Origin of the sequence: Bradyrhizobium sp. CCBAU 53351 (genome assembly GCF_015291745.1) — a bacterium.
Lineage (GTDB): Bacteria > Pseudomonadota > Alphaproteobacteria > Rhizobiales > Xanthobacteraceae > Bradyrhizobium.
In genome coordinates this window covers 850,939-905,186 of sequence record NZ_CP030059.1, presented here as the reverse complement: position 1 = coordinate 905,186, position 54,248 = coordinate 850,939, and the positions used below count along the sequence as shown (strand labels likewise).

At 65.3% G+C, this 54,248-nt stretch carries 60 protein-coding genes and 1 tRNA gene (2 of these 61 only partly in view); 34 read left to right on the top strand and 27 right to left on the bottom strand.

Annotated elements, in window-relative coordinates; genetic code table 11:
- The 3 genes from XH83_RS04315 to XH83_RS04305 form a co-directional block, all read left to right on the top strand.
- Positions 1 to 207: the final stretch of an NAD(P)/FAD-dependent oxidoreductase gene (locus XH83_RS04315; protein WP_194405837.1), read on the top strand. 1,557 nt of this gene lie to the left of the window's left edge; the window shows 207 of its 1,764 coding nt (coding positions 1,558-1,764); its start codon lies beyond the left edge, outside the window; it ends in the stop codon at positions 205 to 207.
- A gap of 126 nt (positions 208 to 333) precedes the next feature.
- Complete coding sequence (locus XH83_RS04310) at positions 334 to 1,311, top strand: peptidyl-alpha-hydroxyglycine alpha-amidating lyase family protein (RefSeq protein ID WP_194405836.1); 978 nt, start codon at positions 334 to 336, stop codon at positions 1,309 to 1,311.
- Positions 1,312 to 1,525: 214 nt separating this feature from the next.
- A complete protein-coding gene (locus tag XH83_RS04305) occupies positions 1,526 to 2,083 on the top strand; it encodes an HNH endonuclease (protein ID WP_194405835.1) in 558 nt (185 codons plus the stop codon).
- A 15-nt stretch (positions 2,084 to 2,098) separates the two neighbouring features.
- On the opposite strand, the gene XH83_RS04300 is transcribed toward XH83_RS04305, so the two are convergent.
- Positions 2,099 to 2,980 (bottom strand): DMT family transporter, encoded by an 882-nt coding sequence (locus tag XH83_RS04300; protein ID WP_194408164.1) that lies wholly within the window; start codon positions 2,978 to 2,980, stop codon positions 2,099 to 2,101.
- Between the two features lie 149 nt (positions 2,981 to 3,129).
- Here XH83_RS04300 and XH83_RS04295 point away from each other — a divergent pair, with 149 nt between their 5' ends.
- The 3 genes from XH83_RS04295 to XH83_RS04285 all read left to right on the top strand — a co-directional run bounded on the left by XH83_RS04295 (position 3,130) and on the right by XH83_RS04285 (position 6,164).
- Positions 3,130 to 3,351, top strand: a complete 222-nt coding sequence (locus XH83_RS04295) for a dodecin (protein WP_194405834.1) — start codon at positions 3,130 to 3,132, stop codon at positions 3,349 to 3,351.
- 183 nt (positions 3,352 to 3,534) lie between these two features.
- Positions 3,535 to 5,439 carry a diguanylate cyclase domain-containing protein gene (locus XH83_RS04290; RefSeq protein WP_194405833.1) on the top strand — a complete coding sequence of 635 codons (1,905 nt, stop codon included), beginning with the start codon at positions 3,535 to 3,537 and terminating at the stop codon, positions 5,437 to 5,439.
- Positions 5,440 to 5,573: 134 nt separating this feature from the next.
- Positions 5,574 to 6,164, top strand: a complete 591-nt coding sequence (locus XH83_RS04285; protein ID WP_194408163.1) for an HAD family phosphatase — start codon at positions 5,574 to 5,576, stop codon at positions 6,162 to 6,164.
- 12 nt (positions 6,165 to 6,176) lie between these two features.
- On the opposite strand, the gene XH83_RS04280 is transcribed toward XH83_RS04285, so the two are convergent.
- From XH83_RS04280 to XH83_RS04250, 7 genes are all read right to left on the bottom strand, one after another.
- Complete coding sequence (locus tag XH83_RS04280; protein ID WP_246776415.1) at positions 6,177 to 7,439, bottom strand: MFS transporter; 1,263 nt, start codon at positions 7,437 to 7,439, stop codon at positions 6,177 to 6,179.
- Positions 7,440 to 7,481: 42 nt separating this feature from the next.
- Positions 7,482 to 8,450, bottom strand: coding sequence for an ABC transporter ATP-binding protein (locus tag XH83_RS04275; protein ID WP_194405832.1), 969 nt, complete (start codon positions 8,448 to 8,450; stop codon positions 7,482 to 7,484).
- The gene (locus XH83_RS04270; protein ID WP_194405831.1) at positions 8,447 to 9,442 is read right to left on the bottom strand and encodes an ABC transporter ATP-binding protein; all 996 of its coding nucleotides are present in this window, start codon (positions 9,440 to 9,442) and stop codon (positions 8,447 to 8,449) included. Before XH83_RS04270 ends, XH83_RS04275 begins: the two co-directional genes overlap by 4 nt.
- Positions 9,442 to 10,359, bottom strand: a complete 918-nt coding sequence (locus XH83_RS04265) for an ABC transporter permease (RefSeq protein ID WP_194405830.1) — start codon at positions 10,357 to 10,359, stop codon at positions 9,442 to 9,444. Before XH83_RS04265 ends, XH83_RS04270 begins: the two co-directional genes overlap by 1 nt.
- Positions 10,325 to 11,284, bottom strand: coding sequence for an ABC transporter permease (locus tag XH83_RS04260; RefSeq protein WP_194405829.1), 960 nt, complete (start codon positions 11,282 to 11,284; stop codon positions 10,325 to 10,327). Before XH83_RS04260 ends, XH83_RS04265 begins: the two co-directional genes overlap by 35 nt.
- A gap of 30 nt (positions 11,285 to 11,314) precedes the next feature.
- Complete coding sequence (locus XH83_RS04255; RefSeq protein WP_194405828.1) at positions 11,315 to 13,105, bottom strand: peptide ABC transporter substrate-binding protein; 1,791 nt, start codon at positions 13,103 to 13,105, stop codon at positions 11,315 to 11,317.
- A 261-nt stretch (positions 13,106 to 13,366) separates the two neighbouring features.
- Positions 13,367 to 14,785, bottom strand: a complete 1,419-nt coding sequence (locus tag XH83_RS04250) for a M20 family metallopeptidase (protein WP_194405827.1) — start codon at positions 14,783 to 14,785, stop codon at positions 13,367 to 13,369.
- Between the two features lie 283 nt (positions 14,786 to 15,068).
- Between XH83_RS04250 and XH83_RS04245 the strand changes: the two genes are divergently transcribed.
- Both XH83_RS04245 and XH83_RS04240 read left to right on the top strand, forming a co-directional pair.
- Entirely contained in the window at positions 15,069 to 16,040 is a 972-nt protein-coding gene (locus tag XH83_RS04245) for a S1C family serine protease (RefSeq protein ID WP_194405826.1), read from the top strand.
- A 34-nt stretch (positions 16,041 to 16,074) separates the two neighbouring features.
- Positions 16,075 to 17,145: a dienelactone hydrolase family protein gene (locus tag XH83_RS04240; protein ID WP_194405825.1), complete on the top strand. Its 1,071-nt coding sequence runs from the start codon at positions 16,075 to 16,077 to the stop codon at positions 17,143 to 17,145.
- A gap of 6 nt (positions 17,146 to 17,151) precedes the next feature.
- On the opposite strand, the gene XH83_RS04235 is transcribed toward XH83_RS04240, so the two are convergent.
- Positions 17,152 to 17,808, bottom strand: coding sequence for a nucleotidyl transferase AbiEii/AbiGii toxin family protein (locus XH83_RS04235; protein WP_194405824.1), 657 nt, complete (start codon positions 17,806 to 17,808; stop codon positions 17,152 to 17,154).
- Positions 17,792 to 18,106, bottom strand: coding sequence for a hypothetical protein (locus tag XH83_RS04230; protein ID WP_210346996.1), 315 nt, complete (start codon positions 18,104 to 18,106; stop codon positions 17,792 to 17,794). Before XH83_RS04230 ends, XH83_RS04235 begins: the two co-directional genes overlap by 17 nt.
- Positions 18,107 to 18,238: 132 nt before the next feature.
- On the opposite strand from XH83_RS04230, the gene XH83_RS04225 reads away from it, so the two are divergent.
- A complete protein-coding gene (locus XH83_RS04225) occupies positions 18,239 to 18,445 on the top strand; it encodes a hypothetical protein (protein WP_194405823.1) in 207 nt (68 codons plus the stop codon).
- Positions 18,446 to 18,543: 98 nt separating this feature from the next.
- Here the strand turns inward: XH83_RS04225 and XH83_RS04220 are convergent, their stop codons facing one another.
- The 5 genes from XH83_RS04220 to XH83_RS04200 form a co-directional block, all read right to left on the bottom strand.
- Complete coding sequence (locus tag XH83_RS04220; RefSeq protein WP_194405822.1) at positions 18,544 to 19,203, bottom strand: DsbA family protein; 660 nt, start codon at positions 19,201 to 19,203, stop codon at positions 18,544 to 18,546.
- A gap of 87 nt (positions 19,204 to 19,290) precedes the next feature.
- A complete protein-coding gene (locus tag XH83_RS04215) occupies positions 19,291 to 20,013 on the bottom strand; it encodes an LrgB family protein (protein WP_194405821.1) in 723 nt (240 codons plus the stop codon).
- Entirely contained in the window at positions 20,010 to 20,393 is a 384-nt protein-coding gene (locus XH83_RS04210) for a CidA/LrgA family protein (protein WP_194405820.1), read from the bottom strand. The genes XH83_RS04215 and XH83_RS04210 overlap by 4 nt, the downstream gene beginning before the upstream one ends.
- Before the next feature lie 44 nt (positions 20,394 to 20,437).
- Positions 20,438 to 20,914, bottom strand: a complete 477-nt coding sequence (locus XH83_RS04205) for a PaaI family thioesterase (RefSeq protein WP_194405819.1) — start codon at positions 20,912 to 20,914, stop codon at positions 20,438 to 20,440.
- Positions 20,915 to 20,917: 3 nt separating this feature from the next.
- The gene (locus XH83_RS04200; RefSeq protein WP_194408160.1) at positions 20,918 to 21,346 is read right to left on the bottom strand and encodes a thioesterase family protein; all 429 of its coding nucleotides are present in this window, start codon (positions 21,344 to 21,346) and stop codon (positions 20,918 to 20,920) included.
- A gap of 107 nt (positions 21,347 to 21,453) precedes the next feature.
- On the opposite strand from XH83_RS04200, the gene XH83_RS04195 reads away from it, so the two are divergent.
- Entirely contained in the window at positions 21,454 to 22,002 is a 549-nt protein-coding gene (locus tag XH83_RS04195) for a TetR/AcrR family transcriptional regulator (protein WP_194405818.1), read from the top strand.
- A gap of 46 nt (positions 22,003 to 22,048) precedes the next feature.
- Here XH83_RS04195 and XH83_RS04190 read toward each other — a convergent pair whose 3' ends face one another.
- A complete protein-coding gene (locus XH83_RS04190) occupies positions 22,049 to 22,540 on the bottom strand; it encodes a hypothetical protein (protein ID WP_194405817.1) in 492 nt (163 codons plus the stop codon).
- A gap of 205 nt (positions 22,541 to 22,745) precedes the next feature.
- Between XH83_RS04190 and XH83_RS04185 the strand changes: the two genes are divergently transcribed.
- Positions 22,746 to 23,036, top strand: a complete 291-nt coding sequence (locus tag XH83_RS04185; protein WP_194405816.1) for a PsiF family protein — start codon at positions 22,746 to 22,748, stop codon at positions 23,034 to 23,036.
- Positions 23,037 to 23,133: 97 nt separating this feature from the next.
- Entirely contained in the window at positions 23,134 to 24,222 is a 1,089-nt protein-coding gene (locus XH83_RS04180) for an AbrB family transcriptional regulator (RefSeq protein WP_194405815.1), read from the top strand.
- 3 nt (positions 24,223 to 24,225) lie between these two features.
- Here the strand turns inward: XH83_RS04180 and XH83_RS04175 are convergent, their stop codons facing one another.
- Positions 24,226 to 24,765, bottom strand: coding sequence for a disulfide bond formation protein B (locus XH83_RS04175; RefSeq protein WP_194405814.1), 540 nt, complete (start codon positions 24,763 to 24,765; stop codon positions 24,226 to 24,228).
- 157 nt (positions 24,766 to 24,922) lie between these two features.
- Between XH83_RS04175 and XH83_RS04170 the strand changes: the two genes are divergently transcribed.
- From XH83_RS04170 to XH83_RS04160, 3 genes are all read left to right on the top strand, one after another.
- Positions 24,923 to 25,007 (top strand) — tRNA-Leu (locus tag XH83_RS04170).
- Between the two features lie 170 nt (positions 25,008 to 25,177).
- Positions 25,178 to 25,480: a hypothetical protein gene (locus tag XH83_RS04165; RefSeq protein ID WP_194405813.1), complete on the top strand. Its 303-nt coding sequence runs from the start codon at positions 25,178 to 25,180 to the stop codon at positions 25,478 to 25,480.
- A gap of 368 nt (positions 25,481 to 25,848) precedes the next feature.
- Positions 25,849 to 26,076, top strand: coding sequence for a hypothetical protein (locus tag XH83_RS04160; RefSeq protein WP_194405812.1), 228 nt, complete (start codon positions 25,849 to 25,851; stop codon positions 26,074 to 26,076).
- Positions 26,077 to 26,118: 42 nt separating this feature from the next.
- Here the strand turns inward: XH83_RS04160 and XH83_RS04155 are convergent, their stop codons facing one another.
- Entirely contained in the window at positions 26,119 to 27,045 is a 927-nt protein-coding gene (locus XH83_RS04155; RefSeq protein ID WP_246776414.1) for an AraC family transcriptional regulator, read from the bottom strand.
- 127 nt (positions 27,046 to 27,172) lie between these two features.
- Here XH83_RS04155 and XH83_RS04150 point away from each other — a divergent pair, with 127 nt between their 5' ends.
- The 3 genes from XH83_RS04150 to XH83_RS04140 all read left to right on the top strand — a co-directional run bounded on the left by XH83_RS04150 (position 27,173) and on the right by XH83_RS04140 (position 30,331).
- Positions 27,173 to 27,583, top strand: a complete 411-nt coding sequence (locus tag XH83_RS04150) for a putative quinol monooxygenase (RefSeq protein WP_194405811.1) — start codon at positions 27,173 to 27,175, stop codon at positions 27,581 to 27,583.
- A 109-nt stretch (positions 27,584 to 27,692) separates the two neighbouring features.
- The gene (locus tag XH83_RS04145) at positions 27,693 to 28,376 is read left to right on the top strand and encodes a response regulator transcription factor (protein ID WP_194408158.1); all 684 of its coding nucleotides are present in this window, start codon (positions 27,693 to 27,695) and stop codon (positions 28,374 to 28,376) included.
- Positions 28,373 to 30,331 (top strand): ATP-binding protein, encoded by a 1,959-nt coding sequence (locus tag XH83_RS04140; RefSeq protein ID WP_246776413.1) that lies wholly within the window; start codon positions 28,373 to 28,375, stop codon positions 30,329 to 30,331. The genes XH83_RS04145 and XH83_RS04140 overlap by 4 nt, the downstream gene beginning before the upstream one ends.
- 133 nt (positions 30,332 to 30,464) lie before the next feature.
- Here the strand turns inward: XH83_RS04140 and XH83_RS04135 are convergent, their stop codons facing one another.
- Positions 30,465 to 30,770: a hypothetical protein gene (locus XH83_RS04135; protein ID WP_194405810.1), complete on the bottom strand. Its 306-nt coding sequence runs from the start codon at positions 30,768 to 30,770 to the stop codon at positions 30,465 to 30,467.
- Positions 30,771 to 31,005: 235 nt separating this feature from the next.
- Between XH83_RS04135 and XH83_RS04130 the strand changes: the two genes are divergently transcribed.
- The gene (locus tag XH83_RS04130) at positions 31,006 to 31,230 is read left to right on the top strand and encodes a hypothetical protein (protein WP_194405809.1); all 225 of its coding nucleotides are present in this window, start codon (positions 31,006 to 31,008) and stop codon (positions 31,228 to 31,230) included.
- 66 nt (positions 31,231 to 31,296) lie between these two features.
- On the opposite strand, the gene XH83_RS04125 is transcribed toward XH83_RS04130, so the two are convergent.
- Positions 31,297 to 31,719, bottom strand: coding sequence for a GFA family protein (locus tag XH83_RS04125; RefSeq protein WP_194405808.1), 423 nt, complete (start codon positions 31,717 to 31,719; stop codon positions 31,297 to 31,299).
- 213 nt (positions 31,720 to 31,932) lie between these two features.
- A complete protein-coding gene (gene mddA / locus XH83_RS04120) occupies positions 31,933 to 32,733 on the bottom strand; it encodes a methanethiol S-methyltransferase (protein ID WP_194405807.1) in 801 nt (266 codons plus the stop codon).
- A 135-nt stretch (positions 32,734 to 32,868) separates the two neighbouring features.
- Between mddA and XH83_RS04115 the strand changes: the two genes are divergently transcribed.
- On the top strand, positions 32,869 to 34,416 hold the full coding sequence (locus XH83_RS04115; protein ID WP_194405806.1) for a winged helix-turn-helix domain-containing tetratricopeptide repeat protein: 1,548 nt from the start codon (positions 32,869 to 32,871) through the stop codon (positions 34,414 to 34,416).
- 9 nt (positions 34,417 to 34,425) lie between these two features.
- Here the strand turns inward: XH83_RS04115 and irr are convergent, their stop codons facing one another.
- Positions 34,426 to 34,911 carry a Fur family transcriptional regulator Irr gene (gene irr, locus XH83_RS04110; protein WP_194405805.1) on the bottom strand — a complete coding sequence of 162 codons (486 nt, stop codon included), beginning with the start codon at positions 34,909 to 34,911 and terminating at the stop codon, positions 34,426 to 34,428.
- 180 nt (positions 34,912 to 35,091) lie between these two features.
- Here irr and XH83_RS04105 point away from each other — a divergent pair, with 180 nt between their 5' ends.
- Positions 35,092 to 35,403 carry a hypothetical protein gene (locus tag XH83_RS04105; protein WP_194405804.1) on the top strand — a complete coding sequence of 104 codons (312 nt, stop codon included), beginning with the start codon at positions 35,092 to 35,094 and terminating at the stop codon, positions 35,401 to 35,403.
- Between the two features lie 3 nt (positions 35,404 to 35,406).
- Here XH83_RS04105 and XH83_RS04100 read toward each other — a convergent pair whose 3' ends face one another.
- The 3 genes from XH83_RS04100 to XH83_RS04090 all read right to left on the bottom strand — a co-directional run bounded on the left by XH83_RS04100 (position 35,407) and on the right by XH83_RS04090 (position 37,558).
- Positions 35,407 to 35,976 (bottom strand): DUF2147 domain-containing protein, encoded by a 570-nt coding sequence (locus XH83_RS04100; protein ID WP_194405803.1) that lies wholly within the window; start codon positions 35,974 to 35,976, stop codon positions 35,407 to 35,409.
- A gap of 32 nt (positions 35,977 to 36,008) precedes the next feature.
- Positions 36,009 to 36,671: a DUF3313 domain-containing protein gene (locus XH83_RS04095; RefSeq protein ID WP_194405802.1), complete on the bottom strand. Its 663-nt coding sequence runs from the start codon at positions 36,669 to 36,671 to the stop codon at positions 36,009 to 36,011.
- 248 nt (positions 36,672 to 36,919) lie between these two features.
- Positions 36,920 to 37,558, bottom strand: a complete 639-nt coding sequence (locus XH83_RS04090; protein ID WP_194405801.1) for a TetR/AcrR family transcriptional regulator — start codon at positions 37,556 to 37,558, stop codon at positions 36,920 to 36,922.
- A gap of 216 nt (positions 37,559 to 37,774) precedes the next feature.
- Between XH83_RS04090 and XH83_RS04085 the strand changes: the two genes are divergently transcribed.
- From XH83_RS04085 to XH83_RS04060, 6 genes are all read left to right on the top strand, one after another.
- Entirely contained in the window at positions 37,775 to 39,337 is a 1,563-nt protein-coding gene (locus XH83_RS04085) for an ABC transporter substrate-binding protein (protein WP_194405800.1), read from the top strand.
- 209 nt (positions 39,338 to 39,546) lie between these two features.
- Positions 39,547 to 40,518: an ABC transporter permease gene (locus tag XH83_RS04080; RefSeq protein WP_194405799.1), complete on the top strand. Its 972-nt coding sequence runs from the start codon at positions 39,547 to 39,549 to the stop codon at positions 40,516 to 40,518.
- Positions 40,515 to 41,354, top strand: a complete 840-nt coding sequence (locus XH83_RS04075) for an ABC transporter permease (protein WP_194405798.1) — start codon at positions 40,515 to 40,517, stop codon at positions 41,352 to 41,354. Before XH83_RS04080 ends, XH83_RS04075 begins: the two co-directional genes overlap by 4 nt.
- On the top strand, positions 41,355 to 42,977 hold the full coding sequence (locus XH83_RS04070; RefSeq protein ID WP_194405797.1) for an ABC transporter ATP-binding protein: 1,623 nt from the start codon (positions 41,355 to 41,357) through the stop codon (positions 42,975 to 42,977).
- A gap of 368 nt (positions 42,978 to 43,345) precedes the next feature.
- Positions 43,346 to 43,519 carry a hypothetical protein gene (locus XH83_RS04065; protein WP_194405796.1) on the top strand — a complete coding sequence of 58 codons (174 nt, stop codon included), beginning with the start codon at positions 43,346 to 43,348 and terminating at the stop codon, positions 43,517 to 43,519.
- Complete coding sequence (locus XH83_RS04060; RefSeq protein ID WP_194405795.1) at positions 43,516 to 43,725, top strand: hypothetical protein; 210 nt, start codon at positions 43,516 to 43,518, stop codon at positions 43,723 to 43,725. The genes XH83_RS04065 and XH83_RS04060 overlap by 4 nt, the downstream gene beginning before the upstream one ends.
- Positions 43,726 to 43,775: 50 nt before the next feature.
- Here XH83_RS04060 and XH83_RS04055 read toward each other — a convergent pair whose 3' ends face one another.
- The gene (locus XH83_RS04055) at positions 43,776 to 44,060 is read right to left on the bottom strand and encodes a hypothetical protein (RefSeq protein WP_194405794.1); all 285 of its coding nucleotides are present in this window, start codon (positions 44,058 to 44,060) and stop codon (positions 43,776 to 43,778) included.
- 40 nt (positions 44,061 to 44,100) lie between these two features.
- The gene (locus tag XH83_RS04050; protein ID WP_246776412.1) at positions 44,101 to 44,847 is read right to left on the bottom strand and encodes a helix-turn-helix transcriptional regulator; all 747 of its coding nucleotides are present in this window, start codon (positions 44,845 to 44,847) and stop codon (positions 44,101 to 44,103) included.
- Positions 44,848 to 44,978: 131 nt separating this feature from the next.
- Between XH83_RS04050 and XH83_RS04045 the strand changes: the two genes are divergently transcribed.
- From XH83_RS04045 to XH83_RS04015, 7 genes are all read left to right on the top strand, one after another.
- Positions 44,979 to 45,383, top strand: coding sequence for a RidA family protein (locus XH83_RS04045; RefSeq protein WP_194405792.1), 405 nt, complete (start codon positions 44,979 to 44,981; stop codon positions 45,381 to 45,383).
- A gap of 81 nt (positions 45,384 to 45,464) precedes the next feature.
- Positions 45,465 to 45,785, top strand: a complete 321-nt coding sequence (locus XH83_RS04040) for a hypothetical protein (protein WP_194405791.1) — start codon at positions 45,465 to 45,467, stop codon at positions 45,783 to 45,785.
- A gap of 224 nt (positions 45,786 to 46,009) precedes the next feature.
- The gene (locus tag XH83_RS04035) at positions 46,010 to 46,735 is read left to right on the top strand and encodes an outer membrane protein (protein WP_194405790.1); all 726 of its coding nucleotides are present in this window, start codon (positions 46,010 to 46,012) and stop codon (positions 46,733 to 46,735) included.
- Between the two features lie 165 nt (positions 46,736 to 46,900).
- Entirely contained in the window at positions 46,901 to 49,054 is a 2,154-nt protein-coding gene (locus XH83_RS04030; protein ID WP_194405789.1) for a methyl-accepting chemotaxis protein, read from the top strand.
- 141 nt (positions 49,055 to 49,195) lie between these two features.
- Positions 49,196 to 50,269 (top strand): MBL fold metallo-hydrolase, encoded by a 1,074-nt coding sequence (locus XH83_RS04025; protein WP_194405788.1) that lies wholly within the window; start codon positions 49,196 to 49,198, stop codon positions 50,267 to 50,269.
- A 301-nt stretch (positions 50,270 to 50,570) separates the two neighbouring features.
- A complete protein-coding gene (gene hemA / locus XH83_RS04020) occupies positions 50,571 to 51,800 on the top strand; it encodes a 5-aminolevulinate synthase (RefSeq protein ID WP_194405787.1) in 1,230 nt (409 codons plus the stop codon).
- Between the two features lie 345 nt (positions 51,801 to 52,145).
- Positions 52,146 to 54,248, top strand: partial view of a PAS domain-containing hybrid sensor histidine kinase/response regulator gene (locus XH83_RS04015; protein ID WP_194405786.1) — the 5' portion only. It continues 1,407 nt past the right edge of the window; the window shows 2,103 of its 3,510 coding nt (coding positions 1-2,103); its start codon is at positions 52,146 to 52,148; its stop codon lies off the right edge, out of view.

The window sequence follows — 54,248 nt, the reverse complement described above, 5'->3', positions numbered from 1 at the left end:
CGAAAGCTGTTCGGCGATGCCGTCGCCGACCGCGTCGGCCCGATCTGGGGCTTTGGCGACGGCTTCGAGCTGCGCAACATGTACGCGCGCACTCGGCAGCCCGGCCTCTGGTTCATCGCCGGCAGCCTCGCGCAATGCCGCATCAACTCGAAATTTCTCGCGCTGCAGATCAAGGCGATCGAGGAGGGAATTTTGGGGCGGACGTAATCACAGTCGTCATTCCGGGACGCGCGTAGCGCGAACCCGGAATCCATGGAGACTCCGGGACCCGCGGCCCAATGGATTCCGGGCTCGCGACTTCATCGCGCCCCGGAATGACAAGAGGAGAGATCAGTGCCAGCCATTCTCGGCAGCGGCGAGCATCGCTATCGCGTCGTCGACAACTTCGCAAAGTTGCCGGGCGGCTGGCAGCTCACCGACGTCGCCTCGGTCGCGGTCGACAGCAAGGACCGCGTCTACGTCTTCAACCGCGGCGCTCATCCGATGGTCGTCCTGGACCGCGAGGGCAATTTCCTGCGCAGTTTTGGCGAAGGGTTGTTCTCGCGCGCGCACGGCCTGCACATCGACGCCGACGACAATCTCTATTGCACCGATGACGGCGACCACACCGTGCGCAAATGCACCACCGACGGCAAGGTGCTGCTGACCATCGGCATCCCCGCAAAACCGTCGCCGTTCATGAGCGGCGAGCCGTTCCACCGCTGCACCCACACTGCGCTGTCGCCGAAGGGCGAGATCTACGTCTCCGACGGCTATGGCAATGCGCGCGTGCATAAATTCACGCCGGACGGGAAGTTGATGACGAGCTGGGGCGAGCCGGGCACCGATCCTGGCCAGTTCAACATCGTGCACAATATTGCCACCGATCCCGACGGCTGGGTCTATGTCGCCGACCGCGAGAACCATCGCGTGCAGGTGTTCAACGGCGAAGGCAAATACGAGACGCAGTGGAACAATTTGCACCGCCCTTGTGCGCTGTGCTGCTGCGGCGGAGCGAAGAGCCCGACCTTCGTGATCGGCGAGCTCGGCCCCGGCATGGCCGTCAACCGCAAGGTGCCCAATCTCGGCCCGCGACTGTCGATCGTGGACGCCAAGGGCCAGCGCATCGCACGGCTCGGCGGCGAGGACGGCCCGGGCATTGCCAGCGGCAAATTCCTGGCGCCGCACGGCATCGCGCTGGATTCGAAGGGCGACATCTATGTCGGCGAGGTCGGCGTCACCGACTGGAAGACCAGCTTTCCGGACGAGGAGATGCCGGCAACGGTGCGCGCCACGCGATGCCTGCAGAAGCTGGAGCGGGTCCGGGAGTAGCTGCCACGGCACGTCACGACGTGCAGAGGCAGGCAGTTCCGCGCCCGCCGCATGCCTCCGCCAGATCGCGGCTTTTTGTGCGCCTTCGCCACCCCGGCGCCGCATTGCTTGCGCCTGAATAAGTCGCTCAACGGGCTTCACAATCCCGTCACGCTGCATGTAGTATGTCAACACATGCTGCTTCGCAGCGTATATTGGAGGCCGGGAGCGTTACTTGAACGCACATGTCTCGCAAGGCAGTTGGCCGGTGTTGGTGCTGAATGCGGACTTCCGGCCGCTGAGTTACTACCCGCTGTCTCTTTGGTCGTGGCAGGACGCGATCAAGGCGGTGTTCCTCGACCGCGTCAACATCGTCGCTCACTACGATCAGGCGGTCCACAGTCCGACGCTGCAAATGCAGCTGCCGAGCGTCGTCTCGCTCAAGTCCTTCGTCAAGCCGACCACCCACCCCGCCTTCACCCGTTTCAACGTCTTTCTGCGCGATCGTTTCGCCTGCCAATATTGCGGCTCGCCCGAAGACCTCACCTTCGATCACATCATCCCGCGCAGCAAAGGCGGCCAGACCACCTGGGAGAACGTGGTCGCGGCATGCTCGCCGTGTAACCTGCGCAAGGGCAATCTGACGCCGGCGCAAGCAAGAATGTTTCCGCGCCAGAGCGCGTTTGCGCCGACCGTGCACCAGCTCCACCGCAACGGCCGCCTGTTTCCGCCGAACTATCTGCACGACAGCTGGCTGGATTATCTCTACTGGGATACGGAGCTGGATCCGTAGGAGGCGCCGGCGCCCTCACCCCCGCTGCAGGGCCAGCGTCACGCCGCCGAGCGTGAGCGCCATCGCCGTCCATTCGCGATAGCCCAGCGGCTCGCCGAGAATGATGGCGGCGGAGACGACGCCGATCACGGGTACGATCAACATGCCGGTCGAGGCCGTGGTCGGTGGCAGACGGCGCAGCGTCTCGAACCAGGTGACGTAGCAGATCCCCATCGGCACCAGCGTCATGTAGACGAAGCAGCCGAGCCCCAGCGGGGTGATCGCGGTGACGTCGGGACGCTCGAACGCGACGCCGAGGATCAGCATCGTGGCGCAGCCGAGCCCGACCTGCCAGGCGACGACGACCAGCGGCGGCATCGGCAGCGGCTTGCGGTTGAGCACGTTGCCGAGCGCGAACAGGATGGCGCAAGACAGCGCCAGCACAATACCCAGCAGCTTGTCGGCGCCGAACGCAAGACCGTTGCCGCTCAGGAGCAGCGTGACGCCGGCGACACCGAGGACGAGCCCGAAGATATCGCGCGGGGCCGGCCGTGCATGCAGCGCCGGCCAGGCGAACAGCATCGCCCAGATCGGCATGGTGTAGGCGAGCAGGGCGCCCTCGCTCACCGTCACGTACTTCATCGCGACCGTGCCGAGCCCCATCCAGGCAAAGACGTTGGTGAAGGTCGCGAACACCAGCCGCGGGATCGCCTCGCGCGGAACGACGAACGATTCCTTCCGGCTCAACACCAGGGCACCAAGGATGAGCGAGGCGCAAACACCCGCAAGCCCGCGCGCGAACAAAGGCGGCCATTGCTGCAGCAGCAGCTTCATCAGCGGCCAGTTCAACGCCCAGCCGAAGGCCGTGACACCGAGGCAGAGAGAGCCGATCATCCTGTCGCGTCGTGCGGGATCCATGGATTGCGCATAGCAGGCGGCCACCGGCCGCTCCACCTCGGCCGGCGCATGCAAGCCATCGCGCAGAACGGAACTGGACCGCCCGGCGCCCGTTCAGATGAGAGCACGGCGCGTGGGCGCGTGCCGCAGTGCAACCGAGGGAGACCATCATGCCTGCAGCCGAGAAGGACCATGTCTACAAGATCCTGGACCTGGTCGGATCGTCCGAGACCTCGATCGAGGACGCGATCAAAAATGCGGTCAGCCGCGCGTCGAAGACCATTCGGGAGATGAAGTGGTTCGAGGTTGTGCAGACCCGCGGCCACATCGAGAACGGCGCCGTCCGCCACTATCAGGTGACGCTGCGCGTCGGCTTCACGCTGGAGGAATGACGCGGCTGATTTCGACGGGAACCATCTCGCGCCGTCCGCCGTGAACATCCACCGGCCGCAAGGCGATCGAGAGATATCCACGACGGTCCCCGGTAGAGTACGGACCCTGCGCAATCATCGCAAATATTGCAACAGGCCGTTAAGGTCAAAGTGAGAGGTTTGCTCCGATTTGGAGCAAGCCCGATGGTGACGAGTCGCGAACTCGGCAAGACGCGCCTTCCGCTCTGGGCGGCTGGGTTCGTCGTGCTCATCTGCGTGGCGATCCTCGGCATGAGCATCTGGCGCGAATGGGAGGCACGCAATGCCGAGCTCAGGAGTGCCGAGATCGACGTCGCCAACCTCGCCCACTCCCTGATCCAGCATGCGGACGACACGTTCGAACTGGCCGACACACTGCTGGTCGGACTGGTCCACCGGCTCGAAATCGACGGGATGGGTCCGGACACGATCACGAAACTCCAGGCCTATCTGCCGACACGCAAATCATCGGACCGTATCCGCGGCATCTTCGTCTACGATGCCACCGGCCGCTGGCTTGCCACGACGGAGCGCCTCGACTTCTCCAAGCTCAACAACAGCGACCGCGAATATTTCCAGCGCCATCGCGACTCCCCGGAGACGGGCACGCTGATCGGGCGGCCCGTCAAGAGCCGCGCCGGGGGCCAGTGGATCATCACGGCCTCGCGCCGGATCAACGATGCCGACGGCGGCTTCGCCGGCGTTGCCCTGCTCACGATCGACGTCAGCTATTTCGCGAAATTCTACCAACGGTTCGACTTCGGGCCGAACGGCTCGGCATCGCTGCTCAACACCAGCGGCATCCTGCTGGCGCGCAGCCGCGACGAAGGCGACACCTTCGTCGGACGCGACCTGTCCAACACGCCGCTGTTCAGGGAGTGGGGAAGCCGACCCGCGGCGGCGATCTACTATTTCACGTCGCCGCTCGATGGCGTGAGGCGGCTGAGCTACTATCAGCGCAGCAGCCGCTACCCCCTGATGGTGCTCGCGAGCAAGTCGCAGGACGACGTGCTGGCTCCGTGGCGAAAAGCGGCCGCCGCACGCATGACCTTCGTCCTCGGCCTCGTCCTGTTGATCGCGGTGATCGGTTTCCTCCTGGTCCGTCAGTTGCTGCAGCGGCAGCGGACGGCACAGGCGCTGGTCGCCCAGGAAGCGAACTTCCGCCTGTTGGCAGAGCAGTCCAGCGACATGGTGACCCGGATCGGACTGGACAACCAGTTGCTCTACGTGTCTCCCTCATGCGTGCGCATCACCGGCTGGTCGCCCGAGGAACTGCTGGGCACCTCGTCGCTCGCCGGCATTCATTCCGACGACACGGAACGGGTCGAGCAGGCCGTCACCGCGCTGAAGAACGGCGAAGCGGAGGAAGCGCGGTTCGTCTATCGCCAGCGTCATCGCGACAAGGGCGAGATCTGGGCCGAGGCTGCACTGCACGTGACGCTGGCGTCGGACAGCGGCGAGATCGACGGTGTCGTCGCAGTCGTGCGCGACATCACCGAGCAGAAGGACCTGCAGGACAAGCTCGCCTCGCTTGCAACGACCGACGGCCTCACCGGCCTCGCCAACCGGCGCGCCTTCGACGAACGTCTCGCCGACGAATGGGCGCGCGCGCGGCGCGACGACACACAGCTTTCGCTGCTCCTGATCGACGTCGATCATTTCAAGAAGTTCAACGACCATTACGGGCACGTGGCGGGCGATGGTTGCCTGCGTGCCATCGGTCGGATTCTGTCTGCCCATGCCAAGCGCCCGGCCGACCTCGCGGCGCGCTACGGCGGGGAGGAATTCGCCGTCCTGTTGCCCAATTCCGACGCCGCCGGTTGCGCCGAGGTCGGTGAAGGGATCCGCCGGGCGCTGCACGAGCTCGCGCTGCTGCACGTGCAAAATCCGCCCAGCCGGCTGGTCACCGCCAGCGTCGGCGCTGCAACCGCTCGTCCGGCCCAGGCCACGACGGATTGCAGCACGCTGGTCGCCGCCGCCGACCGCGCGCTCTACGCTGCCAAGGACAGCGGCCGTGACCGCCTGGTGATGTCGGGACAGGTCGTCCCCTGGCCAGCCAAGACTGCGTGACACGGATCCGCCCTCGCCTTCTCGCATCCGTTTGTCGCCTGCGGCCTGACGGGATATGAGTCCGGGCCCGGCCGGGCGCCGGCCGACCCGAGAGTGCTGCCGTGACCGATACAATCAAGCTCGTCCTGTTCGACATGGACAACGTCCTCTGCGGCTACGACAGGGGCAAGCGTGTCGCGTGTCTCGCGGAGCTTGCGGGATCGACCAGCGACGCCGTCTACAAGGCGATCTGGGACAGTGGATTCGAGCTGCTCGGCGATTCCGGCGCGCTCGACGCCGCCGACTATCTGCGCGGCTTTGGCGAACGCATCGGCTATCCGCTATCGCTCGACGAATGGGTCGAGGCGCGGCGCCGCTCGATGCAGGCGGATCGCGCGATGCTGGAAATTGCCGCGAGCTTACGCAAAACCGTCGATATCGCCGTGCTGACCAACAACACCACGCTGGTCGCGGACCACATCGACACGCTGCTGCCGGAGCTGCGTCCGCTGTTCGGCGCGAACATCTACACCTCGGCCCAGTTCAAGACCGCGAAGCCGGACCCGCGCTGCTACCGTCTCTGCCTGTCCGAGCTGCAGGTGGTGCCCGCGACCGTTCTCTTCATCGACGACCTCGCGCAGAATGTCGCCGGAGCGAAGGAAGCCGGTCTCCTGGCGCATCATCACACCACGCCGGAGGCTCTGAGGCAGGCGCTCGCGAAGCACGGCCTGCTCGCGGCGTCATGAGCAGAGGCCGGATCAGGCAAGCTCCGCGCCGCGCCGCTCTGGAACCAGCGCGAGCAGCGCCACGACATCCAGCAAATAGAGCAGCGCCAACGCACCGATCGCCGTCGGAAAGCCGTAGGACGCGCTGATCAGGCCGACCACCAGCGGACCGAACCCCGCGACCGCGCGGCCGATATTGAAGAACACGTTTTGTGCAGTCGCCCGCGAAGCGGTCGGATAGAGCTCGCTCATCAGCGCGCCATAGCCGCCGAGCATGCCGTTGACGAAGAAGCCCATCACGGCTCCGCCGACCAACAGCGCGGTGGCGGCAGTCAATTGCGAATAGACCAGCACCATGACGGCTGCGCCCAGCATGTAAGTGAGAAACGCAGGTCGGCGACCGAAGCGATCGGCCGCATGGCCGAACAGAAAGATGCCAAGCGCCATGCCGGCAATGGTGACGGAGGTCCAGACTGCCGATTGGGTGAGGCCATAGCCGAACCGCGTCGAGAGATAGTTCGGCAGCCAGATCATGATGCCGTAATAGCCGAAATTCTGCACCGAGCAGAGGATGACCATGGCAAGGCTGATCTTTGCCGTCTCTCTGTCGGCGACGAGCGCGCGAAGCGAGGCGACGGCATCCGTCGTCGTGGCCCGACGAGCCAGAAAGATGTCGGGCTCGTGCAGCCTGCGCCGGATCACATAGGCAGCCAGAGCCGGAAACAGCCCCACCGCGAACATGCCGCGCCAGCCGATGAGGGGCAGGAGCACCGGCGTCACCAGCGCCGCACAGAGCACGCCGAATTGCCAGCCGAGACCGACATAGGAGGTCGCCCGCGCCCGCTTGTCCGACGGCCAGGCCTCCGCGACCAGCGCCATGCCTATGCCGAATTCGCCGCCGAGCCCGATGCCTGCGATGGCCCGGTAGATCATGAGATCCCAATAACCCTGAGCCAAGGCGCATAGTCCCGTGAAGACCGCAAACAGGACAATGCTCCAGGTCAGGACGCGGACCCGCCCGAGCCGGTCGGATAGCAGGCCGAAGACGAAGCCACCGAGCACCGCCCCGACCAGTGTCGCGGTCACCAGCGAAGCAGCCTGCGGCTGCGTCAGATGAAGACCCCTCGAGATCGCCGTCAGCATGAAGCCCAGGATGAGCAGATCGAACCCATCCATGCCGTAACCCAGCGCAGATCCCCACAACGCCCGGCGCGCATCGGCGCCGATTTTAGTGGCTCGAGTCGAAAGCAGCTCCGCTTCAGTCATGATGAGACCGGTATCATGGATCTGACTCACGTTCCCCTCCCCGCACCAATCCGTCGCAATCGCCTGCCGGCGTCAGGCCAGATGACACGCCACGAAATGCCCTCCAGCGCCCTCCTTCAGCACGGGCGCGCTCTCGGCGCAGCGCGGCTGGGCAATCGGGCAGCGGGTGTGGAAGTGACAGCCCGACGGCGGCTTCATCGGGCTCGGCACGTCGCCCTTGAGGCGGATGCGCTCACGCTTCAGCTTGGGATCGGGCACCGGCACCGCCGAGAGCAGCGCCCGGGTGTAGGGATGCTGCGGGTTGCGGTAGAGGTCGCTCGCTTTCGCCAGCTCGACGATGCGTCCGAGATACATCACCGCGACGCGGTCGGAGATGTGCTCGACCACCGAGAGGTCGTGCGCGACGAAGAGATAGGTGAGGTTCAGCTCGGCCTGGAGGTCTTCCAGCAGGTTGATGACCTGGGCCTGGATCGACACGTCGAGCGCCGAGACCGGCTCGTCACAGACGATCAGCTTCGGCTCGACCGCGAGCGCGCGCGCGATCACGATGCGCTGGCGCTGGCCGCCCGAGAATTCATGCGGATAGCGCCGCATATGCTCGGCCTTGAGCCCGACCTTGACCAGGAGTCCCGCGACACGTTCCTCGCGCTCTTTCGCGGACGATGCGAGATTGTGGATGGTGAAGGCCTCGCCGAGGATGGCGCCGACCGTCATGCGCGGATTGAGCGAGGCGAAGGGATCCTGGAACACCAGCTGCATGTTCCGCCGCATCGCGCGCAGATCATTTCCGCCGAGCTGACGCACGTCCTGGCCGTCGAAGACGACCTCGCCGTCGGTCGGCTCGATCAGGCGCAGCACGCAACGTCCCGTCGTCGACTTGCCGCAGCCGGATTCGCCGACGAGACCGAGCGTTTCGCCGCGGTTGACCGAGAACGACACGCCGTCGACCGCATAGACGGTGCCGACCTGGCGCGACAACAGGCCGCCGAGCACGGGGAAATGTTTCTTCAGGCCGCTGACGCGGAGCAAGGGTTCGCTCATGACGCGGCTCCCAGGTTCGGATCCCCGAGATGACAGGCCATGCGGTGACCCGGCGCGATCTCGCGCAGCAGCGGCTCCTTCTCGGTGCAGACATTCATGGCGAACTTGCAGCGCGGCGCAAAGCGGCAGCCGACCGGCGGATTGATCAGGATCGGCACCGAGCCGCCGATCGCCTCGAGCCGCGTCTTGTGCTCGCTGTCGAGATCGATGCGTGGGATCGAGCGGATCAGGCCTTGCGTATAGGGATGGCCGGGATGGTCGAAGAGGTCGTCGACGGGCGCCTCCTCCACGACCTTGCCGGCATACATCACGACGACGCGTTGCGCGGTTTCGGCGACGACGCCCATGGCATGGGTGATCAGCATCACCGCCATGCCAAAGCGCTCCTTCATGTCCTGGAGCAGGTCGAGGATCTGGGCCTGGATGGTGACGTCGAGCGCCGTGGTGGGCTCGTCGGCGATGATCAGCTTCGGCTTGCAGGCCAGCGCCATCGCGATCATCACGCGCTGGCGCATGCCGCCGGAAAACTGGTGCGGATAATTGTGCACCCTGCCTTCGGCGTTGGGGATCTGCACCAGCTTCAGCATCTCGATGGTGCGATCGAGCGCCTGCTTTCTGGTCACGGCCTCGTGGCGGCGCAGGCTCTCGGCGATCTGCTCGCCGATGGTCAGCACCGGGTTGAGCGAGGTCATCGGCTCCTGGAAGATGAAGCCGATCTCCTTGGCCCTGATCTCGTCGAGCTGATTGCTGGTCAGCGGCACCAGGTCGCGGCCCTCGAAGATGATCTGGCCCGCCGCGATGCGGCCCGGCGGCATCGCGATCAGCTTCAGGATCGACATCGCGGTGACGGTCTTGCCGCAGCCGGACTCGCCGACGACGCAAAGCGTCTCGCCCCGGTTGATGGAGATGTCGACGCCGTCGACGGCCTGCAGGATGCCGTCATCGGTGGAGAAGTGGGTCTTCAGTCCCTTGATCTCGAGCAGCGGCGCCATCAGATCACCCGTCGCGCATCGAGCGCGTCACGCAGACCGTCGCCGATGAAGTTGATGGCCACCACCGCGATGAAGATCGCGCCGCCCGGGAACAGCGCCCAGTGCGGGCCGATGTCGAGAAAGTCCTTGGCGTCATACAGCAGCCGGCCCCAGGTCGGCGTATCCGGCGGAAAACCGAGGCCGAGGAAGGACAGCGTCGATTCCGCGATGATCGCGGCGGCAACGTCGATGGTGCCGGCGATGATCACCGGGCCGAGCGCATTGGGCAGGATATGCCGCACCACCTGCCGCACCGGGCTGGCCCCGAGCGCGCGTGCAGCCTCGACGAACTCCTTCTCGCGAATCGACAGGAATTGCGCGCGCACGAGCCGCGCCACCGGCATCCAGCGCAGCCCCCCGATCACGAGCACGATCAGGATGAAGATGCCGCCTTCGGGGCCGAACACCTGTTTCAACCCGTCGCGGAACAGGTAGATGAGCAGGAGCAGCAGCGGCAGTTGCGGCAGCGACAGGAAGAGGTCGGTCAGCCACATCAGGCCGTGCCCGAGCGCACCGCGCGACATGCCGGCGAGCGCGCCGATCAGCGTGCCGATGAAGACCGAGACCAGCATCGCGGCGAGGCCGACCGCGAGCGAGATGCGGCCGCCATAGATCATGCGCGCCAGGATGTCCTGCCCGAGATCGTCGGTCCCGAACGGATGGGCGAGCGACGGCCCCTGCATGCCCGCGACGATGTCGATGTCGTTGATCTTCACACGCCACACGAACGGCCCGGCCACGACGGCGAGAACCAGAATGAGGAGCAGGAAGGCGCTGACGACGGCGAGCTTGTGGCGGCTGTAACGCCGCCACGTCTCGCGCCAGGGCGAGTAGACGCGCCGCTCAGCGGAGGGAGATGCGAGGGTCAAGCCAGCCATAAAGCACGTCCGCGATGAGATTGAACAGCACGACGAGACACGCGAAGACGAAGGTGACGGCCATCACCACCGGCGTGTCGTTGGAGAGGATGGAGGAGATCAGCAGCGAGCCGATGCCGGGGATGCGGAAGATCTGCTCGGTGACGATGGCGCCGCCGAACACCGCGGGCATCTGCAGCGCGATCAACGTCACGACCGGGATCATGGCGTTGCGCATCACGTGCTTGACGATGACCTTGGCCTGCCCGAGCCCCTTGGCGCGGGCGGTGGTGACGTAGTCGAGCCGGATCACGTCCAGCATCGCCGAACGCACGAACCGCGTCATCGACGCCGCCTGGAACAGGCCGAGCACCGCCACCGGCATGATCGCCTGGCGGATCATCTCCAGCACCCAGTGGATGCCGGTGGCCTTGATGTCGGTGGTATAGACGAACGGCAGCCAGTCCAGCGTGACCGAGAAGATCAGGATGAACAGGATGCCGGTGAAGAAGGTCGGCAGCGAGAAGCCGACGAAGGCGAGCGTGTTGGCGATCTGGTCGAACAGCGAATAGGGCTTGGTCGCGGCATAGACGCCGACCGGGATCGCGATCAGCAGGGCCAGGATCTGCGCCGAGCCGATCACGTAGAGCGTGGCCGGCAGGCGCTGCAGGATGAGCGTGTCGACGTTCATCCGGCTGACGAAGGAGAAGCCCCAGTCGCCGTGCAGCATGGCGCTGAGCCAATGCAGGTAGCGAAGATGGATCGGATCGTCGAGGCCGAACTTGGCCCGAAGTGCGGCCTGCACTTCGGGCGGAACGTTCGGATTCGTCGCCAATTCGGAGAAGGGATCGCCGGGCGCAAGCGCCAGCACGAAGAACAGCACGGCCGAGATTCCGAGCAGGCTCGGAATCGCGATCAGCAGGCGACGTAGAACATATTGACTCATGAGGGAAAGCCCCCGTCTAGCGCTGGGGGATCATTCCTCGCGGTACCAGTCGAACAGATTGTCGGTCTCGTTGGCCCAGCCGGAAACGACCGGCCGCAGGTTGTTGGCGGCCGCTTCGACCTTCAGGCGATGCTGCACCGGGATGAACACCGTGTCCTGGTACATGAGGTCATTGGCCTTGATGTAGAGCGCAGCGCGCTTGACCGGATCCATCTCGCCGTCCGCGGCCTGGATGGTCGCGTCGTACTCCTTGTTGACCCAGCGCGGGAAGTTGGTGCCCTGCCACTTGTTCTCCTTGGTGGCGACCAGGGTCGAGAGATAGCGGCGCATGTGCTGCGACGGATCCGGCTGGCTCAGCGGGATCTGGAACATCTCCATGTCGGCGTAGAACTTGGAGTAGGTGTCGGGATTGCCGACGTCGGAGGAGAAGAACACCGAGGCGACGACCGATTTCAGCTCGACGTCGATGCCGGCCTTCTGGCAGGCCTGCTTGACGATCGCCTGGGTCTTCTGGCGCGGGCCGTTGATCGAGGTCTGGTAGACGAGCTTGAGCTTCTTGCCGTCCTTCTCGCGGATGCCGTCGGCGCCCGGCTTCCAGCCGGCATCGTCGAGCATCTTCGAGGCCTTCTCGATGCTGAATTCCCACGAGGTGTTCTTGGACACGAATTTTTCGGGCCCGTTGAGGAAGTTCGCGGTGGTGCGGCCGGCGCGGCCGTAGATCGCCTTCTTGACCGACTCGCGATCGATCAGCAGCGAGAGCGCCTTGCGCACCGCCGGATCGGAAAACAGCGGGTGCTTGGTCTTGATCGACGAGCGTTCGCCGTCGACCTCGGTGTTGGGATCGGTGAAGTTCAGTGCGATGAATTCGGTGTCGCCGCCGACGGCATAGACGGTCTTTCCCTTGCCGCCCTTCTCCAGGCGCAACAGCACGTCGTCCTCGACCTGGATGTTCCAGCCGAAATCATACTCGCCGGTCTGGATCACCGCACGCGCGGCCGAGACGGCGTCGCCGCCGCCCTTCATCTCGACCGAATCGAAATAGGGACGGTTCGGCATGTGATAATCGGGGTTGAGCACGCCGCGAACGAGATCGCCCGGCTTGAACTCGACGAACTTGTAGGGGCCGGTGCCGACCGGCGAGAGGTTGGTCGGCGCCTCGCGCGACTTGGACCCCGTGTAGTCCTTGAACAGATGTTTCGGGATGATGGTGTTGGGCGCCCCGACGAAGGCGTCGGCCCAGAACGGCGTCGGCTTGTTGAAGACGATGCGCACCGTGAGCTCATCCACCTTCTCGACCGTGATGTCGCGGAGCGTCGCGATCGTCAGTGCGGAGGTCGCCGGATCCTTGGCGTATTCCCAGTTGAACACGACGTCGTCAGCCGTGAACGGCTGGCCATCGTGCCACTTCACGCCGGGCTTCAGCTTCCAGGTCACCGACTTGCCGTCGGCGGCGAGCAGGCCGTTCTGGATCGACGGAATCTCCGCCGCCAGCACCAGCTTCATGTTGCCGTCGGGATCCCAGCAGGCGAGGGGTTCATAGAACAGACGCGCGCCGTCCTGGTCCTTGGTGCCGGTGGCGAAATGCGGATTGAGCAAGGTTGGACCCTGCCACCACAACAGCTTCAGCGCACCGCCGCCGCCGCGCTTGGTCGGCTTGTAGGTCGAGGCGCCCTCCGCCATGGCGACGCCGCCAAGCGCGAGGATCTGGTTGGCCAGGGGGGCGGTGAGGCCGACCGCGGCCATGTGCTTGATAAAGGCGCGGCGATCCATTCGCCCGTCCTTCACCTGGCCGATCATCGAACGCAGTTCTTTATCCAGCATGGTTGTCCCCCGTCTGGTTCCCATCGTGATGAAGACGGCCGTGATAAGGAGCCGCCCAATTAGCTGGCAGTAGATGGCACACCGAATGGGGGGCGCGTCAACTGGGACCGTGTGTATGCAAACGGTCTTCTGGCTGTCCGTTGGGCAAAACTGCGTTCTGCAGCCCATCCGTTCGGCAATCCAGCATCAAAACATGCTGGATTGCACGCTGCACTGCGAAAAATTTGTTCGCCGGATCAGACGAAATGTCGAGGCGAAATTCTACGCCACGGACATGTCGAGCGGCGGCTCAACGTGGTCCGGCAGCGGACAGACATAAGGTGTCTTGGCCGTCCGCTTCTTCAAATCGGCCTTCGCCGCCTTGATCAGCTCCGGATCCGACAGCGCCTTGATGCCGAGACCGGCCATCGCCTTGGCCGCCTGCACCATGGCTTTGTGGGCATGCGGGCTCTTGCCCTGCGCCACCACCTGCCAGGTGTGGAAGGGCGTGCCGATTGCAACCGTCGGTGCGTGAACCTGCACGGTCGGCACCACCCAGCTGACGTCGCCGACGTCGGTCGAGCCGACCAGCGGGTTGCGTTTGGCATCGAGCGGCACCAGGAAGTCGGCCAGCGGCCGATCGGTCGGCTCCATGCCGATCGCGTAATAGACGGACGCGATGTCCTTGTCGCTCAGCGTCGCGCGGATCTGGCCGGCAAAGCTCTTGTCGGCATCATCGAAATGCGGCGGTCCGAGCTCTTCCATGACCCGGTGCAGCGCCTGCTCCAGCGGCGCGTTCGGCAGGATGTTGGAGACCGCGGAGATGATCTTCATCTCCACCTTGGTTTCCGTCATCAGCGCCGCGCCCTGCGCGATCTTGGACACGCGCTCGACCAGCTCGTTCATGCCGGGAAGATCACGTGCGCGGATCGAATAGCGCACCCGCGCATGGGCCTGCACCACGTTGGGTGCGATGCCGCCGGTGTCGAGCAACGCATAATGCACGCGCGCATCGCTCGGCATGTGTTCGCGCATGTAGTTCACGCCGACATTCATCAGTTCCACCGCATCGAGCGCGGAACGGCCGAGATGCGGCGAGGCCGCGGCATGCGAGGTGCGGCCGGTGAAGATGAAGTCCGCACGCGTGTTGGCGAGCGACGGCGTCACCGCGACCTCCCAGAAGCTGTGCGGATGCCAGGTGATCGCGATGTCGGCGTCCTCGAACGCGCCGGAGCGCACCATGAAGGCCTTGGCTGCGCCGCCCTCTTCAGCCGGGCAGCCATAATAGCGCACGCGACCGGGCACCTTGTTCTCGGCGAGCCAGTCCTTCACCGCGGTCGCGGCGAGCAGCGCGGCGGAACCGAGCAGATTATGACCGCAGCCATGGCCGTGTCCGCCGGCTTCGATCGGACGATGCTCGGCGACGCCCGCTTCCTGGCTGAGGCCGGGCAGCGCGTCATATTCCCCCATGAAAGCGATGACCGGACCGCCCTCGCCCCACTCGCCCATCACCGCGGTCGGAATGCCCGCGACCTTCTCGGTGATGCGGAAACCTTGATGGCGCAGCTCGGCGAGATGTTCGGCGGCGGACCGCGCCTCGGTGTAGCACACTTCGGGCATGCCCCAGACCTTGTCGCTGAGGTCGATGAAACGCGCCTTGATCGTGTCGATGCCACGCCAGATATCGCTGCGGTTGTCCATGCTTCGATCCGTGATCCCTTGGTCAAACGAAGCGGCAATGGTTAGCAGCTTCACTGCACGGCGCCTAGCACCTCGCCGGACACCAGCCATGCGGCACGTGCCGGATCGAGGGGACGCCTGCCGCCGTGCGCGTTCCCCGCGCCTTTCGAAGATTTCACGCGGCGTTCTCACGAATAGTTGGGGAACGAGGCTTTCAAGACGGCCTCCCCCGGCCTAAATTATGCGTGCGTCGCGCGCCGCTCTGCAGCAATCCCGGAGCGATGCACTCAGCCAGGAGAACTCCATGACCACCCTGACCGAATGGAGAGTGCCGCCGGCCAATCAGCCGCGTGCGAGCGACTACGGTTTCGATCTCGACCGCGCGCTCGCATCCGTCGTCGGCCTGCACGCCATCATCCCGCCGGACGCCTTCAGCGCCGAAACGCTGGGCACCGAACGCGCGGGCAACGGCGTCGTGATTGATGACGGCCTCGTGCTCACCATCGGCTATCTCATCACCGAGGCGGAATCGGTGTGGCTGCATCTCGCCGACGGACGGGTGGTCGAAGGGCATGCGCTCGGCTTCGATTCCGTCACCGGCTTCGGCCTCGTGCAGGCGCTCGGTGCGCTCGACGTCGAGCCCTTGCCGCTCGGCAACTCGGCAGCAACCCGAATCGGCGACCGCGTCGTGGTCGGCGGCACCGGCGGCCGCACGCGCTCCGTCGCGAGCCAGATCGTGGCCAAGCAGGAATTCGCCGGCTATTGGGAATACCTGCTGGACGAAGCCATCTTCACCTATCCCGCGCATCCGAACTGGGGTGGCACCGCGCTGCTCAACGAGCGCGGCGAGTTGATCGGCATCGGCTCGCTTCAGCTGGATCGCGAACGCGACGGCAAGGCCGAGCACGTCAACATGATCGTGCCGATCGACCTGTTGAAGCCGATCCTGGAAGATCTGCGCAAGTTCGGCCGCGTCAACAAGCCGGCGCGGCCATGGCTCGGGCTGTTCTCGACCGACATCGACAACCGCGTAGTGGTGATCGGAATCTCCGCCAACGGCCCGGCCGCGCGCGCCGAGCTCAAGACCGGCGACGTCATCCTCGCCGTCGACGGCGACAAGGTCACGAGCCAGACCGAATTCTACAAGAAGATGTGGTCGCTCGGCGCCGCCGGTGTCGACGTGCCGCTGACCGTGCACCACGAAGGCGTCACCTTCGACGTCACGGTGACCTCGACCGATCGCTTCAAGCTGTTGAAGGCACCGAAGCTGCATTGACTCCCCGCTGAAGGACGCCGCCAAGGAAGCTGCAATGAGCGAGGCCGTGATCGACGACATCGTGGCCGTGCTTCCGCCGCTGCTGAACGCGCTGGAGGCGCTCGGCTTCTTTGCCCGTAATCTGCATCCGCCGGCGTTTGCCTCCGTCATGAACGCAATCGGCACGCCGGACGAGGCGCTGCAGACGGCACGCGCTGCGATCGGGGATTGGCCGGAGCAGTTCGCCGGCTTGCGCGCGCAACTGAATCGCGCCTGCGACGAGACGCTCGCCGCCTTTGCCGGCATCCGTGAGGTCGGGCGCGGCCATGGCGATCTCGTCGCGGTGTTCCGCGCGCTGCGCCATCTGCCGCGCGCGCAGGAGGCGCTTTATCCCCTTGCGGCGCAGTTTCCGCCGGTAAGCAGCTTCTTCCTCAACGCCGCCCATCGCGACGATGCGGACCTGTTATCCCGGCTCGAAGCCGGCACGCGCGAAGACACCGGCATCTTGCACGATCACAACGAGCCCGGCAGCCGCGGCGGCTTCTCGGTCTACGTGCCCGAGTATTACACGCAGGATCGCGCCATGCCGCTGGTGATGGCGCTGCATGGCGGCAGCGGCAACGGACGCGGTTTTCTGTGGAGCTGGCTGCGCGATGCGCGCAGCCTCGGCGCGATCCTGGTGGCGCCGACCGCGATGGGCTCGACCTGGGCGCTGATGGGCGATGATGCCGATACGCCCAATCTCATGCGCATCCTCGAAGCCGTGCGCAGCCGCTGGACCGTCGATGCCTCGCGCATGCTGCTGACCGGAATGAGCGATGGCGGCACCTTCTGTTACGTGAGCGGGCTTGAAGCCGCTTCGCCCTTCACCCATCTCGCCCCGGTCTCGGCAACCTTCCATCCGCTGATGGCGGAGATGGCGGACGCCACGCGCCTGCAGAGGCTGCCGATCTTCATCACCCACGGCAAGCTCGACTGGATGTTTCCCGTGCAGACAGCGCGCCAGACGCAGGCGGCGCTCGCAGCCGCCGGCGCCGATGTCACCTATCGCGAGATCGACGATCTCAGCCACACCTATCCGCGCGAGATCAACGCGGCGCTGATGCAGTGGCTGAATGCCGCTTAGCAGTCATCACAATAAGCCCTGCTTGAGAGACACATCGGGTAACACCCCTACGCGATCTCGGGACTCCCGCAGGATCCGGCGATCGCTCGCACTCAGAGCTCGAAGATCTCCATCTTCGAAGAAACCTATTGCGCGCAGCACTTGCGCTGGTTCGCCGCCAAACATCTCCCGGAATGCCGAGATTCCGCGCGGCAACGACACACCCGCGGAGATCATTTCAGCAATGTCCAGATAGTCCTTGGCTTCGGCGCGGTCGAGCGTCGCCTCGAGCTTGGTGGCCAGCAAGTCCTCAAGCGATGCTACAAACATGGTGCCATCAGCCACTTGCATCGGGTCGTTGATGCGACCGAAGCCGATGCGTCCGAAGAATGAGACTTTCACTGAGCCTGAGGGCATGGTGGTCGAGACAACCAGTGTATTGGGCGCATCATGAAGGATGGCCGCACCCTTGACGAAGTCGAATTGCGCACGGACTTCGTCCTTATCCAATGGAGCAGAGCAGAAGAAGTCGAAATCGAGCGACTCTCGGTGCCCCAATTGAAGGGCAACGGCAGTTCCGCCGTAGAGGACAAGCTGCAACTTCCGTGAAGGGACAAGCAGGGGCCAAATTTCGCGTTGAGCGGCGGGCAAGATCGACAGTTTCGGCTCAAAGCGTTGCTGCATCGAAGGCTCTTCGTGGGGCCTTGTCCGGCAGCTCGGTCCCCGTTGCGAGGGAAAGGCGCCCGCGCCAAAATTCCCAGGAGCGATCGTTGAACCAACCCGGCTCAGCGTGAAGCATGATGTCTGAGAGGCGGGCGGTACCCAGCGCGGCCTCCAGCTGGAGAATATCGTCGTATGTGCCGAAGTTCATGATCTGCGCGACGACGCGATCCTCGGAGAATGGCAATCCGTCGACCGGTCGCCACCAGACGTACTTGCGACCGAGCTTGTCGATCAGGCTTGCGGATGCATCGTTCGTCATTGATTTCAAATATAGCCAACCTGCTTCCGTTAATCCACGCCCCGTAGGGCCGATCCGGGCCGAACTCCCCCGGGACCAGCACGGAACCGTCCAGCCCCACCGACGTTATCGCCCGTCATCGGAGGTTCGCAAATGCAGACGTTTTTAGGGATGATTTTGGGCGCGTTGCTGCTCGCGGGCGGCGTCTACGTCTATGATTCCATGCAGACGTCGTCCGTCGCCAACGGCCAGGTCGCGACCACCAATCGCACCATCGTGAACTGGGACGTGGCGAAGGCGGATTGGGATGCGCTGCGCGATCGCGCGCACAAGGACTGGGTCCGGATCTCGTCGAAGTAACGACGCCGTATCATGAACAAGGCGCCGTCGCGAACACCGCGGCGGCGCCTTTGTGTTGGCTGCGATCGACGTGTCGGCGCCGATCGACGCCGTGCGCGTCAGTTCATCTTGGCCTTGCGGGCATCGGCGATGACCTGCTCGAACTCGGCCATGCTGAGCACACCGGGCACACGGTACTTGCCGACGATGAAAGACGGGGTGCCGTTGAAGCCGAAGGCCTCGGCCTGCTCGTTGTTGCGCTTGAGCAGCGCATCGATGTCGCTGCCCCGGCCGGCAAGATCGCGTTTCAGGCGGTCCATGTCGACGCCGGCCGCCGCCAGCAGCTCGTTGATGCGCGACTCGGTCAGGCGCGAGCTGACGCCCATCATGGCGTCATGGGCCTTATGATACTTGTCCTGGAATTTCGCCGCGAGCGCGGACCGCGCCGCCGTGACCGAGACCGGCCCGAGGATCGGCCAATCCTTCATCACCAGTCGCACCTTGCCGTCGTCCTGAACGACCTGGCGCAGCTCGGGCTCGAGCTTGCGGCAATAGGGGCAATTATAATCAGACCATTCGACGATGGTGATGTTGCCATCGGGATTGCCGGCGACGGGCGTATCGGGATCGCGCAGCACCTTGGCTTCGGTCAACACCTCGTCGTCGCCAGCGGCTGCCAGCGCAGAGTTGATCCCGCCCGCCGCAAGGGCGCTCGCCCCGATCAGCGTCAGAGCCGTGCGCCGCGTCGGCTCAAATGCCTTGTTCTTGAATCCGGCCATATCTCGTCCCGTTTCGGTCCCATCTCCGTCGATACGGTTCGGGAGTGGGAATTGTTACAGGTCATATAGAGTGTCGCGGCGGCGATGTCATCGCACCAGCAGCGTGACGGCCAGGGGGACCAGGAACGAGGTCACCAAGGCGTTCAAGCTCATGGCGATACCCGAAAACACGCCCGCGATCTCGTCGACCTGGAACGCGCGCGCGGTCCCGATGCCATGGGCCGCAAGGCCGGCTGCGAATCCGCGGGCACGGTAATCGGTGATGCCGGTGCGGTTCATCAGCGGCGTCACGATGATGGCGCCCATGATGCCTGTGAGGATCACCGCGACGGCCGCCAGCGAGGGATCGGCATGCAGGGATTCGGCGATGCCCATGGCAACGCCCGCGGTGACCGATTTCGGCGCCAGCGACAGCACCACCTCGCGGGGAAGGCCGGCAAGCTCGGCCAGCAGCACCACCGACACCACGGCGGTGACCGAGCCCGCGACCAGCGCCACCAGCATCGGCACGATGGAGGCGACCACGCGCTTGCGGTTCTCGTAGAGCGGCACGGCGAGCGCGACGGTTGCAGGCCCGAGCAGGAAATGCACGAATTGCGCGCCGGCAAAATAGGTCGTGTAGGAGGTGCCGGTCAGCAGCAGGAACGCGCCGATGATCCACATCGCATGCAGCACGGGATTGGCCAGCGGATGGCGCCGCGTCGCCAGCGACACCGCATCCGTGGCCGCATAGACCAGCAGCGTCACGGTCAGCCAGAGCAGCGGCGACTGCGAGAGATAGACCCACAGCGAGAACGGATTGTCGCTCATGGCGCGTCCTGTTGCTTCAACAGGCGGCTGACCAGTCGAAAGGTCAGCACGGTCGCAAGCAGCGTGACGACCACGGAGAGGGCGAGCACCAGAACGATGGCGATGCCGTGGGCCGCGAGGAGATCGAGCTTCTGCACCACGCCGACGCCGGCCGGCACGAACAGCAGCGAGAGATGGGCAAGCAGGCCCTTGCTTGTCGTCTCCACGCCGTCGCCGCCGAGCGGCCCGCGCGCGATCAACGCAACCCGGTCGCGCACGAGCAGCAGGACCAGGAGCAGCAGCAGGCCGAGCACGGGGCCCGGCAGGGGCAGGCCGAGGCCGCGCACGACGGCTTCGCCGATCAATTGGCACAGCAGGATGAGGCCGAGACTTGCAAGCATGACCGCCGCATGAAGGGATGGGCCGGCAGGCTTGTCAATTGCGGCTATGCGCCGGACGGGGCCGGCGCGGGCGAGGCAGCAATGCGCGGAAGCATTGCCATCAATGTCGCGGTCATCGTGGCGATCGGCGTGGTCTTGCCGTCATGCTCGGCGAATGCCCTGGCCTCGCAGAAGGTCAGCGTGCGGCCGGGCTTGACGACCTCGGCCTTGAACACGAAGCGCTCGCCCCGGGCCGGCGCCAGCAGCGTGGTCTTGAACTCCACGGTGAGGATATCCGCCTCGCGCGGCATCAGGGTGAAGGCGGCAGCGCCGCAGGCGTTGTCCAGCCCGGCGGTGATGATGCCGGCGTGAACAAAGCCGTTCTGCTGGGTGAATGCAGGCGAATGCAGCATCGCCAGCTCGACCTCGCCCGGTGCAAGGCGGACAATCACGATGCCGAGGGTGTGCATCGCCGGCTGGGCATCGAACATGGCGATGGCCGCTGCCCGATAGCCCGGGTTCTTCGGCTCGAACGCAGCCATGGTTCAAGCCTCGGCCGGCTCGGCGAGATGCCGCAAGGCGGTCTCGCGGACGGCATCGGTGAACGGCGCCGATTTGCGCTGGCTCCGGTCCATGTGCACGCCGGTGATCTCGCAAATCGCGGCGATCTCGCCGGTCTCGGCGTTCGTCATGTCATGCCGGAAGCGGATCGACTTGTCGCGAACCTCGAGCAGATGGCTGCGGATCTCGACGATGTCGCCGGCGAGCAGCTCGCGCCGGTAGGCGATGTTCTGCTGCACGGCGGCCATGCCGCGGCCGGAGGACCGCAGGTGGCTCGGCGTCAATCCGAGGCGCGCGAACAGATTCCAGTTGGCCTCGTCGAACTTGCCGACATACCACATGATGTTCATGTGGCCGACGTGATCGCACTGCCACGGATAAACCGTCCCGCGATAGGTTGCCTCCTGCTCCATCGCCATTCCCTGCCCTCGTGCGTCTTTTGATTTTGATACGGTAGCGTATCAGGGTGGCGGCGGGTTAGCAATACGGCACCGTATCAAGAATCCGAGAGGCCTACTTCATGAGCGACGGCAGGGGCGACGTCTGGGTCGAGGCTGGGTTTGCCGAGCTCGCCCGCTCGGGGGTCGAGGGTGTCAGGGTCGAGGTGCTCGCCAAGAATCTCGGCGTCACCAAGGGCGGCTTCTACCGCCGCTTCGCCGACCGCGCAGCGCTGCTCGAGGCCATGCTGCAGCGCTGGCGCGAGGGCCGCGCCGCGTCGATCGCGCAGCAGACGCGCCTCGACGGCGAGGAGCCCCGCGAACGGCTGAAGGCGGTGATCCAGCTCTATTCGGAGCGGCTCAATCCGGAAGCCATGGCGATCGAGCTCGCGATCCGGCAATGGGCCCGCTCGGACGAGACCGCCGCGGCGGCCGTGGCAAGCGTCGATGCCGCGCGGCTCAAGCACGTGGCCGAGCTCTATCGCGCGACCGGGCTCGACGCCGAGGCGGCCGAGGCACAGGCCTTCCTGTTCTACTGCTTCATCTTCGGCCAGAGCCTGTTGTTCGTCGAGCGCGGCCCGCGCAAGCGATCGCAGCTGGTGGCGAAATCGGCCGAGAAGCTGCTGCACTAAGCAAGATGGCCGGAGCTTTGCTCCGGCCATCGCGTCATGTCGAAACTCAGGCGGCGCCCTTCAGCTTCTTGGTGCATTCGCTGTAGTAGCCGCCGCCCTTCTGGATCCACTTCAAGCCGCCATTGCCGTTGGTGGTCTTGTTGGCATTGTACTGGTCGACGCAGGTGTGCATCCGCGCCTTGCCGGGGGTCTCCTTGGCGTATTTCGGATCGACCGCGTTCGGATAGATCGCGGGACCGGCCGGCAGGGTCGGCGCGGCGGCGGGGGCCGCCTCCTTCTTCGCCTGCTTCGGTTCAGTGGGAGCGGCCGGAGCAGCGGGCGCAGCCGCAGTCGGCGCGGCGGCCGGCGTCGCATCCGCACCGCACTGGGCCTTGCGGAAGTCATTCCACTTCATCGTGCCGAGCGAGCCGTCCTTCTTGGCAGCCTGGTATTTCGCGCTGCATTCCTGCGAGGTCAGCGCCTGCGCCGGTGCCGACAGCGCGAGCGCCGCAAATCCCGACAACGCAACCGCGCACAGCCATCTTGATTGAATGGTCATCCCTGGGTCTCCTCCTTGGTCTTCTCCCGACGGGGAGCAAAATAACACTTGCTATCCTAGCGTGTCGGCTGCTTGCGACAAGGATGCGACGACTGCTGCCGCCAAAATATAGTGACGGCCTCGTTCAGATTATTCATGTCGCGTTCAGCAATCCGAGCCGACGTTCGCAATCCCTCGCAATTCTCGCAAGATAGAGTGCAACACCATGACCCTCGCCTCCCGCCTCGCCGCCGTCGCCCTCGCCTCCCTGCTCGTCACCGGCACCGCCTTCGCGCAGACCACCGCGCCGGCGGCCAAGACCGATGTGAAGACCGATGTGAAGACAGAGGCCGCGAAGGCGACGAAGGAGCGCACGGCCGAGTCGATCGAGTGCTCCAAGCAGGCGGACGCCAAGGGCCTGAAGGGCAAGGAGCGCAAGAAATTCCGTCGCGAGTGCAAGAAGGAAGCGAGGTCCGGCACCGCCGCGCCCGCCGCCCCTGCCGCCGACAAGAAGTAACCCTCGCGACCCTCCACGCGCGCCGGCGCGAGGCGCACGCATTGCGGCATGACGAGCCTGCAATTGTGCGCCTCGCGCCGATTTGCGATAAGGCGGCGTGAAGCAGATCACCGCCTCCCTGCCGTTCGAATGGCCGAGCCGCGCCAAGCTCTTGAGCACGGCGGAGACGCTCGTCGTCGGCACCGCCGGAGGCCTGGTGTTTCTCTTCGCCGGGCTGCCGGGCGGGCTGATCTCGGGCTCGATGATCGCGGTCGGCATCGCTGCCATCGCCGGCCGCCAATTGTCGCTGCCGCCGCTCCTGACCCAGACCGTGCTGGTGCTGCTCGGGATTTCGCTGGGCTCGGTGGTCTCGCGCCATCTGCTGCAGCAGCTCAGTGCCTATCCCCTCACCATCGGGTTGCTTGCGCTCGCGACCTTCTGCTCGACCTTCGGCTCGAGCTACTACCTCCAGCGCATCCATGGCTGGGACCGCACCTCGGCCTTCCTGGCCGGCAGCCCCGGCGCCCTGTCGCAGATCACGATCCTGGCGGTCGAGCGGGGTGCCGACCTGCCGGGCATCGCGGTGGTGCAGACCATGCGCGTCATCATCCTTACCGCCGCGCTGCCGATCGTGCTCGCGCTCGCGGGCGTCGCCCCCTCCGCCGCGCCGTCGCTGACGACGTCGATCATTGCCTCGCCGCTCGACCTCGTGGAGCTGGCCGCGGCCTCACTTGTAATGGCGCTGGTCCTGCGGCTGATCAGGTTTCCGGCGAGTTGGATGTTCGGCGCCATGATCGCCTCCAGCGTGCTGCATGGCGCGGGCTGGGTCGAGGGCGGCCTGCCGGACTGGGTGCGCGGCGTCGCGCTGGTCGGGATCGGCGCCCTGATCGGCAGCCGTTTCGCGCGGATGCGGATCAAGACCCTTGCCGGTCACCTCAGCGCGGCGCTGGGCTCATTCACGGTCGCGATCGCCGTCTCCGCCATTTTCGTCGGCATCATTGCGCTTACCACGCAGGTCAAATTCTCCGACGTCGTGGTCGCCTTCGCGCCGGGCGCGATGGATGCCATGCTGGCGCTGGCGCTGACCTTGCACATCGACCCGATCTTCGTCGGCGCCCATCATTTGTCGCGTTTCGTGTTCGTGACGATCGCAACGCCAGGCATCGTGCACCTGTTCGGACGCACGCAAGACGACGTCGACGATTGAGCTTCAGCGCTGCGCCGTCCGCACAAATCCCCACGCGGCGATCGCGGCCATCAACAGCGAGATCAGCACGTTGTAGCCGGCGAGCGAGAGACCGAGGAAACGCCATTGCACCTCGTCGCAGCGCACCACCTTCACGGTATCGAGCCGCGAAAAGAGATCGCCGGCGTTGCCGAGGTTGACGACGGGACCCGTGCAATCGGTCGGCCCCTTCCAGAATCCCCATTCGACGCCGGAATGGTAGGTGCCGAGCCCGGCATTGGCGAGCGTCGCGAGCGCGAGGATTGCGAGCCCCGCCAGCAGCAGCGGCCGCGGCGCGCCGCTTCGCGCGGCAAGCGCCGCGAGCGCACCGAGGGGAATCACGAGGTAATAGGCGTAGCGCTGCTCGAGGCAGAGCGGACAGGGCAGGATCTCCAGCACGAGCTGGAAGAACCAGGCGCCCGCGATGGTCACGGCCGCGATCAGCGTGACGAGCAGCGAGGCCGTCAGCGCGGGGCCGCCGGCAGCCGGCTTGAATGCAGGTATGGCGGCACTCTGGGTCGTCACGGCAGCCTCTTTCCTGGGGGTCGCGCCCTTAAGCCTCTAGCTCCGGTCCAAGCGGCTGTCGAGAACGGCGGACATCACTTTGGCGCGGGTTGACCCCGCTTTGTCCATGGCTATAGTCCGCCGGCTTCGCGACGCTCCCTTCCAGGGCCGACCGAGGGCCCCTGTGGCGGAACTGGTAGACGCGCTCGACTCAAAATCGAGTTCCGCAAGGAGTGCTGGTTCGATTCCGGCCAGGGGCACCACGCTTCGCCCTTCGGGCTACGCGTGGCGCAGCCACGCTGAAGGTGAAGGGCCAAGCGTGTCCGGCGTGGCCTCTTGGCGAAGACGGACTGTCTCGACACAGCTCCCCTTCCCATCGTCACATCCCACCTGTATAAACCGGTAGCTTCTTCCGTTAATCGAAGGAGCTCATATGAACGACCTGCACGCGTGGCTTTCGCAACAGCACCACGGTTTGCGGACTTTTCAGACCTTCCAGCACAAGCTCGAGACGCTCGGCCGGCGCGATCCCGCGCAGCGCGGCCTGTGCCGCCTGCTCAGCGGCATCGTCGGCAGCTATGTCGAGGCCTTTGACGAGGCGCCGCTTCCGGTCGAGGTCGCCGACGGCGCCTATCGTCGCCTGCTGACGCTGGTCGAGAGCCTCGATCTGCACGGAGATGCCGCGCGGCGCCTCGCCGACATCAATCGCGTGGCGACCTGCGACTTGTGGCGCTGATCGGCAGAAGCAGCGGACAGGGCTGATCGCGAAACGCCCCTTGTCCATGGGCCAGGATGAACGCGACACACGATATTTCCGAATTTCGGTCAAGCAGAATTTTTCAACCCCGCAACGGCGCGTTCGGGCTGGCCGCGCTCCGGCCGAGAACCATGTTCTTGGCCCCTCTTAGCCCGCGTGCCTCCACATCGTCGTGGCGAACGCAGCGAAGCAATCCAGGAATGCGTCTGCGGAGACGGTCTGGTTTGCTTCGCCGCAAGGGCTCCTCGCAATGACGAGGAGGAGAGATTACGCTCTCCCGAGGCTTCGACTTCGCCACGCCAATCCCTATATCCGGTAGCAACCGACCCGATGCCGCGGACAGTTTGATGGCCAGGACACGCACGACGGACGCCGACGACCTTCCCCGCTATTTCGTCTGGGTCCGGGGTCTCGAAGGCCCCGAGCCGCAGAAATGGAGGGCGATGGATTTCGGTATCGGCGACTGGAAGCGGCCGCTCGTGCTGGCCTATCTGGAGCTGCCGGAGGACGAACGGCGTCTGTCGCTGTCGATGCTGGCGCGCCGCTATCCGCCGCCGCGGGTCGATCTGTCGTGAGCCGGCCGGGGTGTGAATCCACGGCTTTGCAAGATTGGGCGGTCAGCCCAATCGCGCCGCGACCGCCTCGCCAGCGTCGTGTTTTCTCCACTGGTCAGATGCGGCCTTCTTGTCCACGCTGGGCGGCTGCCCGTACATGCGGGTGTATTCGCGGCTGAACTGCGAGGGGCTGACGTAGCCCACCTTGAAGGCCACCTGGCTCAAGGTCTTCCCCTCCAAAATCAAGCGTCTCGCCTCGATCAACCTGAGATGTTTCTGAAACTGCAGCGGCGACAGCGACGTGATGGCACGAAAATGCTGGTGAAACGCCGAGCGGCTCATGCCAGCCGCCGCCGCCAGGCGCTCGACCTGCACGGGCCGGGCGTGGTCGGCGCGCAGCATCGCCACGGCGCGTGCGATGCGTTGCGCGTGGCTGTCGGACAGACCCAGGTTGCGGATGGCGGCGCCCTGGCGGCCAAGCAGCAGCCAATAGTGAATTTCCCGGATCAGACCATCCTTCAGCATCGCGAGTGGTTGTGGCCGATCCAACAGCAGCACCAGCCGACGGAAGGCATCGCGCAGCTCCTCGCTTGTCTCAGGCGCGGCTCGCGATGAATGGAATTCGGGTGCCCTCGTGATCAGATCCGTGACCACGGTGGGATCGAGGTCCAGTGCGATCGCCAGGTAGGGAACGGCGGGACTCGCCTTGCTGATTCGAGTCGCCTCCGGCCGGCTGCTCGTGACGATCATCGTCGACCCCGCAGCATAGGATGACACGCCCCTGCCCGTGGTCACTCGCTTGCAACCCTGCAAGACCAGGCACACTAATGGGTGCGCCAAGGTGTGCTCCAATTCGCTCGGTGCCGTGTGCCTGACCAGGTACAGGCCGTGGACGGGCGTGACGGTGACGCCCTCCGCTCGCTTGTGCTCTCCGGTGTAGCGCAGGATGGCCTGCTTCAGATCGTGCGACATGGCGGCAATTCTGGCCATGACGATCCGCGAAGTAAAGCTGACCTGAAAGCCGACCTGGACGATTAGGCAAGGAATGCCGACGTTCCGGCACCTCGCGCGGCAGGCGATATCCTACAGAGGGCGCATTAACCCAGGAGCCGCGCCCATGACCCAATTGCCCTCATCGCAGACCTCGACCAGCTCGCCCGCTCCCCACAAGGGCGTGCAGGTGCTGGGAGAGCAAGGCCCTGAAGGCCGCAAGGCGTTCTTCATTCAGATCGAAGCCCGCCCTGGCCAGGAGGAGGCCGTCGTGCAGATGTTGCGCGACATTCGCGCATGCGTCGAAGACGAACCCGCAACCGGCCCCTGGTTCGCCGTTCGCTTTTCACAGACGAGCTTTGGCATCTTCGAAGCGTTTCCCGATCTGGCGGGGCGCCAGGCCCACGTGGAGGGCGGCGGCGGCGACATCTTTCGCGACGTGACGCGAATGAACGCCATCCTGGCCGAAGCGGCCAGCGTGCACCGTGTCGATGTCCTTCTGAGCAAGGATACGTTCTCTCATTTCGACCCGCGCTGACCCGGGGGACCGTCGCTCCCGCCCCCATGATTATGGGTGTCACGGCATCCCCTCACCGGCTAAACTTGTCCTTGCGCCGCGGGGGACACGCGGGTGCGGGACCATGATCATGACCGAACAGGGCGAGACGGGTGAAATCATCACCATCCTCCTCGTCGAGGACGACGCACCGACCTGCTGGCGGCTCCAGGACGCGCTGGTCAAGGCCGGCTACGAGGTGCGAAGCGCCGGCACGCTCGGCGAAGCCCGTGCCGCGCTCGCCGGCGGCGCGCCCCGCGTGCTGCTGACCGATCTGCGGCTGCCCGACGGCCACGGCATCGAGCTGATCCGCGAGATGAGGCAGCGCTTCCCCGACACCGAGATCATGGTGATCTCGGCGCTCGGAGACGAGGAAAGCGTGATCTCCGCGATCACCGTCGGCGCCACCGGCTATCTGCTCAAGGACGCCTTCCCAACCGACATCGCCACCACCGTGCGCGATCTGGTCGCCGGCCATTCGCCGATCTCGGCCTCGATCGCCCGCTTCATCGTGCGCAGAACGCAAGGCGCCGCGCAGAACTCGGCAGAGCCGCCACCCGGGCCCGTGCTCAACACCGCGAAGCTGACGCCGCGCGAGATCGACATCCTCTGGGGCATCGCAAAAGGCTTCAGCTATGCCGAGATCGCGAGCCATCTCGGCCTGTCCAAGCAGACCGTGCCCGGCCATATCAAGAACATCTACCGCAAGCTCGAGGTGCACACGCGCAGCGAAGCGGTGTTCGAGGCGGTGCAGCAGGGCCTGATCAAGCTGTGAGCGAGGTCCTGGCCAAGGCAATTACAAAGGCAACTACCAAGGCAACGACGACGGCACCGACGCGACCGCGGCGCCAGCTGATCGCCTCGCGCCTCGTGCCCTATCTGCTGCTCCAGGTCCTGATCGTCATCGTCACCATCCTCGGGCTGCGGCTGCTGCAGCCGAGCGACCCTGACGATTTCGCGGTGAGCGATTTTTCGGCGCGCGAAGACGGCCTGACTCGCCCCGTGACGCTGCCGCATTTCACGTCGTCGCGCTATTCCCTGGCCGACCCGCCGTTTTACGCCGGCGCCTTCTCTTTCCGGCGCGACGATGCAGCCGCGGGCTGGTCGGTGTACCTGCCACGCTTCAGCAACGCGGTGGAGGTTGCCGTCAACGGCGTCGTCGTGCTCGACTCCCGGCGCGATGCCAATGCCAACCGGCCCGACCGCAACACGCCTGAGATCGCAGCCATCCCCGCCTCGCTGCTGCGCGATGGCAGCAACGAGATCACGGTGCGGCTGTTCGTGTGGGGACCGCTCAAGGGCTTTCTCGACACCGTCTATGTCGGGCCGGATGTCGCCTTGCGCCCGGCCTATGAGACGCGCACCCTGCTGTTCGTCACCCTGCCGGTGGTGTTCTCGGCATGGCAGTCGATCCTGGCCGTCATCCTCGCGATCATGTGGCTGATGCGGCGCCGCGAGCCGGTTTATGGCGTGCTGGCGACCGCGATGGTGCTCGGCGTGGTGCAGGCGTTCGCGCCTCCGCCGGTGCCGCCGGCCGCCACGTCGCGGCTCGCCGCCGTGCTGCTGGCGTCCGCGCCGATCGAGAGCGCGCTGGTCGTGATGTTCGGCGTGCTGTTCTTCGGCTGGCGCTGGCCTCGCTACGGCACGCTGGTGTTCGCGCCGGGAATCGTCGTGTTCGTGGTCGGGCTGATCGGCGGCCCGCCGCTACCGCGCATCCTGTTTCTGGTGCTCGGCATCCCAACGGTCGGGCTTTGCCTTTTCGTGATGGCTTGCGTCACCGCGACCGCCGTGGTGCGGCGGCAGGATGCGGCAAGCTTCATGATCGGGTGCGCCGTGACCATCGTGCTGGTCTGCTGGATCAAGGACATGCTCACGGTGTTCGAGATCGTGAGCAACGAACGCATCTTCGTCTCCCGCCTGTCCTATTCGGCGATGCTGGTCGCGATCGGCGCCGGGCTGACCTGGCGCTTCGCCCGCGCCTTGAACCAGGTCGACAGCTTTGCCGGCCAGCTCGTGACGCGCGTGCGGGAGGCCGAGGAGCGGCTGAAGGCGAGCTTTGCCCGCGAGGAGGAGCGCGCACGCGCCGCCGCCCTTGCCAACGAGCGCACGCGCCTGATGCGCGACCTGCATGACGGCCTCGGCGGCCAGCTCGTCAGCATCGTCGCGCTCTCCGAGCGTGGCCATGAGGGCGCGACCATCACCGACGCTGCCCGTGCCGCGTTGAAGGATCTGCGTCTCGTCATCGATTCCATGGACGACATCGGCGGCGACCTGATGCTCGCCCTCGGCTCCTGGCGCGAACGCGCGAGCGCGCAATTGCGGCCGCACGACATCACGCTGGACTGGCGCGTGGCGACGCCGCAGGGACTGCCGCTGCATCCGGAACTGCGGCCATGGCACGTCATCCAGATCGTACGCATCCTCGACGAGGCCGTGACCAATGCGGTCAAGCACGCGCAGGCTCGCCGCATCGCGGTCACCATCGACACGCTCGACGCAGGCCAGGGGCCGTACGGCGTAATCAGCGTGACCGACGACGGCCAGGGCTTTGCACCGAACGAAAATAACGAGGCCGGACGCAACGGCCAGACCGCGCGCGGCCTGCGCAACATGAGAAGCCGCGCCGCGCGCTGCGGTGCGGCGCTCGATCTGAGTTCGGATGCCTCCGGCACGCGCGTGCGGCTGCAATTGCCGCAGCGTTTCCCCGACAGCGACGCAGCCGCGGGCTGAAAAGCCCCCTCCCCGAACGTGTGGGGCGCACGGAGAGAGGGGACGGGCCGGGTAAATCCGCCTGCGGAGGACGGGGGGTGTTCATCCGCAGGCCCCGTTGGCCCGAAGCAATGCAATCAATCCAATGGAAATATCAGCGCCTGCCGACGCGGTTGACCGGGCCGCCGCGATTCATCGGCGTTCCCGCGCGGACGCCAACACCGGGCGCGCCGACGCCGGGCGTTGCGACCGCCGCCGCGGCAACCGGCGCTCCCGGGGCGACCACCACCGCCGCCGTCGGCCGCACCACGCAACCCTTGGGCACGCCGACGGTCTTGCAATAGACCACCGCTTGCGCCGGGCTCGTGCCCAGCAACACCATCGCCGCGCCCGCGAGCGCCGTGACCGTCAGTGCCATGACCGTCAGCCTTGCGCTCAGCGCTCCAGCTCTCTTCGACATTCTTGCTCTCCTGCTTCCCGTTCGGCGTCCCGATGCAATCACCGGATTTCGCAGCCGAGGTGCAGCCTGAATGACAAAAGACGGGGCGCGGATACATGCCATGAAGATGGGGGTACCGCGGCTGCAAGGACCGGCCGGTGCCATGAACATGGCATGGACCGGCGCCCGGCCTTTGCGGGATCGTCCGGCCGCTTGATCCCAGGCGGGACCAACGACAATCCCAAAGAGGTGCTTTATGAAGATTTCGGTTCTTGCCGCGCTGCTGCTCGCCACTGCCGCCCTGCCCGCGTCTGCGCAATCCGGGCCATCGGTTCAGGAGCAAATGGCCTGCCGCGGCGATGCCAGCAAGTTCTGCGCCGAACATATCGGCAAGCCGCCGCAGATGAATGCCTGCCTGCGCGAGAACAAGTCGAAGCTCTCGGAGAGCTGCCGCAAGGTCGTCGAATCGCGCGGCGGCTAGGCCGTCGTCGTTCTGCCTTGAAGACTAAGAGGGCGGCGCACCGCCGCCCTCATGATTCCGGCGCCGCTATTCCTGCATCATCTCGCCGCTGCCGCCGAACTCGGCCGGAAAATCCTTCAACTTGGGCAGGCCGTCGCGCATCGGCAACACGGTCTCGGCATAGTTGACGTGAACGCCGGGCGCGAAAGCGAGTGTCGGGATGGTGGCGGTGAAAACGTCGATGAGGCCGAGCGGCGGGTGGTTGGTCATGAGATGACCGCCGCACTTCTTGCAAAACTGGCGCTGGCTCAGCGGAGTCTTGGCAAAGGTCTCGACATTCTCGGCGCCTTCGCTGACGCGGACCGCCTCGGGTTTCCAGAGGCTGAAGGCGTTGACCGGGCCTCCCGACCACGACCGGCAGGAGCGGCAATGGCAATAGCCCATCGCCTCCGGGGCACCCGTGACCTCGATCGTCACGGCGCCACAAAAGCAGTTTCCGACATGTCTCATTGGGTCGTCTCCGTTTGATGAAGGGGAGAAATCCTCTCCCCGCCCCCTGTTCCACGATAGCTCGGGAAGGCGGGATGCGGGGAGAGGGTGTCGGGGTGAAGGGGGAGATCACCCCGGGGGACTTTGAGGGGACGCACGCGTGCGAGGCTTGCGTAACTCACACGACGCGACCGGACGTCCTCCGTTCGGGGGACGCGCGGCGCCGCGCCTGCGCTAGTGTGACCGGCGCCAGGGAATAAGCATCGCTACCCGTTGTTTGTACTGCCGGTACTCGTCGCCGAAGAGCGCGACGAGGTCGTGCTCCTCCAGCGCAATGCCGACGAAGATGTAGAGCGTGGTGACGGCCGCGAACAGCAGATGGCCCGCGGTCATGGTCGGCGCCGCCCAGAACGCAATGATGAAACCGAGATAGATCGGATGGCGGACGAAATTGTAGAGCAGTGGCGTCTTGAAGCGCGGCGGCGGCGTCTCCTTCCCGATCAGGTGGTTGGTCACCTGATGCAATCCGAACAATTCGAAATGATTGATCAGGTAGGTGCTGGTGAACACCAGGACCCAGCCCGCGAAGGACAGCGTGACCAGGGTCACGGCAAGATTCTGATTCTCGACGTTCCATATGACCGCAGGCAACGGACGCCACTGCCAGAACAGGAGAAGCAATGACAGGCTCGCCAGCAGCACATAGGTGCTTCGCTCGACCGGCTTGGGGACGAACTGCGTCCACCACGCCTTGAATTGCTGCCGCGCCATCACGCTGTGCTGAACGGCGAAGATCGACATCAGGAGCAGGTTGATGATGACGGCCTCGGTCGTCGAACTCTGGGTTCCAATGTCGATGGTCTTGTCGATCGTCTTGGGCACCACCAGACCCGTGACGAAGCCGATGGCGTAGAGAATGGTGACGAAAAAAACGAGATACGCCGCAATTCCGTACAAAAAGGCGATGATTTTGAAACTCCGCAAGCCCGCAACCCCCGGGCCAATCGAATGAACCTGATGATCGAGTTGGGTCATGAAACAGCTCCGTTGTGCCAGAACGCCGGCACTTCGTTGGTTGCTTCACCATGCACCCCGGACGGGCCCGGGGCTTTCGCGGACCATTGATTTTCGCCTGAGACGACTTTGATTTTTGCTTGAGATGATGAAGCCGTGCGATTTTGCTTTGAAAACAACGTGCTCGACGGCGACCTGCGGGAGCTCACCTGCGGCGGGGCGGCCGTGCCGTTGCAGCCACAAGTATTCGATCTCTTGCTCTATCTCGTCGCACAACGTGCGCGTGTCGTCAGCAAGGATGACCTGATCAGCCAGATCTGGAGCGACCGGATCATCTCGGATTCGGCGCTGAACAGCCGGATCAACGCCGCACGCAAGGCGATCAGCGACGACGGCGCGACACAGCGGCTGATCAAGACCATTCCGCGCAAGGGCTTTCGCTTCGTCGGCGAAGTCCGGGAAGAAGCGGCAGCCTCGATCGTGCCGGCTGAAGCCAGGCTCGCTCTGCCGCGCGCGGCGGACCGCCCGGCGGTCGCGGTACTCGCCTTCGAGAACATGAGCGGCGACCCCGCACAGGATTATTTCGGCGACGGCATCAGCGAGGACATCCTCACCGCGCTGTCGAAGCAGCGCTGGTTCATGGTGATCGCGCGCAACTCGTCCTTCACCTACAAGGGACGCGCAGTCCACATCCGGCAGATCGCGGAGGAGCTCGGCGTCCGCTACGTGGTCGAAGGCAGCGTGCGCAAGGTGGGCAGCCGGGTCCGCATCACCGCACAGCTCAACGATGCCAATTCGGGCAGCCATCTGTGGGCCGAGCGCTATGACCGCGAGCTGGTCGACGTCTTCGCCGTCCAGGACGAGATCACCAACGCGATTGCCGCGGCGATCGAGCCGCAGATTCACGCGGCCGAGAGTTTTCGCGCCCACTGCAAGGGGCCCGCGAGCCTGGACGCGTGGGATCTCCTGATGCGGGCGCTGTCGCATTTTTGGAAGGTGACGAGGTGCGATCACGAGGCCGCGCGGACGCTGCTCGAACGCGCGATCGCGATCGATCCGAACTACGGACAGGCGCTGTCGCTGCTGGCGGCCAATGACATGTTCGGCGCGCATCTCGGCTGGTCCCATCTCACCGCGGTGGCCCCAGTGGCGGAAGCCGCCGCGCTGGCCGCGGTTCGCTGCGACCATGAGGATGCCTGGGCGCATGTCGCGCTTGGCAGCGTCTATTTCTCGACGCGCAGGCTTACGGACGCGCTGTCCGAATTCGAGCGGGCGCTCGCGCTCAATCCGAACTTCTCGCTGGCGCAGGGCTATTACGCGCTGGCGCTGTCCTATGCCGGTCGGCCGAGGGAGGCGTTCGAGGCCGCGCAGAGGGCGATCCGGCTGTCGCCGCGCGATCCCTCGCTGGCGATTTATCAGGGCGTCGCCGGCTATGCGCGCTTCACCGAACGCCATTACGACGAGGCCATCGCGCTCGCACGCGAGGCGATCCGCCATCGCGGCGATCTCACCGGCGCCTACCGCGTGCTCGCGGTCTCGGCCGGCATGACGGGCGACGGCATGCTCGCGGAGGCGGCGCTGGGCGAGTTGCGCCGGGCCCAGCCGGGCATCTCGCTGCACTGGATCGCGACGCAGCTGCCCTGGGCCAACGACGCCGATCGCGCGCACTATCTCGAAGGATTCAGGCGCGCGGGGTTGCGGTGAAGTGTGGCGCTACGTCCGCTTGCGGCGCAGATGGACGATGACGTCGAGCCGGGCGATCTCGTGGCCGGGAAGCGCCTCGGGCATCCCAGTGAAGACGAGGCCTTCGGCAACGTCGACCAGCATGTCCTCGCCTTCGAGATAGAAGTGCGGATGCACCGAGGTGTCGGTGTCGAAGAACGACTTGATGCCGTCGGCGGCGATCCGGCGGAGCAGGCCGGCCTCGGTGAACTGGTTCAGCGTGTTGTAGACGGTCGCCAGCGACAGATCGGCGTTCGCCGCGATCGCCTCTTCATAGAGGCTCTCGGCGGTGACATGACGATGGCCGTTCAGGAACAGCAAATGGCCGAGCGCGAGACGCTGGCGCGTCGGGCGCAGGCCGGCATTGCCGAGCAATTGCAGGCAGTGCTGCACGCCCGCATCCGGCGGTGGCTCGAGGCCGGCGACATCAGGTCCGTTGTCGTCAACCGCCGGGATATTCGTGGCCTGCAAGTCCATCGATCGTCTCACCGGCTCGAGGGAACGCGACGCGGAGTGCCGGGGCCCGCCAGTTGCCATTGGATCGCAAAAGCGGCGGCCTCACTTTGATCCGGATCAAATCCGCATGCCGCCTCTGACCTATCGCAAGGCGGCCCGTTCTATTCCCGGCCAGAATCGACCGGTATCAACGAGGCTCACATGTCCAGACCGGTTCCCGACAAGGCAGAGGTCGCGCTCGAATATCCCGACAAGTTTTATGTCGGCACTTTCGAGCATTCGTCGCGGTTCGAGGCGCGGCTCGACGGCAGCGGCTTTGCGCTGGTGCTGCAGCATCCGGGAGCTGCCGACGAACGCAAATCGGTGCATCTGCACATCAATTTCGGCCTGCTCGCCGGCATCCTGCGTGAACTCGCCGGAAGCGTCGCCGGCATCCCCAAGGACGACATCGCGCACCGCGAGCAGCTCACAGAGGCGCTCGACGAATTGCGACGGGCGCTGCGGACCTCCTGACGGCTACTTCGCTTTCGCCGCTATCGGCCTCGGGGCCGGCACCATCGCCCACTCCTTGTCGGCACGCGGGCCATTGAGGTCGCCGGTCAGGCCGACGAGCTGGCCGGGCAGCACGTCGAGGGTCTGCTGCCAAGTCTGGGTCTGGCACAGGAATTTGATGAGACAGCCTTTCAACTTGAGGCGATCGCCGGATTCGCGCCACACCGAGACCGAATAGGATTTGCCGTCCTCGGCATTATAGATGTCGCCGGCAAACCGACCCTCCTGCGTCGCCTGCAAGCCCATGATGAGCTGGTGGCCGAGCAGCATACGAGCGCGCTTGTCCGGATCCGGATTCTGGGTGTCGCGATAGGGCTGGCCGCGCTTGTCGGCCGGCTCCTTCATCCAGACGATGAAGCCGCAGAGGCGGTCGCGCGAGGGGCCGCAACGCTCGAGGCGAATGCGGGCGCGGCCGTCCTCGACCAGCCATGTGCCGCTCGGATCTGCCGGGGCACCAGCGCCGGCTCGGCCGCCAAACGCCAGCATCACGATCGTGATCGCAATGCGCAGCAGGAAGCGAAGGAGAATGTTCATCGGCAGCACCTTTCGTTGAATGGATCGCGGCGTCAGTTCAGCTGCGCCATCAGCGCGTCGGCGCCCTTGTCGAGGCCGGCCGTCGCGGCCGCGAGCGCGCCGGTGGTGGCCTTGATGTCGTAGGCAGCCGGGTATTGCTTGGTGACATAGGCCGAGAGCAGCCGCGAGCTCGTCGCGTCGAAGATCTCGACGCCGTAGATGACCGAGCCGGTCATCATGCCCTCGCCGTCGCGCGCGGCCTGCACGCCGTTGTAGACCGCACCGGCCATGTCGAAGCGCGAGAGCGTGCCGAGCACCGGCGTGTTGGTGACGGCGCCGGTGAGCGTCAGCCTGACCCGCAGCGTGTTCGGTCCGCGCTCGCGCGCCAGCGCGAAGCGGCTGCGCAGCCGGTCGGCGAAACAATTCTGCATGTAGGCGGCGAGCGTCGCTTTGTCCTTGTCGGACATGTCGCCGAACTGATGGTCCTTGCCGCGGTAGACCACGACGGGATCGAGGATCACCTTATTGTATGCGCGCCAGTCGACCGGCGTCGAATAGCGGTAGGGCACGCGGCCGGAGGCATCCGATTTGTCCGGGGCCAGGAAGGCCGAGGACGCCATCTCCGAATAGGGCACGGGAGCAACCGAGGCACAGCCACCCATGCCAGCGCAAAACACCAGCGTTCCCAGACCGCGCATGGCGATCGAGCGATTCATCTCAGACTCCTCTCAGCGCTCTCCACGGCGATGGCGACCGCAGCCGCGTCAAGGACCGGACGCGGCTGCGGCGCTCACCATTGCCAACCCTCGGCTTCGTCCGGGGCCGTCTCGGAAGCTTCGGGCTGCCTCAGTGCTGGATTTATAAAACCGACTAGACGGTTTGTAAAATTCGAAAATGAAGGCCCGGCGCATTTGGCCGCAGGGCGGCTTTGTGCAGGTCACGATTGGATTTCGCTAACGAGGAATCAGGCGCGCTTGCGCCGGGTTGCCGCCTTCGCGACCGGTGCCGCTCCGGATTTGGCGGCGCGCGTTGCCACCGGTTGGGCGAGACCGCTCCATTGTGCGTCGTCGAGCAGGCGCGCGAACAGCCGCTCGTGCTCGTCCTTGCCGAGCGGCGACATACCGAACAGCGAGCTCAGCAGCAGTCCCATCGCTCCGGCCCAGCGCAGCATCGCAAGATCCGGGTCCGCGGCCTCTTCCCGGATCGCCGCCATCCGCTCCATCTCGCGCTCGCGCGGCAGCGCCATCAGGCGAGGGTTCTCCACCATGGCCGCAACCAGCGCCAGCGCGGCGGAATTCGGCGAGGTCGCAGCTTCCCGCACGGTCGCGAGCTGAGTCGCCAGATTTGGATTCGCGGAGGTCTCGCTCGCCTTCGCCATATAACGCGTCGAGAACTCCTCGAAATGCGCCATCTGCCGCTCGAGCAACGCCTTCAGCACCGCCTCCTTGGTGCGGAACTGATGCATCACGCCGCCCTTGCTGAGGCCGCTCTCGCGCGCGATCGCGTCGAGCGTCAACCGGCCCGGCCCATCGCGCGCGATGATCGCGATGGCCGCCTCGAGCGCGGCGTTACGGGATCGTTCGGAGCGGCTGGCATTGTCCATGGCCGACTTGTCTCCATGACGCCGCGATGAATCAAGTGAAAACAGGACGCGCTGTACATTTTTTGTGCTGATACTGTCGCGACTTTCATCTTGCGGCGCTGAACGAGACTATGTGAGCCTCGCCATCGGATGGGGACTGGGATGGGCTGGCCACAGCTTTGCGCGCGAGGACGTTGCGAAGCGTTTTCGGCTGGCCGCGCTTGAGAAAGATACGACATGCCGAAACGAGTGTTGCTTGGTCTCCTCCTGGCTTGCGGCCTTGCGGCCCCGGCATTTGAGCCAGTTCTTGCGCAAGAGCCGAAAACGGGGGGAACGGTCAATGCCGTGATCCAGCCCGAGCCGCCCGGCCTGATGCTGGCACTGGTGCAGAACGGCCCGACCCAGATGGTGTCGGGCAACATCTTCGAGGGGCTGCTGCGCTACAGCCCCAAGCTCGAACCCCAGCCGGAGCTCGCCGAGAGCTGGAGCGTCAGCGAGGACGCCAAGACCTACACCTTCAAGCTCCGGAAGGGCGTGACCTGGCACGACGGCAAGCCTTTCACCGCTGCGGACGTCTTGTTCTCCATCGAGATGCTGAAGCAGACCCATGCGCGCGCCCGCAACAACCTCGCCCAGGTCGACAAGGTCGAAGCACCCGACGATTACACCGTGGTGTTCACGCTGAAGCAGCCGTTCGGCCCGTTCCTCGGCATCTTCGAGGTCGGCTCGATGCCGATGGTGCCGAAGCATCTCTATGAAGGCACCGACTGGAAGACCAATCCCTACAACAACGCCCCTGTGGGCACCGGCCCCTTCATGTTCAAGGAATGGCAGAAGGGCTCGTTCATCCGCCTGGCGAAAAACCCGAACTATTACGAGAAGGGCAAGCCCTATCTCGACGAGATCTACTGGCAGATCATTCCCGACGCCGCGGCGCGCTCGGTGGCGTATGAAACGGGCAAGGTCGACGTGCTGCCCGGCGGCTCGGTCGAGAATTTCGACGTGCCACGGCTGTCCAAGCTGAAGGACACCTGCGTCACCGGCGCCGGCTGGGAGTTCTTCTCGCCGCTGGCCTGGCTGTGGCTCAACAACCGCCAGGGTCCGCTCGCCGACAAGCGGGTGCGGCAGGCGATCATGTACGCGATCGACCGCGACTTCGCCAGGGACGTGATCTGGAACGGGCTCGGCAAGGTCGCGACCGGGCCGTCCGCCTCGACCATCAAATATTACACCGACGACGTGAAGAAATATCCGTACGACCCGGCCAAGGCCAAGGCGCTGCTGAAGGAAGCCGGCTACAAGGGCGAGAAGATCCGTCTGCTGCCGCTCGCCTATGGCGAGACCTGGCAGCGCTGGGGTGAAGCCGTGAAGCAGAACCTCCAGGACGTCGGCATGACCATCGAGACCATCGCCACCGACGTCGCCGGCGGCAACCAGAAGATCGGCGATTGGGACTACGACATCGCCTTCACCTATCTCTACCAGTACGGCGATCCCGCGCTCGGGGTGGGACGCAACTACGTCTCCAGCGCCATCGCCAAGGGTCAGGTGTTCAACAACGTCGAGGGCTACTCGAACCCGGAGATCGACAAGCTGTTCGCCGACGGCGCGGTCGCCACACCGGACTCCAAACGCAAGGAGATCTACAAGCAGGCGCAGAAGATCCTGGTCGAGGACGTGCCGGTGGCCTGGATGCTCGAGCTGCAATTTCCGACCATCACGCGCTGCAAGGTCAAGAACCTGATCACCACGGGGATCGGGGTCAACGACGGCTTCAAGGACGCATGGCTCGACAAGTGAGGGCCTCTTCCTTCACCTCTCCCCGCTCGCGGGGAGAGGTCGAATGTGCGCATGGCGCACATTCGGGTGAGGGGGAGTCCGCGCGAATCCAACTGCTGATACGCTCGCGGAGAGTCCCCCCTCCCCCCGACCCTCTCCCCGCAAGAGCGGGGCGAGGGAGCGCACCGTCTCCGTGGCTAAAGGTCACCTTACCAAGATGACTGTCTAGAATGCTCTCCTTCATCTCCCAACGAATCGTGAAGGGCGTGATCGTCCTGCTTGCGATCGTCGTCCTCAACTTCTTCCTGATCCGGCTTGCGCCCGGCGATCCCGCGGTGGTGATGGCGGGCGAGGCCGGCGCCAGCGATCAGGTCTTCGTCCAACAGCTCCGGGAAAAGTTCGGCCTCGACAAGCCGCTGCCGGAGCAGCTCTTCATCTACGTCAAGGGCGTGGTCACCCTCGACCTCGGCTTCTCCTTCCGCCAGCAGGCACCGGTCGCAAAACTGATCGGCGAACGGCTGCCGGCAACGCTGCTGCTGACGCTGACCGCGTTCGCGATCTCGCTGATGCTCGGCATTCTCTTCGGCACCTTCGCCGCGCGCTTCGCCGGGACCTTTCTCGACACCGCCATCACGGTCTTTGCGCTGATCTTCTACGCCATGCCGCTGTTCTGGGTGGCGTTGATGGGCATTTTGCTGTTCTCGGTCACCATGGATTGGCTGCCGAGCTTCGGCTACGAGACGGTCGGCGCCAACCTCACCGGCCTTTCCCACGTCGTCGACGTCGCAAAGCACCTGATCATGCCGGCGATGACGCTCGGCCTGTTTTTCATGGCGACCTACACCCGCATGACGCGCGCCTCGATGCTGGAGGTGAAGCGGCTCGACTTCGTCAAGACCGCGCGCGCAAAGGGCCTCTCCGACGCCGTGATCCAGCGCCGCCACGTGCTCCGCAATGCGCTGCTGCCGGTCGTGACGCTGGCCGGCGTGCATTCCGGCACGCTGATCGGCGGCGCCGTCATCACCGAGACCGTGTTCGCCTGGCCCGGCATCGGACGGCTGATGTACGACGCGCTCTTGCAGCGCGACTACAATCTGCTGCTCGGCGTCTTCGTGATCTGCTCCGCCATGGTGCTGATCTTCAATCTCATCACCGACCTCGTCTATCGCCTGGTCGATCCGCGCATCGAATTCGCCTCATGAAACAGTTCTGGACATCGATGCTCAAGAGCCCGAGCGGCGTCATCGGGCTCATCATTCTGCTGCTTGCCATCTCGGTCGCGGTATTCGGACCGATGCTGTTCCCGAACTCGCCCTGGCGCATGGTGCAGCGGCCGTTCCTGCCGCCGTTCACACTGTCGACCGTGCCGCTCGGCACCGACGCGCTCGGCCGCGACGTGTTCGCCGGCATGATCTTCGGCGCCCGCGTCTCGCTCCTGGTCGGCCTCGTCTCGACACTGGTCGCACTTGTCGTCGGCATCCCCATTGGCGCCATGGCCGGCTATTTCGGCGGCAGGGTCGACGATGCCCTGATGCGCTTCACCGAATTCTTCCAGACCATCCCGAGCTTCGCGCTCGCGATCGTTCTGGTCGCAATCCTGCAGCCTTCGATCTATTCGATCGTGACGTCGATCGCGCTGGTAAGCTGGCCGCCGGTCGCCCGCCTCGTGCGCGGCGAGGTGCTGTCGCTGCGCACGCGCGAATACGTCCAGGCCGCAATCGTCACCGGGCAAAGCAACAGCTGGATCATCCTGCGCGAGATCCTGCCCAACGCGCTGTCGCCGGTGATCGTGCTGGCCTCGCTGATGGTGGCGACCGCGATCCTGCTGGAATCCTCGCTGTCCTTCCTCGGCCTCGGCGATCCCAATCTGATCTCCTGGGGCTACATGGTCGGCGCCGGCCGCACCGTGATCCGCCAGGCCTGGTGGATCACGGTGTTTCCAGGCGTCGCCATCCTGATCTCCGTGCTCGGGCTGAACCTGATCGGCGAAGGCCTCAACGACGCGCTCAATCCGCGCCTGTCGCGGGAGGGCCGCTAGATGACGACCGCCCCGCCCGCCGTCTCCATCAAGAACCTCAGGATCGCGCTGCCCAAGGGTGCCGAACGTCCCTTCGCCGTCGACGGCGTCTCGCTGGACTTGCATCCCGGCAAGATCGTTTGCGTCGTCGGCGAGTCCGGCTCCGGCAAGTCGATGTGCGCCCATGCGCTGATGGGTCTGTTGCCCGATACGGTGGCTGTCGCCTCCGGCGAGATCCAGTTCGAAGGCCGCGACCTTCTCAAGCTCGATGACGACGGCTGGCGCGATCTGCGCGGACGCCGGCTCGCGATGATTTTTCAGGAGCCGATGACCGCGCTCAATCCGTTGATGCGGATCGGCGACCAGATGGCGGAGATGTTCGAGGCGCACGGCCTGCTGACGCCGAAGGAGCGGCGCGCCAAGGCGCTGGCGCTGGCCCGGGAGGTCGGCCTGCCCGACCCTGAAAGGATCGTGCGCGCCTATCCGCACCAGCTCTCCGGCGGCCAGCGCCAGCGCGCCATGATCGCGATGGCGCTCGCGCTCGAGCCCGCGGTGCTGGTTGCGGACGAGCCGACCACCGCGCTGGACGTCACCACGCAGGCGCAGATCCTCAAGCTGATCCGCAACCTCCAGCAGAGCCGCAACATGGCGGTGATGTTCATCACCCACGATTTCGGCGTGGTCGCCGACATCGCCGACCAGGTCGTGGTGCTCCGCCACGGCAAGGTCGTGGAGGAAGGCCCGGCCGCGACCGTCTTCAGCGAGCCGCAGCACGACTACACCAAGGCGCTGCTCGCAGCCGTCCCCTCCATGGATCCGCCGGCGCGCAGCCCCCTCGACAACCAGGCCAGGGCGGTCGAGGTGATCGGGCTTGACAAAACCTATGTGACATCGGGCGGCTGGTTTCGCGAGGACCGCCGCGTCGATGCCGCGCGCGCGGTCAATTTCAGCATCCTCAAGGGCGAGACGCTCGGCCTTGTCGGCGAATCCGGCTCCGGGAAATCATCGGTGGCACGCCTCGTGATGCGGCTGATCGAGGCCGACCGCGGCACGGTGCGGATCGGCGAGACCGATCTCACCTCGCTCGCTGGCAAGGCGTTGCGCGCCGAGCGCCATCGCATCCAGATGATCTTCCAGGATCCGTTCGCCTCGCTCAATCCGCGCCGCAAGATCGGTCACATCATCGCCGCCGGCCCGATCGCGGCCGGCGTCGATCCGAAGGTCGCCTTCGATCGTGCCCGTGATCTCCTCAAGATGGTCGGCCTCGATGCCGGTTCACTCGAACGCTATCCGCATGAATTCTCCGGCGGCCAGCGCCAGCGGATCGGCATTGCGCGCGCACTGGCGCTCGAGCCGGAGATCATCGTCGCGGACGAAGCCGTCTCCGCGCTCGACGTCTCCGTGCAGGCGCAGGTCTTGCGGCTGCTCGAAGACCTCAAGGCACGCCTCGGCCTCTCGATGCTGTTCATCACCCACGACTTGCGCGTCGCCGCCCAAATCTGCGATCGGATCGCGGTGATGCAGCGCGGCGCTATTGTCGAATTGAAGCCGACGGCACAGCTCTTCGCCGCGCCGGAGCACGCCTATACGCGCGAGCTGCTGGCCGCCGTGCCGGGACGAAAGGAACGCGCGCCGGCGGCGTGAGCCGGCGCCCGCGTCGATCACCGAACTTCGCGATGGTTCCAAAAACTTGGATGTCCCAAGACGTGAAACATATTCGGTCCAGCGGCATTTGCTTTCCGGAATGATCCCTTGCTGATGACGGCATGGAGTAAAGCTGACACCAGCGTTCGTCGCCCGGCTCCGCGCCTTGCAACGAATATGAAGTGGCGAGCGGCTTCTCAACTCGGCGCACGAGGGCGTCGGATAAGTTGAGACGTCCGGGCGCGCTCACGCGTTTTTTATAGTGACGTGATCGGTCACCCCCGTTTCAAGAGCGGGGTGGCAGTCATAAGTCATGATGGAATGATCCACGTCATCTGATGACGGATGCCAATTGATACGGAGCCAACATGGGCGAAATCATTCGATTTGTCTCGAAGTCCGAGCGCGAGCGGATGCGTCTCATCCAGGAAGCGCGCGCCATCTACGACAGCATCTTCCCTTCGGCTGATCCCTCCGGCGAAGGTCAGGATAAGACGCCGCTTGGCCGGGCGTTCGTCGGCGACGGGAGCACCCGGTCGTGATCAAGATCATCGCGGTGCTTTGCAGTCTCGCCTCTCCGACCAATTGTCACGAGCAGATCGTCACCACCTCGGATTTCGCCGAGGTCTCGGTGCAGTCCTGCCTGATGGGCGCGCCGCAGCTCGCCGACTGGATGAGCCAGCATCCGGCCGAGCGACTGGCAGCCTGGCGCTGCGTGATCGGAAACCAGGCTCGCAGGGGAATCTAACTATCGCGCCTTGTATCGCACCTTGCCGGCACACACTGGCCTGCATCGCTCTAGCGGGTGGTGTTGCTCCAGGTCGGAACGGAATTGGTCACGCCGACCGAGGGCCAATTGTATGATCCGACCGAGGGCGCCGTGACCGTGCCAACTGACGGTCCCGACGAGCCATAGGACGCCCTCGGCTGCGCCGCCGGCGATGCCGCGCCGCCATAGTTCGGGGCAACCACGCCGGTGCTGGAATGTCGGCTCGATCGCTGCTTCTTCGCCTCAGCCGTGAAGGGCGTGAGGAGCAGTCCGGCAGAGATGAGTGCGGCGATGGCGAATCTGATGCCTTTCATGGCTGATCCCTCGGTCTCAGGGGCCCCTTGTGCCATCTGTTCATTCCGCGGACGATGTCCATAGGCACAAGTTCATAACTCCGTGCGCGCGCAAATGTGCCGGAGCGCGGCCACCGCTCAGATCGATGCCGAATGTCTTGCGCAAACCGATCTGGCCGGCCGGCGTGACGCGCACGATTCGGCTGTCGCGGTCCCGCCTCAGCCAGCCGCGCTCCAGGCAGCAACGGTGTATCTCCGCGCCGACGTGACCGGCGAGGTGATGGCGGCGCTCGCTCCAGTCGAGGCAGGGACGGCAGAAGATTCGCCGGCCTCCGGATTTCGGCCCCAGCGCCGCGCCGAATGCGGAGAGGAAGTTGATCCCCGATGCCGTTACCTCGCCGCCGTCACCCGCGAGGACAATGTGCCCTTCGGCAACGAGAGCATCTGCGATCGCGACGCCCAGTTGGCCAGCCAGATGGTCATAGCAGGTGCGCGCGAAGCGGAGCCGGTCATCGCCGATCGAGCGCGGTTGGTGACGTTGCGGAACCTCGATCGCGGCGACTGCCTTGATGCCTTCCAGCATTCCGGCAATCAGCGGCGAGGCAATGCGGTAATAGCGGTTGCGCCGCTTCTGCGTCACGTCGAGCAACCGCGCGCGGACCAGCTTGCCGAGGTGTCCGCTCGCGGTCGATCTCGATATCCGCGCACGAGAGGCGAGCTCGCTTGCGGTCAGCGCCTGTCCACCCATCAGCGCCGCCAGCATCGTGGCCCGCCCGGTGTCGCCCACCAGCGCCGCCACCTCGACCATGTTTGCCGCTGCGACCATGGACAAACCGTATCGCGACCGCCTAGGCACGGCAACGGCAATGGTTTGGCGGCGGCCGAACCATTGGATCTGAGGGCGCTCTACCATGGCCTCCGCAACCCGGGAGGAGCCATATGAAGAGGATCCGCGTGGAGCCGATATCGACCTATCTGGAGCGTCGCCGCAAAGGCCCGATCTATCCGGTCGTGATAGCCGAGGGCCTGGTCTATCTGTCCGGCTTGCCACCGTTCGATCCTGACACGGGCGACGTCAGGCCGTTGCCATTCGAGCGACAGGCCGAGATCGTGCTGAACCAGATGCAGCTCTGCCTGCAAGCGGCAGGATCGTCGCTGGCCGAGGTGATCAAGTGCAACGTCTATTGCACGCCAGATCTCGCGCATTTCGCCGCGTTCAACGAGGTCTATGCCCGCTACTTCCGGGACGAGACGCCTGCGCGCATCTTCGTGCACGTCCCATCATGGCCCGGGCCGTTCGACGTCGAGGTCGATTGCATCGCGCTGGCAGGGCGCGGTGGATGAGACTGCCGCGACGGCCCGCCTTCGGATGGACCCGAATCAGCGCTAGTGCATTGCCTCATCGACTTCGCGCATTGAGGCGACATGACTGGTCCCGAACTGAAGCAGCTCCGTGTCGACCTCTCCGATGCCCTCGAGCGACAGCTCACCGCGGCCGACATGGCAAAGCTCTGCGGATTGCCGGAGAAGGGCGGCGCCGACACCATCCGGCGCTGGGAAGTCAGCGGACCCTCGCCATCCGCGACCAAGGTGCTGCGCGTGCTCGCGATGGCGAGCGAGCGCTATCCGATCCTCGAGAAGTTCGACATCTTCGATCGCCATGACGTGCGCGAGGAAGACCGTCCCGCAAAGCGCGCGGCGTTCCGCGCGCAGATGCGGGATGAGGCCCGCCGGCGTCTTGGTTAACGAAGGACGCACGCAGCTTACCGGAACGCTATGAATTTAAGCCTTTCTTCAGCATTTCTTAAGCTGGCATTAAGCACGAAAACCATTTGCAGCCCAATAAGTTAGGTTGGGCCTCGCTGTGCCATGCATGTGACAGCATTTTCGTCAAAAGCGAGCTATCTGCAAAACCAACGCGGCGCGGAAAGCGCGCCTGCCGGGGACATTGAGTGCTGGAGTTCAAGACGATGAAGAAGATTCTGTTTGCGACGGTTGCGCTGCTCGTGGTGGGCGTGGCTGCACCGGCCGTCGGTGCCGATCTCGGCAACCGCAACTATTACAAGGCGCCCGCGCCGGCCTATGCCGCGCCGATCTACAACTGGACCGGTTTCTACATCGGTGGCCATGTCGGCGGCGCGTTCTCCAGCGACAACAATTTCAACGGCCTCTCCACCGGCAACAACGGCAACGGCCGTTTCCTCGGCGGCGTGCAGGTCGGCGGGGACTGGCAGTTCCATCCGAACTTCCTGGTCGGCGTCGAGGGCCAGTATTCCTGGCTCTCCGGCAGCGTCGGCGCGGTGTTTCCGGGCGGAATCGCCTACACCAACGACCAGCGCGGTCTCGGCTCGATCACCGGCCGCGTCGGCTACACCTGGGGTCCCGGCCTCGTCTACGTGAAGGGCGGTTACGCCTATTCCGACAACAACGAGAAGGTGACCGTCGGCGGCGTGCCGACCGCCTTCGTCATCACGGGCGATCACCGCAACGGCTACACCGTCGGTGCCGGCCTCGAATACATGTTCGCCCCGAACTGGTCGGCCAAGGCCGAGTACCAGTATTACAATTTCGGCGACGCGAGCTTCACCGGCGGTCCGCTGGTGGGCACCGGCAAGTTCACCACCGACGACCACACCATCAAGGCGGGCGTCAACTACCGCTTCAACTGGGCCAGCACGGGCGGCGCGCGCTACTGATCGGTTACCGCAACTTTACCATGACACAGGGCCGGCGATCTCGCCGGCCCTTCTTTTTTCGCTCTGCGGAACGCGCACAACCGTTTGCGGAGATTGCGATTTTTTAACCGGCCGCGCCGATACTGCCGGCCACAAAGAGAAGCAAGAATGCTGGGGGAATTTTCGATGGCTATCCGTCTGGGCGTTGGCCGTTTGCTTGGTCGATTCAAGCCGCGATTCAAAATGCCGACATGGGGCGTGCGTGGCAGCCTGTTTACGGCCTTCGCGGTGATCGCGGGCATGGGCCTCGTGATCGCAGCCGGCGCTGGCCTCGCGCTGCAGAATCTTGGAACTCGCATGACGGAGCTGAGCGGACGGGACATTCCGCGCCTTGCCGCCAGCCTGCAATTGTCGGCGCTGAGCGCGAGCCTCGCGGCCCAGGGACCGGCGCTGCTCGCGGCGCAAAGCGAGGACGCGCTCAACGAGCGTACCAAGAAGCTCAAGGAGCTGCAGGAGCAGACGCAGCAGAAGCTCACCGAGATCATCCAGCTCGGCGGCGACAAGACCGTCGTGTCCGGCCTCAGCGAGACGATGAAGAGCATCAACGAGGCGGCGCAGAGCCTGGCCAAGGCCGCCCGCGAACGGCTGGACATCGCCGCCCTGCACGACAAGCAATATGACGCGCTACGCACCGCGCAGGGCGCCTTCGTCGGCGCGGCCAGCCCGGCAATGCTCGACGCTCAGACCCGGGTCAACGCCATTCTCGGCTCGGCCGACCTGTCCGCCGCGGATGCTTCCGACGCGGCGCAGACCGTCGGTCAGCTCGGCAACGTCGTCGCCAGCGGCAATCTCGCTGCCGCCGACATGAGCGCGGCGCTGTCGGCCAACACCAGCGACAAGCTCGACGACATCCAGAAGGAATTCAAGACGGCCCAGGGCCGCCTGCGATCCAACCTCGATCTGTTGCCGGACAATCAGGGCAACAAGATGCTGCGCGACACCGCGGAGAAGCTGCTGGCGCTCGGCACCGGCAAGACCGGCGTGTTCAATCTGCGCGAGAAGGAGCTCGACGCCGCCGATTACGGCCAGACCATCCTGGACGAGACCCGCAAGCTCAATGTCGGCCTCGGCATCAGCGTGCAGCAGCTCGTCGACGGCGTGCAGAAGGAGACCAACGCCTCGACCTCCCAGGCGCAGCAGGAGACCTCGCTCGCGACGACCGTGATGCTGGCGCTCGGCGCCTTGATGCTGGTTGGCTCGGCGCTGTTCGTCTGGCTCTATGTCGGCCGCAACATCCTGCGCCGCATCCGCGAGCTTCAGCGCGCCATGCAGCTGCTGTCGGCCGGCGACCTCGACACCGAGATCGTGCGTTCCCGCCAGAACGACGAGATCGGCGTGATGAAGGAAACGCTGACCGTGTTCCGTGACAGCATGATCGAAGCCCGGGCGCTCGCCGGCGAGCAGGAAAAGGACCGTATCGCCAAGGCCGAGCGTGCCGCGCGCATGGAAGCGAAGATCGCCGAGTTCGAGAACACGGTGCGCTCCGCGCTCGACAATCTGGCGCAGTCGGCCAATTCGATGCAGTCGACCGCACAGAGCATGTCGACCACCGCAGACCAGTCCAACGCGCTCGTCAACGCCGTCGCCTCCGCCGCCGAGGAGACCTCGGTCAACGTGCAAACCGTGTCGTCGGGCACCGAGCAGCTGTCGTCCTCGATCGAGGAGATCAGCAAGCAGGTCGTGACCTCGGCCGCGATCGCCAAGAAGGCGGTCGACGAAGCCGGCGCGACCGACGCCACGGTGCAGAGCCTCGCCGACAGCGCGAGCCGCATCAGCGTCGTGGTCGATCTGATCCAGACCATCGCCTCGCAGACCAATCTGCTCGCGCTCAACGCCACCATCGAGGCGGCGCGCGCGGGCGAGGCCGGCCGCGGCTTCGCGGTGGTTGCCTCCGAGGTGAAGAGCCTCGCGAGCCAGACCGCCAAGGCGACGGAGGAAATCCGCAGCCAGATCGCCAGCATGCAGAACATCACGACGTCGGCGGTCGGCGCCATCCAGGGCATCGGCCGGATCATCGGCGAGATCGACAACGTGACTACGACGATCGCGGCCGCCGTCGAGGAGCAGGGCGCGGCCACGCGCGAGATCGCCCGCAACATCCAGCATGCGGCCGGCGGCACCAGCGAGGTCTCCAGCAACATCGTCGGCGTCTCCACTGCCTCGGCCGAAGCCGGCGCCGCCGCGAACGAGGTGCTGGGCGCCTCCGACGCGCTGCGCCGCGAGGCCGACATGCTGCGCGGTGAGATCGACGCGTTCCTCAACAACATGCGGGCGGCGTAAGCCGCCGGCATTTCCGTCGCCAGGATGGCGCTGCGCTCCATCCGGGCTACGGAAAAATGCTCCGGTATGACCGCCATGCGGAGACCACGGCCCGCCCTTTTTCGGCTGGCGCGGCGCCCGCGGCGGGTTTAAGCCGGTAGCATGAACGCAAAAACCGACATTGCGCAGTCCTCGGCACAGTCCTCGGCCGAGGCCCTGCGCTATCCCTGGGACCAGCACCCCGGCCACGACGAGATCGTCGAGGTCCGGCCCGGCGTGTTGTGGGCGCGGCTCAAGCTGCCGTTCCGCCTCAACCACGTGAACATCTACCTGCTCGCCGACGGCGACGGCTATGCGATGATCGATGCCGGCTTCGGCAACGAGGAGACCATCGAGGCCTGGACCAAGCTGTTCGAGGGGCCGCTGAAGGGCGTCACCATCACGCGCCTGATCGTCACCCACTCGCATCCCGATCATGTCGGCCTCGCCGGCTGGATCGTCGAGCGGTTCAACTGCCCGCTGGTGATGTCGCAGGTCGAATATCTGCAATCGGTCTATCACCAGAACCGCGGCACCGAGGAGCGGCGCGAGGCGCAGCGGCTGTTCTTCCGCCGCCACGGCATGGACGAGTCGCTCACCGAAAAGCTGCTGGGCCGCGGCCAGGATTATCTCAAGCGCGTCTCGGTGCTGCCGCCCTCCTACCGTCGCATCTCCCATGGCGAGGACGTCGTGATCGGCACGCGCCGCTTCAGGGTAATCACCGGCGGCGGCCACGCGCTCGACCAGGTGATGCTGTATTGCGCCGACGACAAGCTGTTCCTTTCCGCCGACCAGGTGCTGAGCAAGATCTCGCCCAATGTCAGCGTCTGGGCGGTCGAGCCCGACCAGAACTCGCTCGGCGAATATCTGGCCTCGCTCGCCAGCCTCACCACGACGCTGCCCTATGACGTGCTGGTGCTGCCCGGCCACGGCGTGCCGTTCTCCGGATTGAAGACCCGCATCAAGCAGCTCGCCGACCACCATGAGGAGCGCTGCCGCCTGATCGCGGAAGCCTGCCGCGAGGTGCCGCAGACTTCGCGCGCCCTGGTGCCCGTGGTGTTCAACAAGCACGTGCTCGACGAACACCAGATGGGCTTTGCCGCCGGCGAGCTCGTCGCCCACGTCAATTACATGATCGTCGAGGGCCGGCTGACGGCCGAGACGAAGGACGGCGTGCTGCAATTCCGGACGACGTGAGCGCTGTCTTCATCTCGCCCCGCTTGCGGGCGCGACCGGCCCGGCCGTCATGGACGGAGCGCGGTCCTTGGACAAAATGTCCAAGCCGGATGCAACGGTCCCGTACTGTCCCGGGAGCCATGGTCCGCGCCGGCGGGCGACTGTTAGGCGTTTGATCCACATCAACTATCGCCCGCGAGACGGCGCTATCAATATACCCGCGCGCCTCGCACCAAATGTGTGCTGGCGCATAGACATGAGAGCTGGAAAAGCTCTAAAAACGAGTGGCCGCCGTGGCCGGGTTCCGTTGCAGGTTTTGCCGATGGATTACAATCAGTTCTTCGATTCCGCCCTCGATCGTCTCCACGCCGAGCGGCGTTACCGCGTGTTCGCAGACCTCGAGCGCACGGCCGGCCGATTCCCGCACGCGGTCTGGCACTCGCCCAAGGGCAAGCGCGACGTTGTGATCTGGTGCTCCAACGACTATCTCGGCATGGGCCAGCACCCCAAGGTGGTCGGTGCCATGGTCGAGACCGCGACGCGCGTCGGCACCGGTGCCGGCGGCACCCGCAACATCGCCGGCACGCATCATCCGCTCGTCCAGCTCGAGGCCGAGCTCGCCGATCTCCACGGCAAGGAAGCCGCGCTGCTGTTCACCTCGGGCTATGTCTCGAACCAGACCGGCATCCCGACCATCGCAAAGCTCATTCCGAACTGTCTCATCCTCTCGGACGAGCTCAACCACAATTCCATGATCGAGGGCATCCGCCAGTCGGGCTGCGAGCGGGTCGTGTTCCGCCACAACGATCTGGCGCATCTCGAGGAGCTGCTGAAGGCGGCCGATCCGAACCGGCCGAAGCTGATCGTCTGCGAGAGCCTCTATTCCATGGACGGCGACGTCGCCCCGCTCGCCAAGATCTGCGATCTCGCCGAGAAGTACAAAGCGATGACCTATGTCGACGAGGTCCACGCGGTCGGCATGTACGGCCCGCGCGGCGGCGGCATCGCCGAGCGTGACGGCGTCATGCACCGCATCGACGTTCTCGAAGGCACCCTCGCCAAGGCGTTCGGCTGCCTCGGCGGCTACATCGCCGCCAATGGCCAGATCATCGATGCCGTGCGCTCCTATGCGCCGGGCTTCATCTTCACCACCGCGCTGCCGCCGGCGATCTGCTCGGCCGCGACCGCCGCGATCAAGCATCTGAAGACCTCGAACTGGGAGCGCGAGCGCCACCAGGACCGCGCCGCCCGCGTCAAGGCGATCCTCAACGCCGCCGGCCTGCCGGTGATGTCGAGCGACACCCACATCGTGCCGCTGTTCGTCGGCGATCCCGAGAAGTGCAAGCAGGCGTCCGACCTGCTGCTCGAGGAGCACGGCATCTACATCCAGCCGATCAACTATCCGACCGTTGCCAAGGGCAGCGAGCGGCTGCGCATCACGCCGTCGCCCTATCACGACGACGGCCTGATCGATCAGCTCGCCGAGGCCCTGCTGCAGGTCTGGGACCGTCTCGGCCTGCCGCTGCGCGCGAAGTCGCTGGCGGCGGAGTAGGCTCTTTCTTACCCTCCCCTTGGAGGTCCGGGACGAGCGTAGCTCGCCCGTGGGTCGGCCCACATTGAGCGCAGCGAAAATGTGAGACGGGGTGGGCTGACGGCGTTTCCTCATCCAACAGTGCCCGAGTGGATAGATCACCCCACGCCGCTCGCGCTTCGCGCGATCGACCCTCCCCCTCCAGGGGAGGGTAAGTCCCGGCGTCCGCGCTCCGGACCTTAACGACATCCCCAGTTCCCGCCCTCACCCGGCATTTCGCTGTCGCCTCGCCCCGCCCAACGCGCTAGATTTACAGGGAAAATGAGCTTGGGCGCCGCCGGTGCCCTTTCGAGAAGCGCGTTTCCCATGCTGCACGACTGGGGCGTGATTGCCGCCGCCTTCGGCTATATCGGCTTTCTGTTTCTGGTAGCGAGCCATGGCGACCGCCGCTCGCCGGCCGGGCCCGGCCGTGCCTCCGGGTGGATCTATCCGCTGTCGCTGGCGATCTACTGCACCTCCTGGACCTTCTTCGGCTCGGTCGGCTTTGCCACCCGCACATCGACCGACTTCCTCGCCATCTATGTCGGCCCGATCCTGATGATCGGCCTCGGCGCAGGCGTCCTGCGCCGCGTGATCCAGCTCGCGAAGGCCCACAACATCACCTCGATCGCCGACTTCATCGGCGCGCGCTACGGCAAGAGCCAGGCGGTGGCCGCGACCGTCGCGCTGATCGCGATCATCGGCTCGGTGCCCTACATCGCGCTTCAGCTCAAGGCGGTGGCGTCCTCGCTGCAGACGATCCTGAGCGAAGACCAGGCCTTCTCCCACATCCCGATCGTCGGTGACATGGCGCTGATGGTGACGCTGGCAATGGCAGCCTTTGCCGTGCTGTTCGGCACCCGGCAGACCGACGCGACCGAGCATCAGCACGGCCTGATGCTGGCGGTCGCCACCGAATCCACCATCAAGCTGGTCGCCTTCCTCACCGTCGGCATCTTCGTCACCTTCTGGATGTTCTCGCCGCACGAATTGATCGAGCGTGCGATGAAGACGCCGGAGGCGGTGCGCGCCATCGATTACACCCCGTCGATCGGCAACTTCCTGACCATGACGCTGTTGTCGCTGTGCGCGATCATGCTGCTGCCGCGCCAGTTCCACGTCAGCGTGGTCGAGAATTCCTCGGATGCCGAGGTCAGCCGCGCGCGCTGGCTGTTCCCGCTCTACCTCGTCGCCATCAATCTGTTCGTGATCCCGATTGCGCTCGCCGGTCTCGTCAGCTTCCCCTTTGGCGCGGTCGATCCGGACATGTACGTGCTGGCGCTGCCGATGGAGGGCGGTGCGGGACTGCTCAGCGTTGCTGTCTTCGTGGGTGGCCTCTCGGCGGCCACGGCTATGGTGATCGTGGAATGCGTCGCGCTGTCCATCATGGTCTCGAACGACCTCGTGGTGCCCCTGGTGCTGCAGCGGCGGCCCGAGGGGCGCACCGGCGGCGCGGATTTCAGCGACTTCCTGCTGCGCTCGCGGCGACTCGCGATCTTCGCCATCATGGTGATGGCCTATTTCTACTATCGCGCGCTCGGCAATACCCAGCTCGCCGCGATCGGCCTGCTCTCCTTTGCGGCCATCGCCCAGCTGGCCCCGAGCTTCTTCGGCGGATTGCTCTGGCGGCGCGCCACCGCGCGCGGCGCGATCGGCGGCATGCTGGTCGGCTTCGCGGTGTGGCTCTACACGCTGTTCATGCCGAGCTTCATGGATTCCTCGACGTCGGGCATCCTGCTGCTCCAGCACGGCCCGTTCGGCATCGAGGCGCTGCGGCCGCAGGCGCTGTTCGGCGCCGATCTGCCCCCGCTGATGCACGGCGTGATCTGGTCGCTGTCGCTCAACATCCTGACCTATGTGCTGCTGTCGCTGGCGCGAAGGCCCTCGTCGATCGAGCTGTTGCAGGCCGATCTGTTCGTCCCCAACACGCTCGCGCCGATCTCCCCGGGTTTCCGCCGCTGGCGCACCACCGTCACAGTGCAGGACATCCAGACTACGGTGGCGCAATATCTCGGCCCCGACCGCGCGCGGCACTCCTTCGAGGCCTTCTCCGCGCGGCGCAACGTCCGGCTGGAGCCCGGCGCCCCCGCTGATTTCGAGCTGTTGCAGCACGCCGAGCACCTGATCGCCTCCTCGATTGGAGCGGCCTCCTCCCGCCTCGTGATGTCGCTCCTGCTGCGCAAGCGGACGGTGTCGGCAAAAGCCGCGCTAAAACTGCTCGACGATTCGCACGCGGCGCTGCATTTCAACCGCGAGATCCTCCAGACCGCGCTCAACCACGTGCGCCAGGGCATCGCGGTGTTCGATGCCGATTTGCAGCTGATCTGCTCCAACCGGCAGTTCGGCGATCTCCTCAACGTGCCCCCGCACATCGTCCAGTTCGGCACGCCCTTGCGCGAGATCCTGGAATTCATGGGGGTGAGCGATCCG

What these genes read in the sequence shown, in the direction of transcription:
- XH83_RS04300 (WP_194408164.1), bottom strand. Translation starts at nt 2,980, where the DNA reads ATGGATCCCGCACGACGCGACAGGATGATCGGCTCTCTCTGCCTCGGT.
- XH83_RS04295 (WP_194405834.1), top strand. Translation starts at nt 3,130, where the DNA reads ATGCCTGCAGCCGAGAAGGACCATGTCTACAAGATCCTGGACCTGGTC.
- XH83_RS04290 (WP_194405833.1), top strand. Translation starts at nt 3,535, where the DNA reads ATGGTGACGAGTCGCGAACTCGGCAAGACGCGCCTTCCGCTCTGGGCG.
- XH83_RS04285 (WP_194408163.1), top strand. Translation starts at nt 5,574, where the DNA reads ATGGACAACGTCCTCTGCGGCTACGACAGGGGCAAGCGTGTCGCGTGT.
- XH83_RS04275 (WP_194405832.1), bottom strand. Translation starts at nt 8,450, where the DNA reads ATGAGCGAACCCTTGCTCCGCGTCAGCGGCCTGAAGAAACATTTCCCC.
- XH83_RS04270 (WP_194405831.1), bottom strand. Translation starts at nt 9,442, where the DNA reads ATGGCGCCGCTGCTCGAGATCAAGGGACTGAAGACCCACTTCTCCACC.
- XH83_RS04265 (WP_194405830.1), bottom strand. Translation starts at nt 10,359, where the DNA reads ATGGCTGGCTTGACCCTCGCATCTCCCTCCGCTGAGCGGCGCGTCTAC.
- XH83_RS04260 (WP_194405829.1), bottom strand. Translation starts at nt 11,284, where the DNA reads ATGAGTCAATATGTTCTACGTCGCCTGCTGATCGCGATTCCGAGCCTG.
- XH83_RS04255 (WP_194405828.1), bottom strand. Translation starts at nt 13,105, where the DNA reads ATGCTGGATAAAGAACTGCGTTCGATGATCGGCCAGGTGAAGGACGGG.
- XH83_RS04250 (WP_194405827.1), bottom strand. Translation starts at nt 14,785, where the DNA reads ATGGACAACCGCAGCGATATCTGGCGTGGCATCGACACGATCAAGGCG.
- XH83_RS04245 (WP_194405826.1), top strand. Translation starts at nt 15,069, where the DNA reads ATGACCACCCTGACCGAATGGAGAGTGCCGCCGGCCAATCAGCCGCGT.
- XH83_RS04240 (WP_194405825.1), top strand. Translation starts at nt 16,075, where the DNA reads ATGAGCGAGGCCGTGATCGACGACATCGTGGCCGTGCTTCCGCCGCTG.
- XH83_RS04235 (WP_194405824.1), bottom strand. Translation starts at nt 17,808, where the DNA reads ATGCAGCAACGCTTTGAGCCGAAACTGTCGATCTTGCCCGCCGCTCAA.
- XH83_RS04230 (WP_210346996.1), bottom strand. Translation starts at nt 18,106, where the DNA reads ATGACGAACGATGCATCCGCAAGCCTGATCGACAAGCTCGGTCGCAAG.
- XH83_RS04225 (WP_194405823.1), top strand. Translation starts at nt 18,239, where the DNA reads ATGCAGACGTTTTTAGGGATGATTTTGGGCGCGTTGCTGCTCGCGGGC.
- XH83_RS04220 (WP_194405822.1), bottom strand. Translation starts at nt 19,203, where the DNA reads ATGGCCGGATTCAAGAACAAGGCATTTGAGCCGACGCGGCGCACGGCT.
- XH83_RS04215 (WP_194405821.1), bottom strand. Translation starts at nt 20,013, where the DNA reads ATGAGCGACAATCCGTTCTCGCTGTGGGTCTATCTCTCGCAGTCGCCG.
- XH83_RS04210 (WP_194405820.1), bottom strand. Translation starts at nt 20,393, where the DNA reads ATGCTTGCAAGTCTCGGCCTCATCCTGCTGTGCCAATTGATCGGCGAA.
- XH83_RS04205 (WP_194405819.1), bottom strand. Translation starts at nt 20,914, where the DNA reads ATGGCTGCGTTCGAGCCGAAGAACCCGGGCTATCGGGCAGCGGCCATC.
- XH83_RS04200 (WP_194408160.1), bottom strand. Translation starts at nt 21,346, where the DNA reads ATGGAGCAGGAGGCAACCTATCGCGGGACGGTTTATCCGTGGCAGTGC.
- XH83_RS04195 (WP_194405818.1), top strand. Translation starts at nt 21,454, where the DNA reads ATGAGCGACGGCAGGGGCGACGTCTGGGTCGAGGCTGGGTTTGCCGAG.
- XH83_RS04190 (WP_194405817.1), bottom strand. Translation starts at nt 22,540, where the DNA reads ATGACCATTCAATCAAGATGGCTGTGCGCGGTTGCGTTGTCGGGATTT.
- XH83_RS04185 (WP_194405816.1), top strand. Translation starts at nt 22,746, where the DNA reads ATGACCCTCGCCTCCCGCCTCGCCGCCGTCGCCCTCGCCTCCCTGCTC.
- XH83_RS04165 (WP_194405813.1), top strand. Translation starts at nt 25,178, where the DNA reads ATGAACGACCTGCACGCGTGGCTTTCGCAACAGCACCACGGTTTGCGG.
- XH83_RS04160 (WP_194405812.1), top strand. Translation starts at nt 25,849, where the DNA reads ATGGCCAGGACACGCACGACGGACGCCGACGACCTTCCCCGCTATTTC.
- XH83_RS04155 (WP_246776414.1), bottom strand. Translation starts at nt 27,045, where the DNA reads ATGGCCAGAATTGCCGCCATGTCGCACGATCTGAAGCAGGCCATCCTG.
- XH83_RS04150 (WP_194405811.1), top strand. Translation starts at nt 27,173, where the DNA reads ATGACCCAATTGCCCTCATCGCAGACCTCGACCAGCTCGCCCGCTCCC.
- XH83_RS04145 (WP_194408158.1), top strand. Translation starts at nt 27,693, where the DNA reads ATGACCGAACAGGGCGAGACGGGTGAAATCATCACCATCCTCCTCGTC.
- XH83_RS04135 (WP_194405810.1), bottom strand. Translation starts at nt 30,770, where the DNA reads ATGTCGAAGAGAGCTGGAGCGCTGAGCGCAAGGCTGACGGTCATGGCA.
- XH83_RS04130 (WP_194405809.1), top strand. Translation starts at nt 31,006, where the DNA reads ATGAAGATTTCGGTTCTTGCCGCGCTGCTGCTCGCCACTGCCGCCCTG.
- XH83_RS04125 (WP_194405808.1), bottom strand. Translation starts at nt 31,719, where the DNA reads ATGAGACATGTCGGAAACTGCTTTTGTGGCGCCGTGACGATCGAGGTC.
- mddA (WP_194405807.1), bottom strand. Translation starts at nt 32,733, where the DNA reads ATGACCCAACTCGATCATCAGGTTCATTCGATTGGCCCGGGGGTTGCG.
- irr (WP_194405805.1), bottom strand. Translation starts at nt 34,911, where the DNA reads ATGGACTTGCAGGCCACGAATATCCCGGCGGTTGACGACAACGGACCT.
- XH83_RS04105 (WP_194405804.1), top strand. Translation starts at nt 35,092, where the DNA reads ATGTCCAGACCGGTTCCCGACAAGGCAGAGGTCGCGCTCGAATATCCC.
- XH83_RS04100 (WP_194405803.1), bottom strand. Translation starts at nt 35,976, where the DNA reads ATGAACATTCTCCTTCGCTTCCTGCTGCGCATTGCGATCACGATCGTG.
- XH83_RS04095 (WP_194405802.1), bottom strand. Translation starts at nt 36,671, where the DNA reads ATGAATCGCTCGATCGCCATGCGCGGTCTGGGAACGCTGGTGTTTTGC.
- XH83_RS04090 (WP_194405801.1), bottom strand. Translation starts at nt 37,558, where the DNA reads ATGGACAATGCCAGCCGCTCCGAACGATCCCGTAACGCCGCGCTCGAG.
- XH83_RS04085 (WP_194405800.1), top strand. Translation starts at nt 37,775, where the DNA reads ATGCCGAAACGAGTGTTGCTTGGTCTCCTCCTGGCTTGCGGCCTTGCG.
- XH83_RS04080 (WP_194405799.1), top strand. Translation starts at nt 39,547, where the DNA reads ATGCTCTCCTTCATCTCCCAACGAATCGTGAAGGGCGTGATCGTCCTG.
- XH83_RS04075 (WP_194405798.1), top strand. Translation starts at nt 40,515, where the DNA reads ATGAAACAGTTCTGGACATCGATGCTCAAGAGCCCGAGCGGCGTCATC.
- XH83_RS04070 (WP_194405797.1), top strand. Translation starts at nt 41,355, where the DNA reads ATGACGACCGCCCCGCCCGCCGTCTCCATCAAGAACCTCAGGATCGCG.
- XH83_RS04065 (WP_194405796.1), top strand. Translation starts at nt 43,346, where the DNA reads ATGGGCGAAATCATTCGATTTGTCTCGAAGTCCGAGCGCGAGCGGATG.
- XH83_RS04055 (WP_194405794.1), bottom strand. Translation starts at nt 44,060, where the DNA reads ATGAAAGGCATCAGATTCGCCATCGCCGCACTCATCTCTGCCGGACTG.
- XH83_RS04050 (WP_246776412.1), bottom strand. Translation starts at nt 44,847, where the DNA reads ATGGTCGAGGTGGCGGCGCTGGTGGGCGACACCGGGCGGGCCACGATG.
- XH83_RS04045 (WP_194405792.1), top strand. Translation starts at nt 44,979, where the DNA reads ATGAAGAGGATCCGCGTGGAGCCGATATCGACCTATCTGGAGCGTCGC.
- XH83_RS04040 (WP_194405791.1), top strand. Translation starts at nt 45,465, where the DNA reads ATGACTGGTCCCGAACTGAAGCAGCTCCGTGTCGACCTCTCCGATGCC.
- XH83_RS04035 (WP_194405790.1), top strand. Translation starts at nt 46,010, where the DNA reads ATGAAGAAGATTCTGTTTGCGACGGTTGCGCTGCTCGTGGTGGGCGTG.
- XH83_RS04030 (WP_194405789.1), top strand. Translation starts at nt 46,901, where the DNA reads ATGGCTATCCGTCTGGGCGTTGGCCGTTTGCTTGGTCGATTCAAGCCG.
- XH83_RS04025 (WP_194405788.1), top strand. Translation starts at nt 49,196, where the DNA reads ATGAACGCAAAAACCGACATTGCGCAGTCCTCGGCACAGTCCTCGGCC.
- hemA (WP_194405787.1), top strand. Translation starts at nt 50,571, where the DNA reads ATGGATTACAATCAGTTCTTCGATTCCGCCCTCGATCGTCTCCACGCC.